This window comes from Amycolatopsis sp. NPDC051903 (assembly GCF_044452505.1).
Classification (GTDB): Bacteria; Actinomycetota; Actinomycetes; order Mycobacteriales; family Pseudonocardiaceae; genus Amycolatopsis.
The window spans coordinates 1-43267 of the sequence record NZ_JBITBT010000044.1; the positions used below are offsets into that span (position 1 = coordinate 1).

The following is a 43267-nucleotide window of genomic DNA, read 5'->3' on the forward strand; positions in this document are numbered from 1 at the left end:
CCGGCCCCCCCCCCCCCGGCGTCCTCCCGCGCCCGCGCCCCCCCGGCGCCAACCGCGGTGCGCGCCCGTTTGGGGGGGGGGGGGGGGGCCCCGGGGGGGGCCCCCCCCCCCCCCCCCCCACCCCGGTGATCTTCGCCATGGCGCCACTGGCGCCGTCACGAGCGGGAATCGTGGGTGGGTACCGTTGACGTGGTCAGGTGCCCTTACGCACGACAGGTGGTCCAGTGAGCGCTTTCCCCACGCCGGAGCCGGATCCGCGGCGGTGGCGGGCGTTGTGGGTCTGCCTGATCGCCGGGTTCATGACCCTGCTGGACGTCAGCATCGTCAACGTCGCGCTGCCCTCGATGGAGCGCGGGATCGGCGCCACGCCCGCCGACGTGTCGTGGGTGGTGTCGGGGTACGCGCTGACCTTCGGGCTCGCGCTCGTGCCGGCCGGGCGGCTCGGCGACGACTACGGGCGCCGGAAGATGTTCCTGCTGGGGCTGGCGCTGTTCGTGGTGACGAGCGCGCTGTGCGGGGCGGCGCCGAACGCGACGTGGCTCGTCGTCGCGCGGCTGGCGCAGGGCATCGCGGGCGGGCTGCTCAACCCGCAGGTCATCGGCATGATGCAGCAGCTGTTCTCGGGCCGCGAGCGCGGCAAGGCGTTCGGTGCGTTCGGCGCGGTGGTGGGCCTGTCGACGGCCATCGGGCCGGTGCTGGGCGGCCTGCTGATCCAGGGCTTCGGCGTCGACGAGGGCTGGCGCTACGTCTTCTACGTCAACCTGCCGATCGGCGTGCTCGCGATCCTGTTCGGCCTGCGGCTGCTGCCCAAGGACGTGCGGCTCGGCCCCAAACGCGCGCCGGACGTGCTGGGGACGATCCTGCTCGGCGTCGCGGTCGTGGCGGTGATGCTGCCGCTGGTCGAAGAGGAGGAGCAGACCGCACGGCCGCGGTGGTGGCTGATGGGGGTCGCGGCGGGGCTGCTCGTGCTGTTCGTGCTGTGGCAGCTCTGGCTGGGCCGGCGGGGCAAACACCCCCTCGTGAACCTGAAGCTGCTGAGCTTCCGCAGCTACACCATGGGTTCACTGCTCGGTTTGGTCTACTTTGCCGGATTCACCGGGATTTTCCTGGTTCTCACGCTGTTCTTCCAGCAAGGCGAGGGGTACTCGGCGCTCGAATCGGGCGCGTCGATGCTGGCCTTCGCCATCGGCTCGGCGATTTCGCCCGCGATCGGCGGGCGGCTCGTGCACCGGCTGGGCCGGCCCATGGTCGTGCTCGGCAACCTGCTCGCGGCGCTCGGTCTCGCCGGCACGGCGTGGATCGTGCGGGACTACCTCGGCGCGGGTACCGCACTCATGATCGCCGGGCCCCTGTTCGTCGCGGGGTTCGGCAGCGGTCTGGTCATCGCCCCGAACTCGACTCTCGCGCTGGAAGACGTCCCGCCCGCCGAAGGCGGCACCGCGGCCGGCGTCCTGCAGACGGCGCAGCGCATCGGCTCGGCGATCGGCACCGCGCTGGGCGGTTCGCTGTTCTTCGGTCAGCTGGGCCGCTCCCACGGCGACTACCGCGGCGCGGCGGCGTTCGGCCTGATCGGTTCGACGGCTCTGGTCACGCTCGCCCTGTTGGTCGGCCTGGCCGACGTCGTGTTGTCCCGCTCCCGCACGAAGCGCACCGCGCAGCCGGTGCGGGAGGCTGCGGTCGAGCCGCTGCGCGAGGCCGTCCCGGAGGAGCGTCGTCCCGCCGACACGGTGTCCGGCACCGTGCGGGGCCTCGCGCCGGGCGAAGCAGCCGCGGTGACGCTCACGTCGCTGGAAACCCACCAGGTCCGGCGCACCGGCACGGGCCCAGGCGGCACCTTCGCACTGACCGCACCCACCGGGACGTACCTGCTCCTCGTCACCGGCCCCGGCCACGCCCCGATCGCCCGGCACGTGACGGTCGGCTCCGACCCGGTGCACGAAAACGTCGTCCTGCCCCGCTCGGTCCGCCTGGTCGGCACGGTCCGCGCCGACCCGGGTCCGTTCAGCGGCGCCCAGGTCACCGTCCTGGACGCCGCCGGCGAAGTCCAGCGCGTCGTGGTCACCGACGACGCGGGTCACTACGCCGTCGACGGCCTGGCGCCGGGCCAGTACCGCGTCGTCGTGACGAGCTACGAACCGGCGGCGAGCCCGGTCGAACTCACCACCGACGGCCCGGCGGAGTTCGACCCGCGCCTGCGGCTCGCGTCCGCCGTGGACTGATACCGGTCGAATCGCTGACGACCGGCGTCCCGGAAAAGATCTTCACCAAATTCCGGGACGCGGTGTCGGATCGGGGCGGGGGCGTTCGTGGCAAGGGTGAAGCCGCCCGCGAGAGGCGGCGCCGAGCCAAGGAGCCGCGATCATGAAGCTGACGACCCTCACCCAGGTCACCCTCGACGGCGTGATGCAGGGCAACGGCCACGCCTCGGACGAGGACCGCCGGAACGGGTTCGAGCGCGGCGGATGGGCCCGGGGGAAGGGCGACGACGAAACCCGCGCGTTCATCAAGCGGACCTACCGGCGCGCCGACGCGTTCCTGCTCGGCCGGCGGACCTACGAGCTGTTCGCCGGCTCGTGGGGGACCTGGACGGAACAGGAGGTCCCTGGCTGGGAGCCCGTCAGGCGGGCGTTGAACACGCAGCCCAAGTACGTCGCGTCGACCACGCTCACCGATCCCGCCTGGCCGGGCACCATCGTCCTGTCCGGCGACCTCGCGACCGCCATCGCGGACCTGAAGGCCGAGCCGGGCGGTGAGCTGCAGGTCCACGGCAGTGGCGTGCTGACCCGGTGGCTGCTGCGGAACGGTCTGGTCGACGAGCTGACCCTGATCGTGGTCCCGGTGATCCTCGGCCAGGGCGCGCGGCTGTTCCCGGAGTCCGGCCCGGATCTCGCCCTCGACCTGATCGAGTCGCGAGTCGACTCGAAGGGCGTGACGATCCAGGTGTACCGGCCGGGCGGGCGCCCGCGGTACGCAGCGGCCTGAACCCCCATTGTCTTGACACCACAGGAGATGATCCTCGGATGCGATATCTGGTTTCCGTGATCGACGACAAGACCAATCCCGGCAGCACGGACAGGCAGCCTGCCATCAGCGAGTTCAACGAACGACTGATCGCCGAGGGTTACTGGGTTTTCGCGGGCGGACTCGCGGACACCGCCACGGCCACGGTGATCGACAACCGGGGCGAGCAGGTGGTGGTCAGCGACGGGCCGTTCGTGGAGTCGAAGGAATACCTCGCCGGCGTCTGGGTGTGGGAGGCCCCCGATCTGGATGTGGCGCTCAAGCTCGCCACCGAGGCTTCGAAGATCTGCGATCGGAAGATCGAGGTGCGGCCATTCCTGTGAACGACGTCGAGGAGGCGATCACCCGGGTCCACCACGAGGAGTGGGCCCGGGTCGTCGCCGCCCTCACCCGACGCTTCGGTGACCTCGACATCGCCGAGGAAGCGGCCGCCGAGGCGTTCGCGACCGCGGTCGAGCGGTGGCCGTCCGACGGCGTGCCGCCGAACCCCGGTGCCTGGCTGACGACCACCGCGAGCCGCAAGGCCATCGACCGGCTCCGGCGCGAGACCAAGCGCGACGACAAGCACAAGGAGGCTCAGCTGGTGTATGACGACGACCCGCCCGAGCCCCTCGGCGCCATCGACGACGACCGGCTCCGGCTGATCTTCACCTGCTGCCACCCGGCGCTGGGGATGGAAGCCCGCCTGGCGCTCACGCTGCGGATGGTCGGCGGTCTGACCGTGCCCGAGATCGCCCGCGCCTTCCTGCTGGCCGACAGTGCCGTGGGGCAGCGGATCACCCGTGCGAAGGCCAAGATCAAAGCGACCGGCATTCCCTACCGCGTGCCGTCCGCCGAGGACCTCCCGGCCCGCGTCTCCGGCGTGCTCACCGTGCTGTACCTCGTGTTCAACGAGGGTTACCTGGCGACCGGCCCCGACACCGATCCGATCCGTCAGGACCTGACCGCCGAGGCGATCCGGCTCACCCGCCTGATCCGCGCCCTCCTGCCGGACGACGGTGAGGTGGCCGGGCTGCTGGCGCTGATGCTCCTCACCGAGGCCCGCCGCACCGCCCGGGTCTCGGCCGGCGGCGAACTGGTTGCGCTCGACGAACAGGACCGCGGCGCCTGGGACGCGGCGCTGATCACCGAGGGCCACCGGCTGGTGCGCGAGCGCCTCGCCGCTGCCGCCGCCGGGGCGGCCCCGGGCCGCTACCAGATCCTCGCCGCGATCAACGCCGTGCACACCTCCGCCCGCGACCTGCGCGACACCGACTGGGCGCAGGTCCTCGCCCTCTACGACCAGCTCGTCCGCGTCGACCCCTCCCCGGTCGTCGCCCTCAACCGCGCCATCGCGGTCGCGGAACTCGACGGCCCGGAGGTGGCACTCGCCGCCGTCGACCGCCTCGAGCCCAGGCTGGCCGGCTACCACCCGTTCCACGCGACCCGCGCCGACCTGCTGCGCCGGCTGGGCCGCAGCCGGGAGTCGCGAGCGGCCTACGACAAAGCCATCGACCTGGCGGGCAACACCGCCGAGACCGCCTACCTGACCCGCCGCCGCGACCAACTGCGCTAGCGCGGGTCTGGCAATGCCTTGGTTCAGGTGGTCACGGCATGGAGGACGACCGCGCAGCGGTAGACGAGGGCGAATTCGCCGAACACCTCGGGCACGTCCCGCCAGGCGATCCCGCGCCGATACCGATAGATGATCCCCTCCACCATCGCGCGCATCCGAAAACGGCCGACCACGCTTTCCGGTCCGGACCGGCAACAGATCCTCGATCAACACCCACTGCTCATCTGACAGCAACTGAACCGCGACACGACGGGCAGCATCCCAGCCACCAACCACGGTGTTTGTCAGACACGCCCACGCCGCCCGACGAGCCGCTGCAGCGCGGGCGCCGGTGTGCTCAGCGGGGGCGGAGCCCGTCCACGATGACGGCGACGATCGTGGGCGCCCGGGTGTCCCAGGAGGACTCCGGGACGCGGGACAGCGCGCCCAGCAGGAGGAGCACGTCGGTGACGTCGACGCCGGCGCGGACTTGGCCGGCGGCTTTCCCTCGGTCGAGCAGGGTTCCGAGTGCGTCGTCGAGGCGGTGGTGCTGGTCGGCGTAGAGGTCGTGCCACGCGGAGGCCTCGATGGCCGCCATGACGCCGCGCTTGACTCGCGCGTAGGTGAGCAGGCGGTCCAGCCAGGACGTCAGCGCGTCGAGCGGCGAGTGCTGCGCCAGCAGGGGTGCGACGGCGTCGACGAGCTGGGTCAGCTCGTCGCGGTACACCTCGGCGAGCAGGTGCTCACGGGTCGGGAAGTGGCGGTACAGCGTGCCTTGCCCGACGCCGGCGGCCTTGGCGATCGCGTGCAGCTTCAGGTCGGCGACCGCGCCGTTGGACTTGCTCAGTTCGGCCCGGGCGACCTCGACGATGCGGCCACGGTTGGCGACGGCGTCGGATCTGAGTTCACGACTCGCCACGGTGCGGCCTGCCTTCCCGAAGTTAAGTGGACAACTGTCCGGTACAGTGGGAGCCGTAACCGGACAGTTGTCAGCTTAGGGCAGGAGGCGGCTCGATGAGCGCGCTGGACAAGGTTGTGGCCATCACCGGGGCGAGCAGCGGGATCGGCGCGGCGACCGCGCTGGAACTGGCGGGCCGCGGTGCGGCGGTGGCGCTGGGCGCCCGGCGCACCGACCGGCTCGGCTCGGTGGTGGCGCGGATCCGGGCCGAGGGCGGTCGCGCGGAGCTGCTCGAAGTCGACGTCACCCGGCGCGCCGACCTGGCGGAGCTGGTGGCCCTGGCGGTGGACCGGTTCGGGCGCCTCGACGTTCTGGTGAGCAACGCCGGGGTCGCCCGGATCGCCCCCGTGGCGAATCTCGACGTCGACGACTGGAACGCGATGATCGACGTGAACCTGCGCGGGGTGCTGCACGGCATCGCCGCCGCACTGCCGGTGTTCCGCCGCCAGGGCCGCGGGCACTTCGTCACCACGGTGTCGACCTCGGGCCTGAAGATCGTGCCGACCCAAGCCGTGTACGCGGGGACGAAGAACGCCGTGCGCACGCTGCTGGAAGCCCTGCGCCAGGAGTCCACCGACGGCGTCCTGCGCACGACCTCGATCTCGCCGGGGTTCGTCCGCACCGAACTCGTCGACCACGTCGACGATCCCGATCAGCGCGCCCAGGCGCAGCAAGCCATGGCGGCCCTCGGTATCAGCCCCGACGCCGTTGCGCGCGCCATCGCGTTCGCCATCGAGCAACCCGACGACGTCGAAATCGGCGACCTCACCATCCGGCCCGCCCGGCAAGGCTGAGCGCGGCTTCCCCGCGCGCGATCAGTCCGATTCGGACTCGAGCCGCGGCAGCTGGGCGCGGGTCGTGACGCCGAGTTTCGGGAACGCCTTGTACAGGTGGTAGCCGACGGTGCGCGGGCTCAGGAACAGCTGCGCGCCGATGTCCCGGTTGGACAGTCCCTGGGCGGCGAGGCGGACCACCCGGCGTTCCTGGGCGGTGAGCAGGGCCGCGCCGTCGGCGGGGACGTCGTGGGGCAGTTCCCCGGTGGCGCGGAGTTCGTCACGCGCGCGGTCGGCCCAGGGGGTGGCGGCGAGGTCGTCGAAGAGGTCGGCGGCGGTGCGCAGGTGGCTGCGCGCGGCGGCGCGCTGGTGGGCGCGGCGGAGCCATTCGCCGTGCAGGAGCGCGGTGCGGGCGCGTTCGAACGGCATGGCGCCGTCGGCCGCGTGGATGGTTTCGGCTTCGGCGAACGCGATGGCAGGGCCGGCGCCGGTGAGCGCGGCGCAGCGGCGGGCCACGGCGTGGGCCCACTGCTGCCCGACGGCATCGGCCCAGCGGGTGAAGCGTTCCGCGGCCGAGCGGGCCTCGTCGTGGCGGCCGCAGCGCGTGGCGGCTTCGACGAGGTCGGGCAGCCAGCGCGGGCCGTCGGGCAGGTCGCGTTCGGCGGTGAGCCCGGCGAGGCGGTCGGCTGCCGCGTCGAAGCGGCCGAGACCGAGGTCGAGCAGACCGCGGACGGCGGTGACCATCGGCGTGCGTTCGTGCAGTCCGGCCGGGATTTCCGCGACGGCGGCGGCCACGCCGGGTTCGTCGCCGCTGACGGCGGCGAGATAACCGCGGACGCCGGCGAGGTCACCGACGACCGAGTCGGGGCCCGTGTCGCGGGCCAGGCGCAGGCCTTCACCGGCCGCGGCTTCCGCGGCGGTCCGGTTTCCTTCGCGCCACCGCACGCGGGCGAGCACGCCGAGGGCGCCGGAGAGGGTGTCGAGCCGGCCGCTCGCGTGGGCTGAGCGTTCGGCCTCGACGGCCAGCACGTGCGCGAGCGGGGTGTCACTCAGCACGAGGTGCCAGCGCGCGATCATGGCCAGATCCCGGGGCGCCGCCGGTCCGCCGGCTCGCCGCAGCGCCTCGATGGCGGCCGGCGGGGCGACGTCGGCGCCGAAGTACCCGTGGACCAGGTGCGCGACGGCGGCGACGTGCGCGTTGTCCGGCAGGTGGCTCGCGACGCGTGCGGCCTGCTCGACAGTCCGCGGGTCGCGCGCTTCCCAGGCGGACCGCACGACGCTCAGCAGGAGCTCTCCGGCCAGCTGCGCGTCGGCGGGAGCGATGGACTCCGCGGTTTCGAGCAACGCCGCCGCGTCCTGCGCGCGGTCGCCTTCGGCGAGGGTGGCTTCGAGCAGCGTGAGCCGAGCCCGCGAGACCGGCTCCGTGACCAGGTCCGCGGCGCGGCGGGCCAGCCCGGCCGCGTGCTCGCGCCAGCCGGCACCGGCGGCGGCGGTCGCGGCCGCGACGAGGCGTTCACCCCGGGCGTCGCGGCCGCGGGTGAGTTGCGCGGCCCGTTCGAACGCCGTGGCCGCGTCCTCGGGCACGCCGCGGCGCAGCGCCCGCGTCCCGCTTTCGGCCAGCGCGCGGGCGACGTCGTCGTCGGGCCCGATGGCGACGGCCGCACGGTGCCCGGCGTGCCGGTCGGGTTCGGTGCCCGGGTCGAGCACGTCGGCGAGCGCCTGGTGCGCCGCGTGCTTGAGCGCCAGCGGTGCCGCTTCGTACGCCGCGGGCCGGATGAGGGGATGGGTGAACTCGAGCCGATCACCGGTGGCGCGCAGCAGATCCGCGCGTTCGGCGGTGGCGAGGTCGGTGACGCCGGCCCCGAGCCGGGCCGCCGCCGACAGGACCGCGCCCAGGTCGCCGGTGCCGTCCGCCGCGGCGAGCAGCACGACGGTCCGCGCGGGCTCCGGCAAGGCCGCGATCCGGCCGGCGAACTCCCGCTCGACGCAGCGCGCTGACCCGGCACCGGGATCGGCGAACGCGAGCAGGGCCAGCGGATTGCCCGCGGCCTCGCCGCGGATCCGGACCAGTTCGTGCGGCAGCAGCCGACGGGCGCGGGCCCGCAGCAGTTCGGTCGCTTCGGACGGGCCGAGCCGGCCCAGTGCCAGCTCGGGCAGGCCGGAACCGGCGCCGTCACGCGTGGCGAACAGCATCAGCAGGCTCTCGGTCGTGAGCCGCCGGGCCGCGAACAGCAGGGCGGCGGCCGACTCGCGATCGAACCACTGCAGGTTGTCGGCGACCAGCACGGCCGGGGCCAGCCGGCCGAGCAGCGTCAGCACGGCCAGCCCGACGTGGAGCCGATCGGGCGCCCCCTGCCCGCCGCGGCCCAGGGCGGTGCCCAAGGCCGCGGCCTGTGCCGGGGGCAGCCCGTCGGCGTCGTGCTCGCCCAGCAGGGCGTGCAACGCCGCGTGGGGGAGGTCCTGTTCGGCTTCGAGTCCCGAATGGACCGAGACCGGGACCTCGGCCGGCCGCAGGGCTTCGCCCAGCAGTGCGGTTTTCCCGATCCCCGCTTCCCCGCGGAGCACGAGAGCGCCGCCGGTTCCGGTGCGCACGCCGGCGACGAGCTGCGTCAGCGCGGCGAGTTCGGCGTCGCGTCCGAAGAGGATCACGCCACCGAGGTTAGGACCTCGACCGGGCTCGAGGTCAACGCCGGGCGGCGGCACGTCAGGACGCGACCGGCCGCGCCGCCCTCGCGTCGCGCAGCGCCCGGGCCCACCAGTCCAGCTCGTCGAGCAGGGTCTTCGCCGCGCCCGCCTTCGCCTCGGCGTCCAGGGGCCGGCCGTCGGCGCCGAACGACGCCGGGATGCCGTGGAAGCTCACGACGTCGCGCAACGTCGTCGCGTGGAGGCCGGCGAACACCAGCCGCAGCGCCTCGACCGCGCGCAGCCCGCCGCAGAACCCGCCGTAGGAGACGAACGCGACGGGCTTGCGCTGCCATTCGACGTGGTGCCAGTCGATGAGCGTCTTGAGCGAGGCCGGGTAGCTGTGGTTGTACTCGGGCGTGACCACCACGAAGGCGTCCGCCGCTTCGAGGCGCGGGGTGACGGCCGCCACTTCGGCGGGGATCGGCGAGGTGCCGAGCTGATCGGGGAGCCGCACCTCGGCGAGATCGAGCACGTCGAGGTCCAGGTCGGCTCTGGTCGCGGCCTCACCGAGGAACCAGTTCGCGGCCGTCGGGCCGAACCGGCCTTCCCGCACACTGCCGATCACGACCACCAGCCGCACAGGGCGCGCACCGTCCACAAGGGTCTCCTTCCACGAGCTTCGTCGCCTCCGACCGTAGAAAAGCCCGCGCGCCCGCGAATCAGTCGAATGACCGGTCGTGCCCGGAATTCGTTGACAGCCCGTCGCCGGCGCCCACAAGGTGGCCACGGCGAACCGGACGAGAGAGGACGCACGACCATGCGGATAGCGCGGTTCGAGGACGCAAGCGGAACCGGCGTCGGGGCGGTCACCGGCGAGGAGCTGCGCCGCCTGCCCTGGCGGCGCCTGGAGGACCTGTTCGCGGAACCCGACCCGGCGGCGGCAGTCCGCGCCGTCGACACCCGGCGGCTCGCGCCGGTGGGAGAACACCGGCTGCTGGCGCCCACGGTGGAGCGTTGCCAGCTCGTCGCGACCGGGGGCAACTACGACGACCACGTCGCCGAGGCCGGGCGCGCGCTGGCCGAACCGGTGTTCTTCTCGTCGCTGTGGACCTCGATCACCGGCCCGGGCAGCGCCATCGTCAAACCGTCGGCGGAAACGTTCCTCGACTACGAGGTGGAGTTCGCCGTCGTGATCGGGAAACGCGCCACAAAACTGACGCCCGAGACCGCGCTGGACGCGGTGTTCGGCTACACCGTCACCAACGACATCAGCGCGCGCGACGTGATGGCCGGCACCAAGCTGCAGATCGTGCTGAGCAAGTCGCTCGACACGTTCTGGCCGGTCGGGCCGCACCTCGTGACCGCCGACGAGGTGCCCGACCCCGGGCGGCTCGGGGTGACCTCGGCGCTCAACGGCGAGCCGCGCCAATCGGGGAACACGAGCCGGCTGATCTGGGACGTGCCCGCCCTGCTGAGCAAGCTCACCGCCTCGATCACGCTGCACCCCGGCGACATCGTCACCACCGGCACCCCAGGCGGGGTCGGGTACCACCGCACCCCGCCCGAGTCGATGAAACCCGGCGACGTGATCACCGCCGCGGTCGAAGGCGTCGGCGTGCTCAGCAACCACGTCATCGCGGGCTGGTAGCACGCAGGAAATCCGACACCTCGCCGCACGACGCGAGCCAGAGCCGGTCGTCGGCGCGCAGCTGGTCGACGAGCCGGGCCAGCGTGGCGAGCCGGTCGGGCGTGTCGAGCCACATCGGGTGGAAGATGAAACTCACGTAGCCGTGCGCGGCGACCGTTTCGTCCGCCACGGTGCGGTAAGCCGCGAGCATGTCGTCCGGTCCCAGCACCACTGTGGACGGTGGGCGCCGCAGGTGCGGGAAGTGGTAAGTGCCGTCGATGGTGTCCCAGCGGAAGGGCAGCAGCGCGACGCCGTCGGTGCGGCCCGCCGCGCCGCCGGCCGCGGACACGTATTCGATGCCCGCGGCGCGCAGGATCGGCAGCGAACCGCCGGTCAAGCCGCCACCGGGTGGCCGGAAGCCGCGGACGTCGACGTCGATCTCGCGGAACAAGTCCATCGACCGGCCGAGGATCGCCCGTTGCTCGTCCTCGGGGAGCGCGCCCCAGGCTTCGTGCTGGTAGGCGTGGCAGCCGAGGTCGTGGTCCTCCGCGATGCCGCGCAAGGCCTCCGGGTAGAGGGTCGCGTTGAACGACTCGACGAAGAAGGTCGCGCGCAGGTCCTTCCCGGCCAGGACGTCGAGCACCTTCGGCAGGTACTCGAGCACGGTGGGGTGCTCGCCGAGCGGCTCGCCCTCCGGCCACCGGCCGCGGCCGAGATCCGCGGCCTCGCCCAGGTTGTCGAACGTGATGCTCGCCGCCGCCGGCCTGGCGTCCGGTCCCCACGTGGTCACTGCCATGACGTTCCTCCCGCCGCGATGTCCGGTGAAGCCATGCTGTGGGCCGGCTCCCGGAGGTGTCAACGCGGTCCGGGGAAGACCGGTCGTTCGACTGATTCGGCGCACTCCGCCGGATTTCTACTGTCGGGGGAGGAAAACCGGACAAGGAGGTCCCGAGATGGGTTCCGCGATCGAGTACCAGGGCGTGAGCCACCTGGCCCTGGTGTGTGACGACATGGCCCGCACGGTCGAGTTCTACGAGACCGTGATGGACATGCCGCTGATCAAGTCGATGGACATGCCGCACGGCATGGGCCAGCACTTCTTCTTCGACATCGGCAACGGCGACGCGCTGGCGTTCTTCTGGTACAGCGACGAGCTGGTCCGCCCGGCCGCACCGGGCATCGCGGCTCCGGCGACGACGACGGACGTGTCGGCCAACGGTTCGATGCACCACATCGCGTTCCGCATCGCGCCGGAGCAGGTCGAGGCGTGCTGTGAACGGTTCGACAAGCTGGGCGTCGACTACCAGTTCAAGGCGCACAACAAGGGAACGGACGGCCCGGCGCTGTCCGATGTGGACGACGAAGACACGTTCTGCGCGTCCATCTACCTGTGGGACCCGGACGGCGTCCGGCTCGAGCTGTGCGCCTGGCTGCCCGCGTGGTCCGAGCTCGGCAACGACGTCGTGCCCGAGTCGCGCAAGGTGCCCGTGGCGCAGGGCTGAGGCGCGCCGGCACGGCCGCGAGCTCCGGGCGGGCTCGCGGCCGTGCCGCGTTCACTGGGGCCGGTCGACGCCGAAGACGTTCAGCTGCAGGGCGATGAGCCGGTAGTAACCCACCAAGGTGGACAGCTCGAACAGCAGGCTCGCCCCGAGGGCGCCGACGGCTTCGGCGTATTCCTCGTCGGTGAGCGTGGCGTGGTCGAGCAGCCGGCGCGTCGTCCGGACGACGGCGAACTCACGGGCGTCGGTGAGCTCGGGTTCGCGCTGGGCGCGCAGCGCGCTCACCTCGGCCTCGGTCACGCCCAGCTGGCGCCCGACGTGCTCGTGGGCGAACTGCTCGAATCCACTGTGGAGCGAAGCGGCGACCAGCAGGATCGCCATCTCCCGTTCCCGGTCGGACAGCGCGCCGGCGTGGCGGATGGCCGCGCCGAGGCGCTGCAGCGGATCGCCGAGCGGCGGGTGCAGCAGCATGGCGTTGAACGGCCCGGTGAGCGCTCCGTCGGCATCCGCGACGCCGAACGGGTTCTTCGCCCGCGGCCCGCGGGTGATGGCTTCGTAGAGGCGCCGCTGGTCGTCGTCCAGCTCGGCGGGCAAGTGACGGGGAATCCGGCTCATGCCGGGAAATGCTATCGGCACCCCACGAGTTTTCGTGCTGTGCGTGGAAGAAATCACGGCCGGTCCGCGTCACCTGGGACCCGGCGCTCATTCCGCGATCGCCACCGCTGCCGCGGGAACCCGCGTGGGCGCGGGAATCCCCACCTCGACGTGACGGCGGCTCGGCGCCCGGGTCAGCAAGCTGACGACCACGAGCACCACCGTGTTCACGAGCATCGCCACGAACCCCACCTCGATCGTCGAGATGTGTTTCCACCACGTCGAAACCTGCGGGATGCCGACGAGGAGCAGCCCGACGATCGAGCCGGCGCCGACGCCCCACGCCGTGGTGCGGCGCCAGGCCAGGGACGCGATGATGCCGGGGCCGATCTGGGCGATGCCGCTGTAGGCGGTGAGCAGGAGCGCGACGATCGTGTCGTTGTTGCCGAGACTGAGGAACGCCGCGGCGAGGACACCGAGGAGGGTGGCGAGCCGGGCGACGCGCAGGCGGTGCCGGTCGTCGAGGCGGGCGGCGGGCCGGTAGATGTTGCGGGCCACGCTGGTGCCGAGCGTCAGCAGCATGACCACCGACGGCACGAGCGCGACGAGCACGCCCGTCGCCGCGAGCAGGCCGACAAACCACTGCGGGTAGTACTTCGCGACCACCGAAACGAGGGCGTTGTTGGAGTTCGTGAGGCCGGGCAGGGCGAGCAGTGCGGCGAACCCGATGACGAAGATGAAGAAGTACGACAACGTGTACAGCGGCTGGAAAACCGCGTTGCGGCGCACGGTGTTGACGTCCTTCGCCGCCAGGTTGGCCTGGAAGCTGTGCGGCCACATCCAGTAGCCGATGTTGGTCATCAGCAGCGCCGACATGAACCAGATCGCGGTGTGGCTCGTGTCGGGCTGCATCCCGGGCAGGGTGGCGTAGGCGGGGTGCGCCTCGTTCATGCGGTGGAAGATCTCGCCGATGCCGCCGAGCTTCGTGGCCGCGCCGATGGTCACGAAGACCGCGATGACGGCGGCGAGCACGAGCACGTCCTTCACGATCGACGCGAGCGCCGAGGACCGCAGGCCGGCGGTGAAGGTGAAGACCACCAGCAGCGCCGCCCCGATCCAGATCGCCGCGGAGCTGCTCGCCTCGCCCTTGAACAGCACCTTGACGATGGTGGCGAGCCCGGTGAGCTGCACCTGCACGTACGGGATCAGCGCCAGCACGCCGATGACCGCGACGATCGTGGCGAGCCAGCGGCTGCCGAAGCGGGCCTGGAGGTAGTCGCCCTGCGACATCACGCCGTGGTCCTTGCCGACCCGCCAGATCTTGGGCAGCAGCCAGTAGCCGAGCACGTAACCCAGTGGCGCGTTGGCGATCACGTAGAACCCCGGGGCACCGTGCTGGTACGCCCAGCCGGCCGCGCCCAGGAACGCGAACGTCGTGTAGATCTCGCCGGCGGAGAGGAACCACAGCAGGAAACTGCCGAAGTTGCGCCCGCCGACCGCCCACTCGGTGAGGTCGAGCTTGCGGCGCCGCCGGGACAGGGCGGTGGTGGCGCCAGTCGTCGCGGCGACGACGAAGATCGCGATCGCGATGGCCGTGGTCACTGGCCCGCTCCTTCCACCGCGCGGTCGCGGGCGCTGTCGAGCCGCCAGACCACGGCGAGGCACACCGTGGTCACGAGCACCCCGGCCAGCGCCCACCACAGCAGCAGGGGCACGCCGAGCGGCGCGGCGTGCACGGTGTTGACCAGCGGGATGGCGCCGACGGACCAGAGGTAGGGCACGACGAGCAGCAACCGGTGCGGACGCCGGCGAGCCGGCGCGGGGTCGGGGACGATCATGCGGACCTCCGGGGATCAGTTCGTGGCGGTACCGGCGCGGAACACCCGCTCCAGCACGGCGACGGCGACCGGGAGCGCGGCCTCGTCGACGTCGAAGCGGGAAGCGTGGTGCGGGGCGGGGCTGTCGGCGCCGATGCCGAAGTAGCAGCCGGCACCGCCGTTTTCCTGGACGCGGCGCATGAAGGCGGTGGCGTCGTCGCTGCCGATCCCGGCACCGGGCCCGGTCACGGTCGCGCCGGCCGCCCGGGTCGCCCGTTCGACGACGTCCGCCAGCCGCGCGTCGTTGAGGGCGGTCGTGACGGCGCCGACGAGTTCCACGTCGAGTTCGAGGCCGTACATCCCCGCCGAGCCCGCGAGCACGTCGCGCACCCGGCGTTCCAGGTCCTCGTTCACGGCGCCGTCGTCCGCTCGCGTCTCCAGCAGCATCACCGCGGTGTCGGGCACGATGTTGCTGGACGTGCCCGAGTTCAGCAGACCGACGTTGACGCGGGTTTGGTGGCCGCTGAAGCTCGGCATGGTGTGCACGCCGAGCGTGGCGGCCGCCGCGCCGAGCAGCGCGTGGCGGCCCTGTTCCGGCGCCATCGACGCGTGCGCCGCGCGGCCGCGGAAGGTCGCGCGCAGCTTGGAGTTGGCCAGCAGGCCCGGGATCGCCGGGCAGACCGTTCCCGTGGGCAGGCCCATGCCGAGGTGCGCGGCGAAGAACACGTCGACGTCGTCGGCCACGCCGGCGGCGACCATCCCGCGCGCGCCGCGGCCGCCTTCCTCGGCGGGCTGCAGCACCAGGCGAACCGTGCCGGGAAAGTCCAGATCGGACAACCGGCGCGCGAGGTCCAGCGCGACCGCGACGTGACCGTCGTGCCCGCACGCGTGCATCGCCCCGGCCCAGCGGGAGCCGAACCCCTCGCGGGCGGGGACGTGGTCCGGGGCGTCGGATTCGGCCAGCGGCAGCGCGTCGAGATCGGCGCGCAGCGCGACCACGGGGCCGGGGTGATTGCCGCGCAAGGTGGCCACGACCCCGGTGAGGCCGCCGCGCATGGCCGGCAGGAACCGGTCGTCGGCGTCCGTCTCGGCCGCGCGGCGGTAAGCGGCTTCGAGCACATCAGGAGCGGGGACGCCCAGCCGCGCGCCGGGCGCGAGGACGTCGGAGCCGACGGCGACGTCCCAGCCCAGGTCGGCCAGCACCCCCGCCGCCCGGCTGGCCGTGCGGAATTCGCAGAACCCCACCTCGGGATGCCGGTGGAAGTCGCGGCGCAGCTCGGTCACGGTCGTCGACGGGGTCATCGATCCTCCAGGTAGTTCTGGGCGGCCGCATCGGTCGTGAAGTGTCGACGGTGCCCGAAACACCGGTCAATGATCAAGACGCCCGCATGCGTGACACGCATGACCCCCGCCGCGAATCGCATTGGACGCCGGCGGCGCGGGTCCGGTGAACTGGGGCGGAAGCTCAGTCGATCAGCGAGAGGCGGCACGATGGTTTCACTGGCCCGGTTCCCGCGGCACCCGCTGGGGCACTTCCCGACGCCCCTGGAACCGTTGACCCGGCTGACCGAACGGCTGCGTGAGACCCACCGCCACGTCCCCTCGCTGTGGATCAAACGCGACGACTGCACCGGGCTGGCCACCGGCGGCAACAAGACCCGCAAGCTGGAGTTCCTCGTCGGCGACGCGCTGCGCGAGGGCGCCGACACGCTGATCACGCAAGGCGCCACGCAGTCCAACCACGCGCGCCAGACCGCGGCCGCGGCCGCGCGGACCGGGCTGGACTGCCGGCTGCTGCTCGAGCGGCGCCAGGTTCGCGACGAGGAGTACGAACAGTCCGGAAACGTGCTGCTGGACGGAATCCTCGGCGCCGAGATCGCCGGCCGGCTGCCCGCGGGCACGGACATGCAGGCCGCGATGGAGGAGCTGGCCGAGCGGCTGCGCGGCGAGGGGCGGCGCCCGTACGTCATCCCGGGCGGCGGCTCGAACCCGATCGGCGCGCTCGGCTACGTGGCTTGCGCCGCCGAACTCGACACCGCGCCGGTCCCGATCGACTGGGTCGTGCACGCCACCGGCAGCACCGGCACCCAGGCCGGGCTGGTCGCCGGCCTGCGGCTGCTGAACAACGACGCCGCCGTGCTGGGGATCAGCGTGCGGCAGAAGGAAGACCCGCAGCGGGCGGCCGTGCACGGGCTCGCGCAGCGCACCGCCGAACTGTGCGCCGCCGACGCCCGCGTGCCCGAAACCGCCGTGCTCGTCGACGACCGGTGGGTCGGCGGCGGGTACGGCGTGCCGACCGACGCGATGGTCGACGCGATCCGGCTGCTGGCCACCACGGAGGGCATCCTGCTGGACCCGGTGTACTCCGGCAAGGGCTTCGCCGGGCTGCTGGGCAACATCGCGGACGGGCGCTTCACCGCGGAGGAGCACGTCGTGTTCGTGCACACCGGGGGCAGCGCCGGCCTGTTCGGGTACCGCAGCACGTTCTCGCCCTCGTGACGGGCCCGGACGGCCACCTGATCGGGATCCTCGGCGGCATGGGACCGGCGGCGACGGCCGACTTCTACGCCCGCTTGGTCCGGCACACCCCGGCGGCCCGGGACCAGGACCACCTGCGGGTGGTCATCTGGGCCGACCCGACGGTGCCGGACCGGGTGGCGGCGGTCGTGAACGGCACCTCGGAGCCCTATCCGGCGCTGCTGGCGGGCGCGCGCCGGCTGCGTGATCTCGGTGCCACGATCGGGGCCATGCCGTGCAACACGGCCCACGTCTTCCTGCCCCGGCTGATCGCCGACACCGGGCTGCCCTTCGTCGACATGATCGACGCGACGGTGCGGGCCCTGAGCGGCTCCGGCGCCGCGCCGCGGGCGGTGGGCCTGGTGGGCACCCGGGGTGTGGTGCACAGCCGGCTCTACCAGGACCGGCTGGCCGCGGCCGGCTTCCGCCCGGTCGAACCGGATCCGGTGGCGCAGCAGTGCGTCGACGAGGCGGTCCGCGAGGTGAAGCGCGGGGCGCTGGACGCGGCCCGCAAGCACGCGGAGGAGGCGGTGCGGCGAGTGGCGGACGCCGGCGCGGAAGCGGTCGTGCTGGCGTGCACCGAACTCCCGCTCGCCCTGCCGGCGGGCGAGCGGGACGGGCTGCCCCCGCTGGCCGACCCGGCCGACGCGCTGGCCGTGTCCGTGGTCAGCCGGTGCCGGTGACCGGTGTGCCGGCGGCTTCTCGCGCCAGGTCCCAGACCTCGGCCGCGGGTGGGTGCGGCCGGGCGCGTTTGTTGCGGTAGAGCCGGATCTCCAAATCCGCCGTCCACTGAGGACCGCCGAGCCGCGTGACCACGCCGTCGGACTCGTCGGCCGCCAGCACCCCGGGCAGCCAGCCGACGCCGAACCCGGTCCGGATGAGCCGCACGACCGCCGCGGCCAGATCGGTCTGCACCACCGGCCGCAGGTACGGCCGGCGCGCGGCGAGGATCCGATCGGTCACGCGCCCGAGGAACGCGCCCGCGCCGTAGCTGATGAACGGCACCGGGTCGTGCCGGCGCCCGGGCAGGCTGAACTCCGCCGCACCGTCGGCGGCCCGGCCGTACGGTGCGAGGCAATCCCGCGCCAGCACGAGGGATTCCACCTCGTTCTGGTCGAAGCTGTGCGGCAGCACGGGATCCACGTAGGCCAGCAGCAGGTCGCAGCCGCCGTACATCAGGGCGTCGTACGCGTCGAGGTTGTTGGACGGCAGCAGCAGGGAGGTCAGGCCCGGCGCGTGGGCGGTCAGCTTCGCCCACCACTCGGGGAAGAAGTGCCCGGCGAGCGTGTGGGTGAGGGCCGTGCGCACCGCCTCACGAGGCATGAGCTGGCGCCCGCGCACCTCATCGCGCACCGTGGCGAGGCTGGCGACCACCTCCTGGGCGTGCGCGCGCAGCTTCACCCCGGCCGGCGTGAGCGTGATCGGGAAGGTCGACCGGTCGACCAGCTCGGCGCCCGCCCAGTGCTCGAGGGAGCGGATGCGCCTGCTCAGCGCGGGCTGGCTGAGGTGCAGCGCCTCGGCCGCCCGCGTGAAACTGCCGTGTTCCAGCAGCGCCAGCAGGCTCTCCAGCCACGCGACATCCATCCGGGCAGCCTATTACGGGCGGGCCGGGCGGACTGGCTGAACGGCGCCGAGTCTACTGTGGACTTCGTCAGGGGTGGGCCAGCTCGCGCAGGGTGCGCGCGTCGATCCCGCAGCGCCGCGCGTCCGGGTCGATGGCGGCGGAGCTCGCCAGAGCGTCGAACAGGGCCGGGTTCCGAGCCAACTGCGTGCCGTAGCCGGCGACGACAGCCGGGCACGCGGGTGCCCCGCCGGGTTTCGCGTCGGGGCGGGTGGCCAGCCCGAACAGGCCGGTGATCACGGGGACCAGGATCGCCGCGACCGCGGCCAGGACGCCGGCGATCAGCGTCGCGCGGGCACCGAGGCGGACGGTCTGGTCCTTGCCGGCCTGGTTCGGCGGTGCCGGTGGTGGGGTCGGGGGAGGCGCGGCGGGCTGAGCCGCCTGGACGCCCGCCTTCTGCAAGCGGGCGCGGTGGGCCTGCAGCCGGCGGAGGGCCTGCTCGTGGCCGAGCGGCTGCCTAGGCGGGGGCATGGTGGCCGCCTTCGTCGCCCAGCCACGCGTAGTCCGCGCCGAACAACAGGCGGGCCAGGTGGGCCGTCCCGGTCTCGCCGGGGCGGCGATCCCGTCGCGCGTTGGAGGCGAGGACCACGAAGTCGGCGTGGCCGATGCCGAGCCGCCCGAGCGCGGTGTCCAGGCGGCGGACCGAATCGGTCCGGCCGCTCGCGGCGAGGTCTACCCGTGCGAACCAGAGGTCCTCGAGCTGACCGGCCACGTCGGCGACCAGGTCGCGCAGTTCTCCGGCCGCGGCGCCGGTGGGCTCGAGCGCGGCAGGACCCGGCTCCGATTCGAGCGGCCGGCGGAGGCGTTCGACCCGCCGCACCGTGATCTCCAAGTCCGACAGCACGAGCTCCGCTTCGGTCAGCGCCGCCCGCCGGCGCGAGGAGAGAAGCGCGGCCGCGCTCCCCGCCCCGGCGGCGAGCAGCACCGTGGCGGCGAGCTGGCTCACCCACAGCGCCGTCGACCAGCCGCCGGCCGCGCCGAGCACGGCGACGACCACGGCCAGCACGACGCCGCACCCGGCCGCGGAGGCGATCAGCGCGGTCGCGCGGGGACTCGTCATGGGTGCACCGCTCTCGGTCGGCTGTGTAGGGCGAGTCGTGGTGATCTCGGCTGTCGTTACGCCGTTTCATCCCGGATCGAGTAGTTCCGACCGGGGAAGTCCGGTCTGAAAATCGCGCCGTTGCGCGCCGCCGGGCGAGGGCTCAGTGTGCGTGGATGGTGATGCGGGAGCGGGCCGTGCCGACGGTGACGGCGACACGGGAGATGCACCGGTGGACGGTCGAAGTGACCGCGGACGAAGCCATTTTCGCCTGCCGCGCGTCGGCGGCGGACCGCGCTGCGGCGCGGACGCTTCCGCGGGCGTGGTCCGGGCGGGGGCTCGGGGTGTCGTCAGTGGACGTACCCGGGCTGGCGGCCGCGCTGGGCGAGGTGATGAAGACTCCGCTGTTCCACCACGCGCGCCAGGCCGCCCCGGACGTCCAGGCTTGGGCCGTCCCGCACGTCGACGAAGACGAGGACTTCACGTACGTGGCGGGCCCGTGCGGAGGTGCCGGCAACCCGGTCGGCTACCACCCGGTGCCCGACTTCGCCATCGCGCTGTCCGACGTGCGGGGATTGCGGATCCGCCTCGCCGCTCACCTGAACGCGTCGCCTCACGGCGATTTCCCCTGACGTGCGCGACGATCGTGACCGTGCACGACAGGCCCCCCGAACCCCGGGTGCCCCGTTCGATCGCCGACCTCGCGCGCGATCCGGCGTGGGAAGTCACCTGGAGTCCCACCACGCGTCGCTGGCTGACCGCCGAGACGTCCTGCACCGCCGGCGGCACCTTCACCCGCATCGGCCTGACGCCCGCGGGTGACCAGGTCGCCCTGATCGTGTGGGCCGGCGGCGCGGTCGTGCACCACGCGCGGGCCTCCGAACCGGAGAGCTGCGCCGCGGCCCACGCCTGGGCCCACCCCGCGCCGGCGACGGCGCGCTGACACCGAACCGCTGGTCGTCGACGTCGGATCGGCGCACGGGACCGGGTGCCCAGTAGCCTGAGGTGATGTCCGTCAAACCCGGTGTTCGCGACCGGTTGCAGCGGCTCGAAGCGTTGACCGACGCGACGCTCGGCCGGCTGGAGCCCGAACCGTTGCTGCACACGATGCTGGAGCGGGTCCGGGAGCTGTTCGGCGTCGACACCGCCACCGTGCTGCGGCACGACGCGGCGGCAGGCCAGCTGTCCGCGATCGCGTCCGCCGGTATCGAAGAAGAGGTCTTCCAGGGAGTGCGGGTGCCGGTCGGCGCGGGGTTCGCGGGCCGGGTGGCGGCGCAGCGGACGCCGGTGGTCATCGACCACGTGGACGAATCGACCGTGGTCAACGCGCTGCTGTGGGAACGCGGGCTCAAGGTGCTGCTGGGGGTGCCGATGCTCGCGCGCGACGAGCTCGTCGGCGTCCTGCACATCGGCTCCACCACCGTGCGCGCGTTCGACGAGGACGACGTCGAGCTGCTGCAGGTCGCGGCGTCTCAGCTGGCCCTGACCCTGCGGGCCGAGACGGCCAGCGAGGACCGCGCGGCGGCGACGGCGCTGCAGCGGAGCCTGCTGCCGGTGCGGATCCCGTCGGTGCCGGGGTTGGATTTCGCCGCCCGCTACGTGCCCGGCGCGGACACCGCGGTCGGCGGTGACTGGTACGACGTGTTCCCGCTGCCGGGCGACCGGCTGGGCATCGTGATGGGCGACGTCGCCGGCCACGGCCTCGGCGCCGCCGTCGTCATGGGGCGGTTGCGCAGCGCGCTGCGGGCGTACGCGCTCGACGCCACGAGCCCGGCGGAGGCGCTGGGCAAGCTGAGCCGCAAGATCAACCACTTCGAACAGGGCATCATGGCCACGGTCGCCTACGGGATCGTGCCGCCCAGTCGCGAAACCATCACCCTGTCGCTGGCCGGCCACCCGCCGCCCGTGCTCGCCGCACCCGGCGCCCCGGCCCGGCTGCTGGACGTCCGCCCGGACCTGCCGGTGGGCCTGGGCCTGCCGCCGTCGGCCCGGCACGACACCAAGGTGGCCCTCCCGCCGGGCTGCGCGCTCGCCCTCTACACCGACGGCCTCGTCGAACGCCGCGACGCCGACCTCGACGACCGCCTCCGCCACCTGAGCGCGGCCATGACCACCGGCCAGCCGGACGCGGTGTGCGCCCACGTCATGGCCGCGCTCGTCGGCACCACCCCCGCCCAGGACGACGTCGCCCTGCTGGTCGCCACGAGGCGCCCGGCGTAGCTCACCTGAAGGCCGGCGAGTGGCAGGTCGTACCGGTCAGTTTCGCCGTCCGGTCCACCGTTTTCCGCAGTTCCGCCGTTCGAAGGTGGACACCGGCCGCGGCTCGCCGTGGCGGTCGGGTGGGACGATCTCGACGACCTCGTCCACGGCCGGAAGGAGCCCCGGCCCGTCGAGTTCGCCGAGCGGAACGTCATCGTCCTCCCGGCGGTGAGCGAGGATGCCGCGCAGCAGGCAGTCGAGGAGCCCGCGCGTTCGAGTGGCTGCTCGGCTGACGCCGTGGCTCGGTGCGGAGCGGGTCAGCTCGCGTCCCAGCAGGCTTGGGCGTGGGTGACGAACTCGGCGCGGCCGCCGGCGACGAGGGCTTCGAGGCGGGTGCGGTAGCAGTCCAGCACGGCGTCGAAGCCGGCGGCGTGGAGGAAGTCGCGCACGACGGCGCGGGCGCCGGTGACCACGCGCAGGCGGGTGGCGCCGCCGCCGGCGTGCAGGCAGCGCACCGTGCGGGCACCGACGATGGAGAGGAACGACAGCGCGGACAGGTCCAGCACCACCACTTCGGGGTCGTCGGAGAGGATCGCGGTGGTGGCCTCGACGAGTTTCACCGTCGTGCCGGCGTCCAGTTCGCCGGAGAGGGCGAGCACGATGACGCCGTCGTCGAGGGAACGCAGGAGCTGGAGCCGGTCGGGCTGGAACGCGGTGCTCACGGCGAAACGCTCCCCGCGACGGCGGAGCAGCGGGAGTGGGCGCGCGAAGCGCGCGTGAGCGGACCGGTCATGGTGCGTGCACCGTCCTGGGGGTCGGGGGACTGCGTGGAACAGGGCTACCCCGAGGGGCGACGCGCAAACGGGTGGGCGCCTGCCAAAACCGTCATCGCTCGACGTGAACGAGCTCGGTGAGCCCGCTGACGGTGAGCACGGGCATGAGCAGGCGGTTGGCGAGCACCCGGCTGACGTCGTCGGCGTGGCTGAACAGCGCGTTGATGGCGGCGCTGTCGATGTAGGCCACGCCGCGCAGGTCGACGGTGATCGCGCCGCCGGCGGTGGCGTCGGCGAGGGCCCGGGTGAAGCCGGCGACGTTGCTCAGGTCGATTTCGCCGGTCGCGGTGACCAGCGGCGTCCCGTCCTGTTGCCAGGTGGTTTCAAGGGTGAGCGGGCTCGTCATGGGCGATCCTCGTTCGCAGGCGGACGGTGGTCCCGGCGGGACCGGGATCGACGCTGACTTCCTCCAGCAACGCTCTCATGAGGGCCAGGCCGCGCCCGCGCGGGGAACGGTTGGACGCCCGGGGCGGCTTCCACGTTCCGGTGTCGGTGACGATCACTTCGACGCGGTCGACCGTCGCGGTGGCCCGCAGGCGGACGAGGCCGTCCGGCGAGTCGCGGTGGCCGTGCTCGATCGCGTTGGCCAGCGCCTCGCCCGCGGCGACGAGGACGTCCTGGGCCTGCTCGGGATCGAGGCCGCACTGCTCCAGCCAACCGCGCAGGGCCCAGCGGGCCGGCGCGAGGTGCTCGACGTCGGCGCGGTACTCCAGCTCCAGCGGGCCCGGCCGGCGGTACAGCAGCAGCGCGACGTCGTCTTCGAACCCGGCCGCCGGGGCGAGTCCGGTCATGAGCCGGCCGGCCAGGTCCTCCAACGGCAGGTCGCGGCTTTCGCCGACGAGGCCCGCGGCCCGGCCGATGCCCTCGTCGAGGGGCAGGCGGCGGCGTTCGACGAGCCCGTCGGTGTAGAGCAGCAGGGTGGCGCGAGGGGGCAGCACCCCCCGGGCTTCGGAGCGGGTGTGGTCCGTGCGGATGCCCAGCGGGATGGCCCGCCCGCCCTCCAGGAGCTCGACGGTGTCGTCGGCGTGCACGAGGATCGGCGGCGGGTGGCCCGCGCTCGAATACACGAGTTCTCCCGCACCGGGGTCGAGCACCGCGCAGAACGCGGTGGTGCAGGCGGCGCCGGGCAGCCGGTCCGCGAACCGATCGAGGCCGGTCAACGCGGCCGCCGGGGACGGGTTTTCCAGCAGCAGGGCCCGGCACGCGCTGCGCAGCTGCCCCATGACCGTCGCGGCGGCCAGGCCGTGGCCGACGCAATCGCCGACGACCAGGGCGATGCGCCCGCCGTCGAGCTCGACGGCGTCGTACCAGTCACCGCCGACGTGCAGGGGCCGGGTCGCGGGCTGGTAGCGCACCGCGAACCCGCCGGGCAGCTGCGGCGGCCCGAGGATGGCCAGCTGCAGCGCCAGCGCCGTCTCCCGCTGCTGGCCCAGCTGGTGCACCCGGGCGAGGCCCTGGCCCAGCCGCCCGGCCAGGACGGCGAGCAGCGTCTGCTCCTCGGTGGTGAACAACCGCCGCTCGGCCAGCTCGACCCACACGACCAGCACGCCGTCCGGGTGCTGCAGCGACACGCCCGCCGACCCGGCCGGTCCGGCCAGGACCGTGAGCAGATCGCCGTCGCCCACCGCCGTGATCGCCCGCCGCACGAGTGGATCGAGGTCGCGCCACCGCGCGGGTACACCGGCGCAGACGACGGCCGGCTCCCCGTCCGTCGCGGGGTTGGTGACCGCCAGCACGCGGTGCGCGCGCCAGACCCGGCGCAGTTCCGCCACGGCCGCCGTCAGCGCCTCGGTCACGGTGTCGGCTTGGGCGAGTTGCTGGTTGAGCGCGGACAGCGCGGCTTGGCGCTGCACCGCGTAGTGCTCGGCGGTGGCGTCGCGGAAGGTGCCGACGGTGACCCGGCGGCCGGTGTCGGGATCGTGGACCTGGGTGAAGGTCGCCGTGACCCAGAGCCGGTGCCCGTCGCGGTGGGTGACGGGGATCTTGTGCGTGCCGCGCGGGCGTTCCAGCAGCGTGACCAGCGCGTCGGCGGCCTGCCGGTGGGCCTCGGCGTCGGTGGTCGCGTCCGGCCACCACGGGTGCACCGGCTCGTAGGGCAGGCCTTCCGGGCCGTAGCCGAGGACGTCGGTGAACGTGGAGTTGATCTCGATGACGGACCCGTGCTCGTCGCACACGAAGAAGGCTTCCTGCAGGGATTCGACGAGCGCGCTGCGCCACCGCGCGTGGTGGGTGCGCAGCCGGGCCATTTCGACGGTGGCGCCGGCTCGCGCCAGCAGTTCGGCCGCGGTGAACGGTTTCACGAGGTAGTCGTCGGCCCCGGCCCGCAGCCCTTCGACGGACGCCTCCTCGCCCGCGCGGGCCGACAGCAGCACGACCGGCACCGCCGCCGTGCGCGGGTCGTGCCGCAGCGCGGCCAGGAGGGCGAGGCCGTCGAGGCCGGGCATCATCACGTCGCTCACGAGCAGGTCCGGCGGATCGGCGCGCACTGCGTCGAGCGCCTCGAGGCCGTCGGTGGCCGTGCTCGTCCGGTACCCGGCACTCGTCAGCAGCCGGGCCAGGTACTCGCGCATGTCGGCGTTGTCGTCGGCGATCAGGACCCGGGCGGGGCCACTCGGCGCGGCCTGGTCCGCCCGTGTGAGGGGAGCGTCGCTGCCCGCGGTCTCGCCGGGCAGCCACCGCAGTGCTTCCTGCACGTACTGGTCCGCGCTCGGGGAGACGGCGACGCCGGTGCCCGCCTGCGCGAGGGCGTCGGCCGGCAGGTGGGCGGAGCCGAGCGGGAGGCGGATCGTGAACGTGGTCCCCGTGCCCTCGGCGCTCTCGGCGGTGACCGTTCCGCCGTGCAGTTCCACGAGTTCCCGCACCAGCGCCAGCCCGATCCCGCTGCCCTCGTCGGAGCGCGCCCTCGTGTTCGCGATGCGGTGGAACCGCTCGAACAGCCTTGGGATCTCCGCGGCGGGGACGCCGACACCGGTGTCGGCCAGGGTGACCACCGCGTGCGTGTCGTCCCGGCCGACCGTGAGGGTGATGGCGCCGTCGAACGTGAATTTCAGGGCGTTGCCGAGCAGGTTGAAGACGACCTTCTCCCACATGCCGTGGTCGAGGTACACCGCTTCGGCCTGCGCCGGGCAGTCCACCACGAACCGCAGTCCCGCCTTCTCGACGGCCGAACGGAACACGCTGGCCAGCTCCGCGGTGACCGCGGCGAGGTCCGTCGGTTCGAAGCGGGCCTGCATCCGGCCGGCCTCGATGCGGGAGAAGTCGAGCAGGGCGTTGACGAGCTTGTTCAGCCGCAGGCCGTTGCGGTGCACGACCGCCAGCTCTTCGCGGGCCCGTTCGTCCACTCCGGACTCCCAGGCCCGCAGGTCCTGCACGGGCCCCAGGATCAGCGTCAACGGGGTGCGGAACTCGTGGCTGATGTTCGAGAAGAACGCGGTCTTCGCCCGGTCCAGCTCGGCCAGCTCTTCGGCGCGGCGCTGCTGGTCCTGGTAGCTGCGGGCGCTCGCGATGCCGGCGGACAGGTGCCCGGCCACCAGTTCCAGGAACCCGCGGTAGCCCGCGTCGAGGTCGCGGTAGCGGTTCAGCGCCGCCACCAGGAATCCGTACGGCGTGCTGCCCAGCTGCCGCAACGGCACGACCAGCGCCCGGGCCGGCGGATCCGGCCACACCCCCGACGGAAGTCCGGCGAACCGGGTGCCTTGGAGCTCGACCAGCGCCGCCACGCCCTCGGCCGCCGCGCCCACCGGCCACACCGCCGTGGGATCGCCGATCAGGAGCACCGGCGGGCTCGCGGGCCCGCCGGGCGCGATGCCGGTCGAGGCCGCGAGCACGGCCCGGCCGCCGTCGAACAGGTAGGTCAGCGTGAAGGGCAGGTCGCGCAGATCGCGCCCCAGCTGCCGGCCGGCGAACGCCAGCACCTGCCGTTCGGTCTGGATCACGCTGGGATCGGATCCGAGGTCGCGCAGCACGGCCATGCGGCGCTCGCCGATCACGCGGCCGGTCTCCTCGGTGACCACGCACAGCATGCCCACGACGCGGCCGTCGTCGTCGCGCAGCGGGCTGTAGGAGAAGGTGTGGTAGGTCTCCTCCGGGTACCCGGACCGTTCGAGGATCAGCAGCAGGGCCTCGTCCCACGTCGCGGTGCCGGTGGCCAGCACCGTGTCGATCCGCGGGCCGATGTCGTCCCAGATCTCGGCCCACACCTCGCGGGCCGGACGGCCCAGCGCCCATGGGTACTTGCGGCCGAGGGTGTCGCGCCGGTAGGCGGCATTGCAGAAGAACGTGAGGTCCGGGCCCCACGCCAGCCACATCGAAAACCGTGACGAGAGCAGGATGCTCACCGCGGTCTGCAGGCTCTGCGACCAGCCGCTCGGCGGCCCGATCGGGGTCGCGCTCCAGTCCACCCGGGCCAGGTCCGGCCCGACCTCCTCGTCGGCAGCGAACACGCTGCCCCCGCCGGCCGGTGGACCGGCATCTTCGGAACGCACTCGATGCCCTCTCTTGGCCCGCGGGCTTCCAGCCTACGGCCGTGACGTGCTCATACCCGGTTCCGCCGCCGCTCACACGACGCGCGGCGATCTTCCCGCGCGTTGTGCGGGGTGGCCGCGAGTGCGGGAGGATCGGCCGATGCAGGCTTTCGATGCGGACCGGCAGCCGGCGTTCACGAGCGGGACGGAGAGCACGAGCGTCAGTCTGCGGCGCGAGGGTGCCGCGGCGGTGCTCACCGCGCGCGGAGAGTTCGACGCGGTCACCACACCCCGGTTGCAGGCGGCGATCCGTGAGGCGCTCGAGGGCGGGCCCGGCGTGCTCGTGCTCGATCTGACCGGGGTGGAGTTCTTCGCCTCGTCCGCGCCGGCGGCACTGGTCGAGGCGCAGCGCGTCGCGGGCGACCGGACCGAGGTCCGGCTGGCGGTGGAGCACCGGATCGCGCGGACGCTGACGCTGCTCGGCCTCGACGGGCTGTTCGCGCAGTACCCCTCGGCGGCCGAGGCCGTCGCGGGCAAGTGACCGAACGCGGCGGAACCGAAGACCGCACGACAAGGTGGTGAGCATGGCCCGGAGCGGGGACCTCGACGGGGCCGCCGAGCCCGAACTCCGGGTGTGCCGGCCCGCCCGCACGGACGACATCACCGGGCTCCGCCACGACCTGGCCGGCTGGCTGCGCGCCCTCGACGTGCCCGGCGACCTCGCCGGCGACGTCGAACTGGCCGCGTACGAGGCGATGATCAACACCGCGGACCACGCCTACCCGAAGACCCCCGGCGACGTCGAGCTCACCGCCCACCACGAGGCGGGCCTGATCCGCGTCACCGTCACCGACCACGGCCGCTGGCTGCCGCCGACCGCGAACCCGGGCCCGTTGCACGGGCGCGGGCTTCCGCTCATCCGGGCGCTGCCGGACGACGCCACCGTCGACCCGACCGAGCGCGGCACCACCGTGACCATGACCTGGTACCCGAAGGGGCCCGGTTCGACCTGAAAGCCACCCCGCCGAGGTCCACAGTGGACAGGCGCCGTCAGCCGGGCGGTGGCGGGTGCTCGGCGAGCCACGTCGCGCCCCGGCGAGCCGACGCGCGCGACAGCCACGCCTCCTGGACGACCTCCGCGAGCTCGCCGCGGCTGATCTCGCCGAGGCGGCACGCGCGGACCAGCACCGAGAGGTGGCCGCGGAAGTGCGGCGTGGTGAAGAACGGTGAGGTTTCGTCCTGCACCAACGCTTCCTTGTCGGCTTCGGACGGGACCCAGAAGACGATCACGTCGGCGTAGCGTTCGCCGGTGTCGGGGTCGAACGCGTCCGGGCGCGGGTTGCGGAAGAAGATGAACGACTTGCCCCCGACCTGGTACACGGGTTTGCGCTCGGACCCCGGCCAGAGGGTGACGTGCGGCATCGCGAGCGCCAGTTCGTGCACGTCCTCCACGGACGCGGGGCGGTCGTCGTCCGGCATGCGCCCAGTTTAGGAGCGGAGGCGCCGGCGCGGCGGTGCCTCCGCCGAGGGATCAGGCGCCCGCGTGCTGAGCATGGCACCGGCACGAACGGCGACGCGGTGTGCTGCGGCGGTGTCATGGCGTGCTCCGGAGCGACCGGACGCCTCCCGGCGGTCGTCGCGGGTGGGCGGCAGCAGGAAGCCGAGTGTTGGGTCGCCGTCGGGCCGGATCTGCCCGAGGAACCGGCCCGGCGGGTCGACCCGGAACGCGCGGGCCGCCTCGAAGCCGGCGCACCGGATCGCGACGTGGTGCGGGTGGCGTTGTGCTCCGCAGCCACGCCGGACCCGCAGCGCCACCCAGACCTCGCGCCGCCTCCGTCCGCCGGGCCTGCGGGCGGCGGGGACAGGCTGGCGCGTCGGCCCAGCCACACCGCCACGACGCCGTGGCCGCGCGCGATTACGGTGACCGGGACGAAACCGCCGGACCGCCGAGGAACCAGCCATGCCGAGATTGCGCGCGTTGCCGGCGGCGTTCGTGGCGCGGTGGCCGCTGGGGGTGCGCGGGGCGGCGAGCGTCGGTGTGCCGTTGCTCGCCGGGGTGCTGGCCGGGCGGGCGGATCTCGGCGCGATCGCGTCGCTCGGCGGGATGGCGGGGGTGTACGCGGGGAACGCGCCGCGGCGGCACCGGCTGCGCGTGGTCGCCGCGGTGGGGCTCGCGTTGACGGTGCTCGTGCCGCTCAGCGGGCTGGCGGCCGCGGTGCCGTGGGTGTCGATCGCGTTCGCCGGCCTGGCCGCGGCGGGCGCGAGCTTCGTGTGCCTGGCGCTGCGGGTGCCGCCGCCGCGGGAGTACCTGATCGTGCTGGCCGTGCTGGTCGCGTCCGGCGAACCCGTGGGGTCAGGGGAGGCGCTGGTGCACGGCGCGTTCGTCGCCGCCGGCGCGCTGATCGGGTTCGCCGTGTCCGCCGTGGTCGGGCCCGGCGACGGCCTCGGGCACGTCGTGGAGGAGGCGTGGGACGCGGTCGCCGACGTCCTCCGGACGGCCGGCACCCCCGCGGCCGCCGACACCCGCCGGCGCGCCGTCGGCGTGCTCAGCCGCGGGCTCGAAACGTCCCGGCAGGCACGGCCCGGCTCCGCCGCCACGGTGCGGCCGCTGGCCGCGGCGGACCTCGTGCTCGCCTCCGCGCTGTCGGTCTCGTTCGACGCCACCGAGCCGCTCGCCGCGCACACGTGGCGGCCGGAGCTCGAGGACCTCCGCCGGGGACGCCCGGCCTCCCCGTCCGGCCACGCCGCTCTCGAGCGGGCGTTCGACGACGCGAACCTCGTGCTCGCCGGCCACGGCGTCGGCGACGCGGACGTGGTCGAACCCGGCGCCGGCGCGAAACTGCGGCAAGCCCTGACCCCGCGCGCGGTCGCGCTGCCCGCCGCGGCGCGCATCGGCGTCGCGGTCGCTGCCGGGGTGCTGGCCGGCCGACTGCTGGGCCTCGCGCACGCGTACTGGGTGGGGCTGACCGTGGCCGCGGTGCTGCAGGCGTCCAACGTGACGCTGCTGCTGCGCCGTTCCCTGCACCGGACCGTGGGCACGGCCGGCGGCGTCGCCCTGGCGGCCGCGGTGTTCGCGGGCGCACCGTCGCCGCTGGTGATCGCGCTGGTCGCGATCGGCGCCCAGTTCGTCGCCGAGGTGTTCCTGCCGGTGGTCTACGGCGTCGGCGTGGCCTTCGTGACGCTGGTGCCGCTGTTCCAGTACGAGCTCGCGGTGCCGGGAGCGGAGTTCGGCAGCGCGCTCGGCGCGCGGCTGCTGGACACCGCGATCGGCGCGGTCCTCGCCGTCGTGCTGCGCGTGGTGCTGTGGCCGCGCGCCACCGCCGCCCGGCTGCCCCAGGTGCAGGCCCGGACCCTCCGCGTGACCGCCCAGGTGTTCCGCCGCCGCTGGCTCGACGCCGGCGACGCCGAAGAACCCCGGGGCCGGTTGCGGGAAACCGTGCTGGACCTGCGCAGCGTCGCCGAAGACGCGCGGGCCGATCGGCTGCCGGACCGGCGGGCCGAACGCGCGGACCGGGTCACCTACGCCGCCGGCGAGCTCGCGCTGCTGGCGCTCGCCATCCCGTACGACCGGCCCGCGCCGCCCCGCGAGCGCGCGCAGGCGTTCCTGTGCGGGCTCGACCGCTTCGCCGAGGCACTCGAACAGGGTGTCCCGGCGTCCGTCACCGACCACGGCCCGATCCCGGGCTATCCGCGGCTCAGCGCGGCGAACCACCTCCTGGTCACCGCACTCGGCGCGCCCCCCGGGAACCCGGGCCCCGGGTGATCCCCGGGGGCCGGATCGGATTTTCGGCGCAATACTGGAGCGCATGGCGACCGACCCCGACACCGGCACGGCGACGGCTCCGAGGCCCGCTCCCGAAGGCCCGGAGCTGCACTTCGACCAGCGCACGGAGCTCGGGGAGTTCCTGCGCAGCCGGCGCGCCCGGCTGAAGCCGGCGGACGTCGGGCTGCCCGACTACGGCCGGCGCCGCCGCGTGCCCGGCCTGCGGCGCGAGGAGCTGGCCCAGGTCGCGGGCGTGTCGGCCGCGTACTACACGCGCCTGGAGCAGGGCAACGGCCAGAACGTGTCCGCCGAGGTCCTCGACGCGATCTCCTCGGCGCTCGCGCTGTCCGAAGCCGAGCACGCGCACCTGGTGCACCTGGTCAAACCGCTCCAGCGCCAGCGGCCGGTCGAGCCGCAGCGCCAGCGGGTGCGGCCCGAGCTGCTGGCGACACTGTCCGCATTGGACAGTGTGCCCGCGTACGTCTGGGGCCGCCGCAGCGACGTGCTCGCGTGGAACCGCCTGGCGTGCGTGCTGTTCGGCGACTGGAGCGCGCGCGCCCCGCGCGATCGCAACTGGGGCCGCGTCACGTTCCTCGAGCCCGCAGCGCGGCAGCGCTTCGCCGACTGGGAGACCAAGGCGGCCGACGTGGTCGGTCACCTGCGCTGGTACGCCGGCCGCTACCCGAACGACCCGCAGCTGGCGGAGCTGCTCGCGGACCTGTCGGTCAGCGCGGACTTCCGGCGGCTGTGGGACGCCCACCAGGTCAAGCGCAAGACCCACGGTCACATGCTGCTCAACCACCCGGACGTCGGCGAGCTGACGGTCCGCTACGAAACGTTCACCCTCCCCGGCGACGAGGACCAGTCGCTGGCGATCTACCACGCGGAGCCCGGTACGGCGTCGGCCGCGGCGCTGCGCTCGCTCACCCTGGCGCGGGAACTCACGGCGGGCGCGCGGGACTGAGCCCGGATCGGGCCGTCCGGCGCGGTCCTCGCCGAGGGAACTTGCCGCGGAGAATTCCGCCGGAGCGGCGGAACCTGACCCGCTGAACTCTCGCCGGTGGCCGTCGGCGCTGCGGATATGGCACGATTTGCCCACTTGGGTTCCGCGGCACTCGACGAGCTCCGCGGCGAGAGCGGTGGGTGCGGTGATGACGATGCCGCGGGTGGTGGTTGCCGAGGACGACGTGCTGTTGCGCGAAGGCCTGGCGAGTCTGCTCGAGCGGTCCGGGTTCACAGTCGTCGGGCAGGCCGGTGACGCGGCCGGTCTGCTGAAGCTGACGCGTGAGCACGAACCCGACCTGGTGCTGGTGGACGTGCGCATGCCGCCGACGCACACCGCCGAGGGGCTGGAAGCCGCGCGGATCATCCGGCAGGAACTGCCCGACATCGGGATCCTCGTGCTGTCCGCCCACGCCGACGTCGACCACGCGATGGAGCTGCTCGTCAGCGGCCGCAGCATCGGGTACCTGCTCAAGAGCCGCGTCGCGGACGTGGGGGAGTTCCTCGACGCACTGCGGCGAATCGCGAGGGGCGGGTCGGTGGTGGAGCCGGCGATCGTGCAGGAGCTGGTGGAGGCCCGCCACCGCAACGATCCGCTGGCCGCGCTGAGCGCCCGGGAACGTGAAGTCCTGTCGCTGATGGCCGAAGGCCGGTCCAATTCCGGCATCGCGCGGCGGCTGTGGGTCACCGAGGGCACCGTGGAGAAGCACGTGCGCAGCGTCCTGGCGAAACTCGACCTGCCGGAGACCACGGACGACCACCGGCGCGTCCTCGCCGTGATCACCTACCTCGACAACCGCTAGCGCTCCAGCAACTGGTGGATCGCCCGCGCCGAGAGTGAAGACTTCGACAGGAAACCCGCGGCCGGCCCGGCCTCGATCACGTCGTGGTAGTCCTCTTCGGCGTGGGTCGAGATCACGATGATCCGCGATTCGCCGCCCGCCGGGGTGCGGTCGAGCTTGCTCACCAGCTCCAGACCGCTCTCACCACCGAGGTCGATGTCGACCAGCACGACTTCGGGCCGCAGGTCCTCGACGGACCGCAGCGCCCCCGCACTGTCGCTTGCGACCCCGGCGACCGTCACGCCCTCCCGCTCCAAGAGCCGGCGGGCGGCGGCCAGAAAGTCCGGACTGTCGTCGACGATCAGACACCGCACGTACTCACCGTCCCAGAAGTAACCCCTTGTGCGCATCCCGGCTAGCCGGTACGCCGCGGCCCGGCAACCGCTTCCGCATACACCCGGTCGAGCTGGTGCAGCCGGATGTGCCGGAGGGCTTCGCTGAACGTGCACGCGCCGTACCAGATCCAGCCGCACCCGTCGCAGTGGCAGTGCCAGCGGTCGCAGTGGGCGCAGTACTTGTTGCTGGCGTGGTGGTGGTTGGTCATGACGTCGCTTCTTCCGGACTGAACGGGACTCGCTCAGTGTGGCGGGCGCACGGTGTCCGCGTCGTCACCGCGAGCGGGCATTTCCCGGGCCCGGCTGCCGGGAACGGGCTCTACCGGCTGCCCGGTATCAGCCCGCGGCGCCGGCGGTCTGCTCCGCGAACGGGAGGTCCGCTTCGAGCCGGGTGCCCTCCGCGGGCGGGCTGTGCAGCGCGACCCGTCCGCCCAGCGCTTCGACGCGGTCCCTGATCCCGGTCAGCCCCGTTCCGGTGGTGAAGTCGGCACCTCCGTCGCCGTTGTCCTCCACCGCCACGTGCAACACCCCGTCACGCGCCTCGACGACGACGGTGACGGCACTCGCGCGGGCGTGCTTGGCGGCGTTCGTCAGCGCTTCGGCGACGACGTAGTACGCGCCGATCTCGATCGGTTCGGGCAGGCGCCCGTTGGCGCGGACGATGAGCTCGACCGGGTACGGCGAGCGCCGGGCGAGTGCTTTCAGCGCCGGCAGCAGCCCGCCTTCGGCGAGGATCGCCGGGTGGATGCCGCGCGCCGTCTCGCGCAACTCGTCCAGTGCTTCCGACAGCCCGGTCGCGATGTTGTCCAGCTCCTGGCCGGCTTCGCCGAGCTCGCGCGGGACCAGTGCCTGCACGGCGCGCACCTGCAGCGCCAGCGACACGAGCCGCTGCTGGGCGCCGTCGTGCAGGTCGCGTTCGATGCGCCGGCGGGTGCGGTCGGCGGTGGCGACGATGCGGGCCCGGGACGCCCGGAGCTCGGCCCGGGATTCGGCGTTCCCGATGGCGGTCGCGACGAGTTCGGTGAAGCTCGCGATCTGCGCCTCGGTGTTGGGCGGGAACGGTGCGTCGCTCTTCGTCGACGCGGCGATCACACCCCAGATCCGGCCGGCGACGACGATGGGGCAGCCGATCGACGAGCGGATGCCGAGCCCGCGCGCCTCCCGGGCGATCGTGCCCTCGGCGCCGCGGAAGGTCGCGAGCCGGACCGGCCGGCCCGTCTCGCGCACTTCGCGGGCGACGCTGAGCCCATCGAGGTTGAACCGCTGCCCGACGGCCAGGTGCACGGGCACCCGGCTGAACGCGGCCACGCCGGTCACGGTGCCGTCCGTCTCGTAGCGCTCCATCCGGGCCAGGTCCGCGTCGTACAGCTGGCCGACTTCGCGGGTCACCGCCTGGAAGACCGCCGACGGCGGACCTGCTTTGGCCACGAGTGTCGCAACGCGACGCAACGCCGACTGCTCTTCGTTCAGGCGCTCCGCGGTTTGCGCCGCCCGTTGCAGGCGCGAGGCGAGCGTCCCGACCACGACCGCGGTGATGAGGAAAACCCCCAGGGCGACGGCGGTCTGCGTGTCGGCGACCAGCAGGGGATAAGCGGGGTCGACGAACAGTGCCACGTACACGGCGACGCTCAGCACCGAAGTGGCCACGGCGAGCACGGTTCCCCACACCACCGCGATCGGCAGGACCACGAGCAAGTACAGCGTCAGCAGGGAAACCGGCGGCACGTGCGGCTCGAGCAGCTTCGCGACACCCGTCACGGCGGCGACAGCGATCACGCCGGCCAGGACGCCACCCGGCCAGCGTCGCACCCATCCGCCGCTGAGGCGGCCTGGCATCAACGTTTCTCCGGCCACGTGCAACACCCAACGAGAGGGTATGTCGTGGCCAGCCGGACATCCAGCCCCGCGGCCGCTCCCGCTAGCGGGGGGTGCGAACTCCAGGTGGCAGGAATGCGTGGTGACGCCCGCCACGCGATGCTGAACGGGCCCCCGCCACCCGCGGACACCCGGTTCCCGGCCACTTCGCCGGGTGTCCGCCCCTCCAACCAGCTCCGGACCGGAAGGTGGAGTCTGATGCGGATCTTCGGCCTGCCCCGTGCCGGACGCCCGGCGCCCGTCGTTCCCCCGCTGCGCGACCGCGAAGCCGCCCTCCGCCCGGCAACCCCCGCGCTCCCGCCGGTCGCAGTGTTCCCGCGCCGGATCCGCGCCGACCGCAGGTGGACTCCGTGAACTTCGAACAGACCCCCTTCGCCCGCTGGCGCCTGCCCCTGCTGGGCTCGGCGTGCTCCGTGTGCGGCCGTCCGGCCGAAACGCTCTGGGTCCTCACGAACGATCGCATCGTTTCCCACCGCGGCGGCGCTTCCCCGTGCCGGCTGCCGAATCCCCGCCCCGACGTGGACCTCGCCACGGCGGCCGCCCCGCGGGAGACGAGCGCCGCCTGACGCCGTCCACAGTGGATCACCGGCGGCGGGGCGGGTCCGCGGTTCCGGAATGGACAGTCCGTGCCGAGCCGAGGCCGTGCCCGCCGGGAATTCCCGGCTGACTCGCCTCGCACCACGCGAGGAACTGGCGCGGACCCCGGTCATCCCGTCGGCGCGTACCGCAGCGTTCCCGCGACGTCGCCCCCGCCGGGGACGTCCTCGTGGCGGACGGCGAGCAGGCGCGCACCGGAGAGCCACGCGCGGCGGGCGATCTCGTCGACGAGCCCGAGGGCCGCCGAACCCCCGAAGGTCACTTCACCGAGGTCGTCGACCTCACCGGGGATGTTCGCGTCGATGTCCACGAAGAGCGTGTCGACGGCGCCGTTCGTGGCGAAGCGCGCGAGGTCGGCGACGTCGGTGGAGGTGCGGCCGTGTTCGAAGCGTTCGGCGAAGGTGCGCTTCTCCTCGTCGAGCCGGTCGCCGTACCACCCGTCGAGGATCGCGCGGGCTTCGGTGACCAATTCGCCGTCGCCGCGGCCCTCCGGGTTGCCGGGCACGCTGTGCGGCACCAGGTCCGGGTACCGGCAGTGCGCGCGGAAGATGCTGTCGAGCGGCTCGGTGGCGGCCAGCACCAGCGGCACACCGTGGCCGGGCAGGACTTCGCGCAGCGCGCTGTCGACCAGCCGGGAGAACTGCGCCATCCGCAGCTTCTGCCCTTCCGCGCCCTGCACCCGGCGGATCGGCGCGCGGTCCTTGATGGACGACTTGCCCACGGCCGAGGCCACGTCGGCCGGCATGTCCGGCACGCGCACCTCGCGGGGAGGCGCGTCGGGCACGGTTTCCAGCAGCCGCACCGAACGCTGGGCGAGCGCCAGGACGAACGCGGTCTGCGGGAACGTCACCGCTCGCATCAGCGGCTTGACGAAGAACCGCGTCCCGCCGACGGCGGCCGGGGTGAGCCGGTTCGGCAGCCGGAAGCTGCGCAGCGACGCGGGTGTCGCGAACACCGCGAGGCTGCGGGCCTGGTGGCGCCAGAAGTCCCCGGAGTTCTCGTCCTCCAGCACGGCGAGCTGTTCCGCCAGGGCCGCGAACGCCTCCTTGTCCGCGTCGCCAAGCTGCGCCAGCGCGTCCCGGACCCCGTTCTTGTACGCGATCCGCTCGGCCTCGCCCGGCGACGTGGGCGAGGTCTCGAGGTAGATCGACACGGCGGCGGGAGCTTCGGCCTGCCACAACGCGTCGATCTCGGAGCGGGTCGGGATGTCGGTGTACAGCGTCATGCGGTCCCTCCTCGTCGAGGTGTCCGTCGGCCCGGTCCCGCCTGCGGCAGGGCGGGGAACTCCGTTCCCGACAGTAGGTCCGAGCCCGGCCCGAAACCACGGAGTTCCGCTGCGCTGAGTTCAGCGTAACGCGCAGTAGTCCTGAAATAAAGGACTTGATTTCTAATAATCAGGAACATACCGTCGTCGGGGTGAGAACAGACGTAGTGCGAGCGCACCGGGCCCTGGCCGCGGCCGGGCAGGCCGACCTGGTCTGGGGGCACGTGAGCGTGCGGGACCCGGACGGGCGCGGCGCGTGGATGAAGGCCGCCGGCTGGGGTTTCGAGGAGGTGGACGACGAGCGGGTCGTGCTCGTCGCCGCCGACGGCGAGGTCGTCCAGGGCGCCGGGCCGCGGCACCTCGAGTTCCCGATCCACACCGAGGTCCTGCGGGCGCGGCCCGACGTGCAGTGCGTGGTGCACACGCACTCGGCCGCGGCCACGGCGTTCGCGTCGCTCGGTGTGCCGGTGCGCGCGATCGACCACGACGGCGTGCTGTTCGCCGAACCCGACGTCCCGCGGTTCACCCGCACCGGCGCGCTCATCTCGACGCCGGAGCTGGGTGCCGAGCTCGCCGGCGTGCTGGGCGGCGCCCGGGCGTGCCTGCTCGCGCGGCACGGCCTGGTCACCGCCGGACCCGACGTCGCGCACGCCGTGATGTACGCGGTCCTGCTCGACCGCGCCTGCCGCAAGCAGCTCGACGCGATGGCCGCCGGCGGCCCCGCGTCCTGGTCGTCTCCCGCCGAGGCCGAGGCCAAACGCGCGGAGTGCTGGCCACCCAGCCAGATCGAAGCCGGCTGGCGCTACCTCAACCGGCTCGCCGAGAAGGGAAACCGATGAACACACAGCGCAAGACCGTCCTGGTGACCGGGTCGGGCCAGGGCATCGGGCGCGGCGTCGCGCTCGGCCTCGCCGAGCGTGGCTGGCACGTGCTGGTCGCCGACATCGACGAGCAGCGCGCGAAGACCGTCGCCGCGGAGGCCGGCGGCGAAGCGGTGGTCGTCGACATCGCGTCCGCGCAGTCCTGCCGGGAAGCCGCGGAACAGCTGCAGCGCCAGGGCGTGGTCCTCGACGGGCTCGTGAACAACGCGGCCCTGTTCTCGACCCTGACGATGAAACCCTTCTGGGAGATCGACGAGCAGGAGTGGAACCGCGTGCTCGGCGTGAACCTCACGGGCACGTGGCAGCTGACCAAAGCCCTGCTGCCGGCACTGCGCGGCGCGGAATCGGCGTCGATCGTGAACGTCGCCGCGAGCGCCGTGTGGATCGGGCGCCCGCACTACGCGCACTACGTCGCCTCGAAGGCCGGCCTGATCGGCCTGACCTACGTGATGTCGCGCGAGCTCGCCGGCTCGGGGATCCGCGCCAACGCCGTGACGCCGGGCTCGGTGCAGACCGAGATCCCGCGCACCACCATCACCGCCGACCAGGTGCGCAAGCAGGTCGAAGCGCAGAACGTGCAACGCCCCGCGACCCCGGACGACCTGGTGGGCGCGATCGCGTTCCTGCTCGGGCCCGACAGCGGGTTCGTGTCGGGGCAGACCGTCAACGTCGACGGCGGCCTGACGGTCCGCTGAGAGCAGGAGGAGAGAACCGATGGGCCAGCCGAACTTCGCCGACGCCGCGCAGCTGTCCGCCTACACGCGGGAGCGGCAGTGGTCGCTGCTGCTCGGGGGCGAGCTCAAACCCGCGGCGACCGGGCGCCGCTTCGACGACGTCTCGCCGGTGACCGGTGAGGTCATCGCCGAGGTCCCCGACGCCGACGCGTCCGATGTGGACGCCGCGGTCAGTGCCGGGCTCCAGGCCTTTCCCGCGTGGTCGGCGACCAGCGTGCAGGAGCGCGTGGCGATCGTGCGGGCGATCGCGCAGCGGCTGCGCGACAACGCCGCTGAACTCGGCGCACTCGACACCCTCGACGGCGGCAACATCATCCGTCTGTCCACTTCGGATGTCCGGGCCGGCGCGGCGATGCTCGACTACTTCGCCGACCTCGGCCAGGCGCTGAAGGGGGAGACCAGCCCGCTGTCGGCCGGCGCGCTGCACTACACGAGCCCGCGCCCGATCGGCGTCGTCGCCCGGATCATCCCCTACAACCACCCGATCATGTTCGCCGCCGGGAAGATCGCCGCCCCGCTGATCGCCGGCAACTGCGTGCTGCTGAAGCCGCCGCACCAGGCGCCGCTCTCGGCCCTGCGGTTCGGCGAGCTGATCGCCGACCTGCTGCCGCCGGGTGTCCTGTCGATCCTCCCGGGCGCCGGACCGGCGACGGGCGAGGCGATCGTGCGCCACCCGCGGATCCGGCGGATCGCGTTCATCGGCAGCGCGGCCACCGGCCTGGCGATCCAGCGGGCCGCGGCCGAAACCGCGGTGAAGCACGTGAGCCTGGAGCTGGGCGGCAAGAACGCGCTCGTCGCGTTCCCCGACGCCGACCCGGCCCAGGTGGCGGCCGCGGCGGTGCGCGGCATGAACTTCTCGTGGTCGGGCCAGTCGTGCGGCTCCACCAGCCGGCTGGTCGTGCACGAGGACATCCGCGAGCAGACCGTCGCCGAGATCCGCCGGATCATCGGCGAACTGCGCCTCGGCGACCCGTTCGACGAGAACACCGACGTCGGAGCCCTGGTGTCGCAGCAGCAGTACACCAAGGTCCTGTCCTACCTGGACCTCGCCCGCGGCGAAGGCGCGCAGCTAGTGACCGGCGGCGAACCGTTCCGCCCGGACGGCCGCGACGGCGCGCTCATCGTCCGCCCGACGGTGTTCACCGGCGTCGAGGCCGGGATGCGCATCGCCCAGGAGGAGGTGTTCGGGCCGGTGCTGTCGGTGCTGTCGTTTCGCGACGAAGCCGAGGCCGTCGAGATCGCGAACGCCACCGAATACGGCCTCACCGGCTCCGTGTTCACCGACGACCTGCGGCGGGCGCACCGCGTGGCCGCCGCCCTCGAAGCGGGCTACGTGTGGATCAACGACTCGTCCCGCCACTTCGTCGGCGCCCCGTTCGGCGGGGTGAAGTCCTCCGGCCTCGGCCGGGAGGAATGCCTGGAAGAACTGCTCAGCTTCACCGAGACCCAGGCCGTGCACGTGTCCTATCAGGACTGAAAACGCGAAGGGGGGACCTCGCACTCAAAGGAGAGAAGCCGTGGTGACATCCGCAAACACCTCGTCGGTTACCCACGCCCCAGCCAGATCCGCCTGGCGCCCGCAGCTCGCGGGCGCGGCGGCGATCACCGTCTGCACGATCGTCACGATCATGGAGGGCTACAGCCTCATCGTCTTCGGGTCGGTCATCCCGACCCTGCTGCACGACACCGCGCTCGCGCTCACACCGAGCATGGCCGGCGTGCTCGGCAGTCTCATCTACGCGGGCATGCTCGTCGGCGCGTTCTCCGCCGGGGTCGTCAGCGACCGCGTCGGGCGCCACCCGACCCTGATCGTCGCGATCACCCTGTTCGGGCTCGGTTTCCTCCTCACGGGCCTGGCGGGCTCGGCGCTGGTGCTGGGCCTGGCCCGGGTCGTGTCCGGACTCGGGGTCGGCGCGGCGGTGACCTCCGCGCTCGCACTGGCCCGCACCCACGCCCGGCCCGGGCGTGCCAGCCTCGTCGTCAACATCACGATGGCCGGCATCCCGGTCGGCGGGGCGATCGCTTCGCTGATCGGCATCGGCGTCCTGCCCGCGTTCGGCTGGCGCCCGATGTTCCTGATCGGTGCCGCGCTGACGCTGCTCATCCTGATCGTGGTGGCCGCCGTCCGCTTCCACGACGTGCAGGAGGCCGCGCCGGACGTGGCCGCGGCCCCGCGGCGCTCGCCGGTGCGGGAGCTGTTCACCGGCCGCGGCATCCTGCTCGCCGGGCTGCTGGCCGCCGTGGCGATCCCGAACATGTTCACCTGGTTCGGGCTCAACGTGTGGCTCACCGCCGCGATGACCTCGCTGAACTACCCGCTGACCTCCGCGCTGCTGTTCGGGTTCACCCTCACCGCGGGCGCCGTCGTCGGGTCGCTGATCGTGTCGCCGCTGGCCGACCGGCGCACCCCGGTGATCGCCGCCGTCGTGACCGCGTCCTGCACCGTCGTGGGCCTCGCCGGGATCGTCGCGGGCATCCGGTTCATGCCGCTCCTCCTGCTGTGCGTCGCACTGCTCGGCGTCGGCGGGCACACGACGATGAACCTGCTCAACGCCGCCGCGAGCAACCTGTTCCCGCCGGAGATCCGCGGCACCGCGATGGGCTGGACGAACAGCACGTCCTACCTCGGCGCCGTCGGCCCGCTCCTCGGCGGCGTCATCATCTCCTCCAGCCTCGGTGCCCAGGGGGTGTTCCTGGTGTTCGGGTGCTCCGCCGTCCTCGCCGTGCTCGTCCTGGTGGTGTTCACCGCCGTCACCCGCCGGCCGTCCCCTTCGGAGGTTTCGCATGCCTGACAACCCCGGCCTGTGGTGCCAGGAAGGCTGGACCCGCTTCCGGCACGGCGACTTCGCGTGCACCGTCGTCAGCGACGGTCTGCTGGAGATGGGCCCGGCTCGCGACAACTTCCCCAACGCCGAGCCGGCCGACGTCGACGCCCTGCTGACCGGCCACCACCTCGAGCCGGAACGGGTGCGCCTCGACCAGAACCTGCTCGTCGTCGACACCCCGGACGGGCGAGTGCTGTTCGACACCGGCGTCGGCACCGTGCCCGAACTCGGCGTGGCCACGTTCGGCGCCCAGACGGGCAAGGCGGTGGCGAACCTCGAGGCGGCCGGGATCGACCCCGCGTCGATCGACGTCGTCGCGATCACCCACGCGCACCCGGACCACTGCTGGGGTCTCGTGGACGCCGACGGGAAACCGCTGTACCCCAACGCGCGGATCATCGTCAGCGAAGTCGAGTACCGGCACTGGACGGATCTGTCGAAAGTGGACAGCGCACCGAACCAGCACCTGCGCGACCACTACACCGGCGCGGACCTCAACCTCAACGCCTACGCCGGCCGGCTGACGCTGATCGGCGACGGCGACGAGGTCGTGCCGGGCATCACCGCGATCGCGACGCCCGGGCACAGCCCCGGCCACGTCGTCTACCGCATCACCAGCGGCGGCCGCACGATGATCTGCTGGGGCGACTTGTGCCACCACTACGTGCTGCTGCTGCGCCGTCCGGACTGGGGTTTCCGGTTCGACTACGACAAGGCGGCGGCCACCGCGCAACGGCGGCGGATCTACGACCTCGTCGAGGCCGAGCGGCACGCGGTGTTCGCCTACCACTTCCCGTTCCCGGGGCTCGGGCACCTGCGCCGCGACGGTGAGGGGTACGCCTGGCTGCCGGCTCAGCCCGAGCCGGAGTAACCGCTGCGGCGGCGCGCACGGCGGGTTCCCGCCCGCTGTGCGCGCCGTGCGGGTCAGGACAGCAGCGGCAGCTTCTTCACGAGCTTGTCGACGCGGTTGCGCGGTCCGACGAGGCCGAGGGCGTAGTAGCGCACCTCTTCGGGCGGCAGGGCTTCGAGGCCGCGCACGTACTCGTCGTAGACGCGGGTCTGCTGGCCGAGGCCCGGCATGTCGGCGACGTACACGCCGAGGCTCTCAGCCGCCTTGGCCCGCAGGGCGGTCAGGGTTTCGCCCGGCGCGGCGAGGATCGTGCTGCCGATCCAGGGGAGTCCCGGGTGGACGGTGCCGCCGGCGTCTTTCGCGTCCGGGCCGAGCAAGCCGGCCACGGCCCGGCCCGTCGCGGCGGCGACGCACACGGCGGCGTTCACCGCCAGACCCGGCGGGAGCGCGTCGTCGACGACCACGACCCACTTCAGGCGGGCGGCTCGCGTCGGCGCGCCGGTGTCGATCTCTTCGGGGGAGAACCCCACGTCGGTGAGCACAGGTGATACCTCACGAAGTACGGCTGTTTGCGACCACGCTAATCTGAGCGTCGGCGCTTGCCCAAGCGATCCGTACATAATCCGGCGGAGGGCTCACCATGGCGGATCTCGACGAACTTGATACGGCGATCCTGCGGGAACTGCAGGCCAACGCACGGCGCACCAACCGCGACGTCGCCTCGGCCGTCGGTGTTTCACCGACCACGGCGCTCGACCGCACCCGCGCGCTCCACGAGCGGGGCGTGATCCGCGGCGCCACCCTCGACGTCGACCTCGCCGCGATCGGCCGCCCGGTGCAGGCCCTCATCGCGGTCCGCGTCCGCCCGCCGTCACGCCGGGTCATCGAAGCGTTCCGCGGCTGGGTGTCCGGTCTGCCCGAAACGCTCGCCGTCTTCGTCACCTCCGGCACCGAGGACTTCCTCGTCCACGTCGCCGTGCCGGACAACGAAAGCCTCTACGCGTTCGTGATCGACCGGCTGACCGAACGGCCGGAGGTCGCCGACGTCCGCACGTCGGTGATCTACGAGCACCTGCGCACGCGGGTCGTCGACCCGGCTTCGCGGCGGCGCGGAGCTCAGCGCCGCCCGGCAGCCCGGGGGCGGGGGGCGCGGAGCAAAACCCCCGCTCAGGCCCCCGC

44 protein-coding genes and 1 pseudogene are annotated in these 43267 nt (G+C 73.1%); 24 read left to right on the forward strand and 21 right to left on the reverse strand.

Features of this window, described 5'->3' with window-relative positions:
* Positions 1 to 224: 224 nt before the first annotated feature.
* The 4 genes from ACIA77_RS44880 to ACIA77_RS44895 all read left to right on the forward strand — a co-directional run bounded on the left by ACIA77_RS44880 (position 225) and on the right by ACIA77_RS44895 (position 4576).
* Positions 225 to 2219 carry a DHA2 family efflux MFS transporter permease subunit gene (locus ACIA77_RS44880; RefSeq protein ID WP_395892292.1) on the forward strand — a complete coding sequence of 665 codons (1995 nt, stop codon included), beginning with the start codon at positions 225 to 227 and terminating at the stop codon, positions 2217 to 2219.
* Positions 2220 to 2361: 142 nt separating this feature from the next.
* Positions 2362 to 2982, forward strand: coding sequence for a dihydrofolate reductase family protein (locus ACIA77_RS44885; RefSeq protein WP_395892293.1), 621 nt, complete (start codon positions 2362 to 2364; stop codon positions 2980 to 2982).
* A 38-nt stretch (positions 2983 to 3020) separates the two neighbouring features.
* On the forward strand, positions 3021 to 3344 hold the full coding sequence (locus ACIA77_RS44890) for a YciI family protein (protein WP_395892294.1): 324 nt from the start codon (positions 3021 to 3023) through the stop codon (positions 3342 to 3344).
* Positions 3341 to 4576 (forward strand): RNA polymerase sigma factor, encoded by a 1236-nt coding sequence (locus tag ACIA77_RS44895; RefSeq protein ID WP_395892295.1) that lies wholly within the window; start codon positions 3341 to 3343, stop codon positions 4574 to 4576. Before ACIA77_RS44890 ends, ACIA77_RS44895 begins: the two co-directional genes overlap by 4 nt.
* A 23-nt stretch (positions 4577 to 4599) precedes the next feature.
* Here the strand turns inward: ACIA77_RS44895 and ACIA77_RS44900 are convergent, their stop codons facing one another.
* Entirely contained in the window at positions 4600 to 4731 is a 132-nt protein-coding gene (locus ACIA77_RS44900) for a transposase (protein WP_395892296.1), read from the reverse strand.
* 182 nt (positions 4732 to 4913) lie between these two features.
* Positions 4914 to 5474, reverse strand: a complete 561-nt coding sequence (locus ACIA77_RS44905) for a TetR/AcrR family transcriptional regulator (RefSeq protein ID WP_395892297.1) — start codon at positions 5472 to 5474, stop codon at positions 4914 to 4916.
* 95 nt (positions 5475 to 5569) lie between these two features.
* Between ACIA77_RS44905 and ACIA77_RS44910 the strand changes: the two genes are divergently transcribed.
* Positions 5570 to 6307: an SDR family oxidoreductase gene (locus ACIA77_RS44910; protein ID WP_395892298.1), complete on the forward strand. Its 738-nt coding sequence runs from the start codon at positions 5570 to 5572 to the stop codon at positions 6305 to 6307.
* Positions 6308 to 6328: 21 nt separating this feature from the next.
* Here the strand turns inward: ACIA77_RS44910 and ACIA77_RS44915 are convergent, their stop codons facing one another.
* Positions 6329 to 8935, reverse strand: coding sequence for an AAA family ATPase (locus tag ACIA77_RS44915; protein ID WP_395892299.1), 2607 nt, complete (start codon positions 8933 to 8935; stop codon positions 6329 to 6331).
* A 55-nt stretch (positions 8936 to 8990) separates the two neighbouring features.
* Entirely contained in the window at positions 8991 to 9569 is a 579-nt protein-coding gene (locus ACIA77_RS44920; protein WP_395892300.1) for an NADPH-dependent FMN reductase, read from the reverse strand.
* A 159-nt stretch (positions 9570 to 9728) separates the two neighbouring features.
* Between ACIA77_RS44920 and ACIA77_RS44925 the strand changes: the two genes are divergently transcribed.
* Entirely contained in the window at positions 9729 to 10559 is an 831-nt protein-coding gene (locus tag ACIA77_RS44925; RefSeq protein ID WP_395892301.1) for a fumarylacetoacetate hydrolase family protein, read from the forward strand.
* On the opposite strand, the gene ACIA77_RS44930 is transcribed toward ACIA77_RS44925, so the two are convergent.
* Positions 10543 to 11334, reverse strand: a complete 792-nt coding sequence (locus ACIA77_RS44930; protein WP_395892302.1) for a polysaccharide deacetylase family protein — start codon at positions 11332 to 11334, stop codon at positions 10543 to 10545. The two genes, ACIA77_RS44925 and ACIA77_RS44930, sit on opposite strands and share 17 nt — an antisense overlap.
* Before the next feature lie 157 nt (positions 11335 to 11491).
* Here ACIA77_RS44930 and ACIA77_RS44935 point away from each other — a divergent pair, with 157 nt between their 5' ends.
* Positions 11492 to 12040 (forward strand): VOC family protein, encoded by a 549-nt coding sequence (locus tag ACIA77_RS44935; protein ID WP_395892303.1) that lies wholly within the window; start codon positions 11492 to 11494, stop codon positions 12038 to 12040.
* 51 nt (positions 12041 to 12091) lie between these two features.
* Here the strand turns inward: ACIA77_RS44935 and ACIA77_RS44940 are convergent, their stop codons facing one another.
* The 4 genes from ACIA77_RS44940 to ACIA77_RS44955 form a co-directional block, all read right to left on the reverse strand.
* The gene (locus ACIA77_RS44940; RefSeq protein WP_395892304.1) at positions 12092 to 12652 is read right to left on the reverse strand and encodes a carboxymuconolactone decarboxylase family protein; all 561 of its coding nucleotides are present in this window, start codon (positions 12650 to 12652) and stop codon (positions 12092 to 12094) included.
* Positions 12653 to 12739: 87 nt separating this feature from the next.
* Positions 12740 to 14233, reverse strand: a complete 1494-nt coding sequence (locus tag ACIA77_RS44945) for a sodium:solute symporter (RefSeq protein WP_395892305.1) — start codon at positions 14231 to 14233, stop codon at positions 12740 to 12742.
* Positions 14230 to 14469: a DUF3311 domain-containing protein gene (locus tag ACIA77_RS44950; RefSeq protein WP_395892306.1), complete on the reverse strand. Its 240-nt coding sequence runs from the start codon at positions 14467 to 14469 to the stop codon at positions 14230 to 14232. The genes ACIA77_RS44945 and ACIA77_RS44950 overlap by 4 nt, the downstream gene beginning before the upstream one ends.
* 15 nt (positions 14470 to 14484) lie before the next feature.
* A complete protein-coding gene (locus ACIA77_RS44955; RefSeq protein ID WP_395892307.1) occupies positions 14485 to 15750 on the reverse strand; it encodes an amidohydrolase in 1266 nt (421 codons plus the stop codon).
* A gap of 189 nt (positions 15751 to 15939) precedes the next feature.
* Between ACIA77_RS44955 and ACIA77_RS44960 the strand changes: the two genes are divergently transcribed.
* Positions 15940 to 16947 (forward strand): D-cysteine desulfhydrase, encoded by a 1008-nt coding sequence (locus ACIA77_RS44960; protein ID WP_395892308.1) that lies wholly within the window; start codon positions 15940 to 15942, stop codon positions 16945 to 16947.
* The gene (locus ACIA77_RS44965) at positions 16944 to 17648 is read left to right on the forward strand and encodes an aspartate/glutamate racemase family protein (RefSeq protein ID WP_395892309.1); all 705 of its coding nucleotides are present in this window, start codon (positions 16944 to 16946) and stop codon (positions 17646 to 17648) included. Before ACIA77_RS44960 ends, ACIA77_RS44965 begins: the two co-directional genes overlap by 4 nt.
* On the opposite strand, the gene ACIA77_RS44970 is transcribed toward ACIA77_RS44965, so the two are convergent.
* From ACIA77_RS44970 to ACIA77_RS44980, 3 genes are all read right to left on the reverse strand, one after another.
* The gene (locus tag ACIA77_RS44970; RefSeq protein WP_395892310.1) at positions 17632 to 18549 is read right to left on the reverse strand and encodes a LysR family transcriptional regulator; all 918 of its coding nucleotides are present in this window, start codon (positions 18547 to 18549) and stop codon (positions 17632 to 17634) included. The two genes, ACIA77_RS44965 and ACIA77_RS44970, sit on opposite strands and share 17 nt — an antisense overlap.
* 67 nt (positions 18550 to 18616) lie before the next feature.
* Positions 18617 to 19057, reverse strand: coding sequence for a hypothetical protein (locus tag ACIA77_RS44975; RefSeq protein WP_395892311.1), 441 nt, complete (start codon positions 19055 to 19057; stop codon positions 18617 to 18619).
* Positions 19044 to 19646 carry a hypothetical protein gene (locus ACIA77_RS44980; protein WP_395892312.1) on the reverse strand — a complete coding sequence of 201 codons (603 nt, stop codon included), beginning with the start codon at positions 19644 to 19646 and terminating at the stop codon, positions 19044 to 19046. The genes ACIA77_RS44975 and ACIA77_RS44980 overlap by 14 nt, the downstream gene beginning before the upstream one ends.
* 155 nt (positions 19647 to 19801) lie before the next feature.
* Between ACIA77_RS44980 and ACIA77_RS44985 the strand changes: the two genes are divergently transcribed.
* The 3 genes from ACIA77_RS44985 (at position 19802) to ACIA77_RS44995 (ending at position 21845) form a co-directional block, all read left to right on the forward strand.
* Positions 19802 to 20257: a hypothetical protein gene (locus ACIA77_RS44985; protein ID WP_395892313.1), complete on the forward strand. Its 456-nt coding sequence runs from the start codon at positions 19802 to 19804 to the stop codon at positions 20255 to 20257.
* Between the two features lie 20 nt (positions 20258 to 20277).
* On the forward strand, positions 20278 to 20568 hold the full coding sequence (locus tag ACIA77_RS44990; protein WP_395892314.1) for a hypothetical protein: 291 nt from the start codon (positions 20278 to 20280) through the stop codon (positions 20566 to 20568).
* Between the two features lie 65 nt (positions 20569 to 20633).
* On the forward strand, positions 20634 to 21845 hold the full coding sequence (locus ACIA77_RS44995; protein WP_395892315.1) for a PP2C family protein-serine/threonine phosphatase: 1212 nt from the start codon (positions 20634 to 20636) through the stop codon (positions 21843 to 21845).
* A gap of 296 nt (positions 21846 to 22141) precedes the next feature.
* Here the strand turns inward: ACIA77_RS44995 and ACIA77_RS45000 are convergent, their stop codons facing one another.
* The 3 genes from ACIA77_RS45000 to ACIA77_RS45010 form a co-directional block, all read right to left on the reverse strand.
* The gene (locus tag ACIA77_RS45000) at positions 22142 to 22546 is read right to left on the reverse strand and encodes an STAS domain-containing protein (RefSeq protein ID WP_395892316.1); all 405 of its coding nucleotides are present in this window, start codon (positions 22544 to 22546) and stop codon (positions 22142 to 22144) included.
* 163 nt (positions 22547 to 22709) lie between these two features.
* Positions 22710 to 23003 (reverse strand): STAS domain-containing protein, encoded by a 294-nt coding sequence (locus tag ACIA77_RS45005; protein ID WP_395892317.1) that lies wholly within the window; start codon positions 23001 to 23003, stop codon positions 22710 to 22712.
* Positions 22981 to 27141 carry a SpoIIE family protein phosphatase gene (locus tag ACIA77_RS45010; protein ID WP_395892318.1) on the reverse strand — a complete coding sequence of 1387 codons (4161 nt, stop codon included), beginning with the start codon at positions 27139 to 27141 and terminating at the stop codon, positions 22981 to 22983. Before ACIA77_RS45010 ends, ACIA77_RS45005 begins: the two co-directional genes overlap by 23 nt.
* A gap of 139 nt (positions 27142 to 27280) precedes the next feature.
* On the opposite strand from ACIA77_RS45010, the gene ACIA77_RS45015 reads away from it, so the two are divergent.
* On the forward strand, positions 27281 to 27661 hold the full coding sequence (locus ACIA77_RS45015) for an STAS domain-containing protein (RefSeq protein ID WP_395892319.1): 381 nt from the start codon (positions 27281 to 27283) through the stop codon (positions 27659 to 27661).
* A 43-nt stretch (positions 27662 to 27704) separates the two neighbouring features.
* Complete coding sequence (locus ACIA77_RS45020; protein ID WP_395892320.1) at positions 27705 to 28133, forward strand: ATP-binding protein; 429 nt, start codon at positions 27705 to 27707, stop codon at positions 28131 to 28133.
* A 37-nt stretch (positions 28134 to 28170) separates the two neighbouring features.
* Here the strand turns inward: ACIA77_RS45020 and ACIA77_RS45025 are convergent, their stop codons facing one another.
* A complete protein-coding gene (locus ACIA77_RS45025; protein WP_395892321.1) occupies positions 28171 to 28599 on the reverse strand; it encodes an MmcQ/YjbR family DNA-binding protein in 429 nt (142 codons plus the stop codon).
* A gap of 481 nt (positions 28600 to 29080) precedes the next feature.
* Here ACIA77_RS45025 and ACIA77_RS45030 point away from each other — a divergent pair, with 481 nt between their 5' ends.
* The 3 genes from ACIA77_RS45030 to ACIA77_RS45040 all read left to right on the forward strand — a co-directional run bounded on the left by ACIA77_RS45030 (position 29081) and on the right by ACIA77_RS45040 (position 32688).
* Positions 29081 to 30883 (forward strand): FUSC family protein, encoded by a 1803-nt coding sequence (locus tag ACIA77_RS45030; RefSeq protein WP_395892322.1) that lies wholly within the window; start codon positions 29081 to 29083, stop codon positions 30881 to 30883.
* Between the two features lie 43 nt (positions 30884 to 30926).
* Positions 30927 to 31847, forward strand: coding sequence for a helix-turn-helix transcriptional regulator (locus tag ACIA77_RS45035; protein ID WP_395892323.1), 921 nt, complete (start codon positions 30927 to 30929; stop codon positions 31845 to 31847).
* Positions 31848 to 32034: 187 nt separating this feature from the next.
* Complete coding sequence (locus tag ACIA77_RS45040; protein ID WP_395892324.1) at positions 32035 to 32688, forward strand: response regulator; 654 nt, start codon at positions 32035 to 32037, stop codon at positions 32686 to 32688.
* Here the strand turns inward: ACIA77_RS45040 and ACIA77_RS45045 are convergent.
* The 3 genes from ACIA77_RS45045 to ACIA77_RS45055 all read right to left on the reverse strand — a co-directional run bounded on the left by ACIA77_RS45045 (position 32685) and on the right by ACIA77_RS45055 (position 34898).
* Positions 32685 to 33077: a response regulator transcription factor gene (locus ACIA77_RS45045; protein ID WP_395892325.1), complete on the reverse strand. Its 393-nt coding sequence runs from the start codon at positions 33075 to 33077 to the stop codon at positions 32685 to 32687. The two genes, ACIA77_RS45040 and ACIA77_RS45045, sit on opposite strands and share 4 nt — an antisense overlap.
* A gap of 5 nt (positions 33078 to 33082) precedes the next feature.
* Positions 33083 to 33271, reverse strand: a complete 189-nt coding sequence (locus ACIA77_RS45050; protein WP_395892326.1) for a hypothetical protein — start codon at positions 33269 to 33271, stop codon at positions 33083 to 33085.
* Positions 33272 to 33398: 127 nt separating this feature from the next.
* A complete protein-coding gene (locus ACIA77_RS45055) occupies positions 33399 to 34898 on the reverse strand; it encodes a DUF4118 domain-containing protein (RefSeq protein ID WP_395892327.1) in 1500 nt (499 codons plus the stop codon).
* A 389-nt stretch (positions 34899 to 35287) separates the two neighbouring features.
* On the opposite strand from ACIA77_RS45055, the gene ACIA77_RS45060 reads away from it, so the two are divergent.
* Positions 35288 to 35503, forward strand: coding sequence for a hypothetical protein (locus tag ACIA77_RS45060; protein WP_395892328.1), 216 nt, complete (start codon positions 35288 to 35290; stop codon positions 35501 to 35503).
* 140 nt (positions 35504 to 35643) lie between these two features.
* Here ACIA77_RS45060 and ACIA77_RS45065 read toward each other — a convergent pair whose 3' ends face one another.
* Entirely contained in the window at positions 35644 to 36759 is a 1116-nt protein-coding gene (locus ACIA77_RS45065; protein WP_395892329.1) for a hypothetical protein, read from the reverse strand.
* Positions 36760 to 36950: 191 nt separating this feature from the next.
* Here ACIA77_RS45065 and ACIA77_RS45070 point away from each other — a divergent pair, with 191 nt between their 5' ends.
* The 5 genes from ACIA77_RS45070 to ACIA77_RS45090 are packed head-to-tail and all read left to right on the forward strand — an operon-like array spanning position 36951 to position 42109.
* On the forward strand, positions 36951 to 37637 hold the full coding sequence (locus tag ACIA77_RS45070; protein WP_395892330.1) for a class II aldolase/adducin family protein: 687 nt from the start codon (positions 36951 to 36953) through the stop codon (positions 37635 to 37637).
* Positions 37634 to 38374, forward strand: coding sequence for an SDR family NAD(P)-dependent oxidoreductase (locus tag ACIA77_RS45075; protein ID WP_395892331.1), 741 nt, complete (start codon positions 37634 to 37636; stop codon positions 38372 to 38374). Before ACIA77_RS45070 ends, ACIA77_RS45075 begins: the two co-directional genes overlap by 4 nt.
* A 19-nt stretch (positions 38375 to 38393) precedes the next feature.
* Positions 38394 to 39890, forward strand: coding sequence for an aldehyde dehydrogenase family protein (locus tag ACIA77_RS45080; RefSeq protein WP_395892332.1), 1497 nt, complete (start codon positions 38394 to 38396; stop codon positions 39888 to 39890).
* A gap of 40 nt (positions 39891 to 39930) precedes the next feature.
* Positions 39931 to 41205 carry an MFS transporter gene (locus ACIA77_RS45085; protein ID WP_395892333.1) on the forward strand — a complete coding sequence of 425 codons (1275 nt, stop codon included), beginning with the start codon at positions 39931 to 39933 and terminating at the stop codon, positions 41203 to 41205.
* The gene (locus tag ACIA77_RS45090) at positions 41198 to 42109 is read left to right on the forward strand and encodes an MBL fold metallo-hydrolase (RefSeq protein ID WP_395892334.1); all 912 of its coding nucleotides are present in this window, start codon (positions 41198 to 41200) and stop codon (positions 42107 to 42109) included. Before ACIA77_RS45085 ends, ACIA77_RS45090 begins: the two co-directional genes overlap by 8 nt.
* Positions 42110 to 42162: 53 nt before the next feature.
* Here ACIA77_RS45090 and ACIA77_RS45095 read toward each other — a convergent pair whose 3' ends face one another.
* Positions 42163 to 42630: a DUF2000 domain-containing protein gene (locus ACIA77_RS45095; protein WP_395892335.1), complete on the reverse strand. Its 468-nt coding sequence runs from the start codon at positions 42628 to 42630 to the stop codon at positions 42163 to 42165.
* A 98-nt stretch (positions 42631 to 42728) separates the two neighbouring features.
* Here ACIA77_RS45095 and ACIA77_RS45100 point away from each other — a divergent pair.
* Positions 42729 to 43193 (forward strand): annotated as a pseudogene (locus ACIA77_RS45100) (Lrp/AsnC family transcriptional regulator); the annotation flags it as partial.
* Between the last annotated feature and the right edge of the window lie 74 nt (positions 43194 to 43267).

What these genes read in the sequence shown, in the direction of transcription:
- ACIA77_RS44995 (WP_395892315.1), top strand. Translation starts at nt 20,634, where the DNA reads ATGTCCGTCAAACCCGGTGTTCGCGACCGGTTGCAGCGGCTCGAAGCG.
- ACIA77_RS44885 (WP_395892293.1), top strand. Translation starts at nt 2,362, where the DNA reads ATGAAGCTGACGACCCTCACCCAGGTCACCCTCGACGGCGTGATGCAG.
- ACIA77_RS45065 (WP_395892329.1), bottom strand. Translation starts at nt 36,759, where the DNA reads ATGACGCTGTACACCGACATCCCGACCCGCTCCGAGATCGACGCGTTG.
- ACIA77_RS44960 (WP_395892308.1), top strand. Translation starts at nt 15,940, where the DNA reads ATGGTTTCACTGGCCCGGTTCCCGCGGCACCCGCTGGGGCACTTCCCG.
- ACIA77_RS44930 (WP_395892302.1), bottom strand. Translation starts at nt 11,334, where the DNA reads ATGGCAGTGACCACGTGGGGACCGGACGCCAGGCCGGCGGCGGCGAGC.
- ACIA77_RS44910 (WP_395892298.1), top strand. Translation starts at nt 5,570, where the DNA reads ATGAGCGCGCTGGACAAGGTTGTGGCCATCACCGGGGCGAGCAGCGGG.
- ACIA77_RS44890 (WP_395892294.1), top strand. Translation starts at nt 3,021, where the DNA reads ATGCGATATCTGGTTTCCGTGATCGACGACAAGACCAATCCCGGCAGC.
- ACIA77_RS44970 (WP_395892310.1), bottom strand. Translation starts at nt 18,549, where the DNA reads ATGGATGTCGCGTGGCTGGAGAGCCTGCTGGCGCTGCTGGAACACGGC.
- ACIA77_RS45050 (WP_395892326.1), bottom strand. Translation starts at nt 33,271, where the DNA reads ATGACCAACCACCACCACGCCAGCAACAAGTACTGCGCCCACTGCGAC.
- ACIA77_RS45080 (WP_395892332.1), top strand. Translation starts at nt 38,394, where the DNA reads ATGGGCCAGCCGAACTTCGCCGACGCCGCGCAGCTGTCCGCCTACACG.
- ACIA77_RS44955 (WP_395892307.1), bottom strand. Translation starts at nt 15,750, where the DNA reads ATGACCCCGTCGACGACCGTGACCGAGCTGCGCCGCGACTTCCACCGG.
- ACIA77_RS45090 (WP_395892334.1), top strand. Translation starts at nt 41,198, where the DNA reads ATGCCTGACAACCCCGGCCTGTGGTGCCAGGAAGGCTGGACCCGCTTC.
- ACIA77_RS44935 (WP_395892303.1), top strand. Translation starts at nt 11,492, where the DNA reads ATGGGTTCCGCGATCGAGTACCAGGGCGTGAGCCACCTGGCCCTGGTG.
- ACIA77_RS45020 (WP_395892320.1), top strand. Translation starts at nt 27,705, where the DNA reads ATGGCCCGGAGCGGGGACCTCGACGGGGCCGCCGAGCCCGAACTCCGG.
- ACIA77_RS44980 (WP_395892312.1), bottom strand. Translation starts at nt 19,646, where the DNA reads ATGACGAGTCCCCGCGCGACCGCGCTGATCGCCTCCGCGGCCGGGTGC.
- ACIA77_RS45030 (WP_395892322.1), top strand. Translation starts at nt 29,081, where the DNA reads ATGCCGAGATTGCGCGCGTTGCCGGCGGCGTTCGTGGCGCGGTGGCCG.
- ACIA77_RS44975 (WP_395892311.1), bottom strand. Translation starts at nt 19,057, where the DNA reads ATGCCCCCGCCTAGGCAGCCGCTCGGCCACGAGCAGGCCCTCCGCCGG.
- ACIA77_RS45015 (WP_395892319.1), top strand. Translation starts at nt 27,281, where the DNA reads ATGCAGGCTTTCGATGCGGACCGGCAGCCGGCGTTCACGAGCGGGACG.
- ACIA77_RS45040 (WP_395892324.1), top strand. Translation starts at nt 32,035, where the DNA reads ATGACGATGCCGCGGGTGGTGGTTGCCGAGGACGACGTGCTGTTGCGC.
- ACIA77_RS45035 (WP_395892323.1), top strand. Translation starts at nt 30,927, where the DNA reads ATGGCGACCGACCCCGACACCGGCACGGCGACGGCTCCGAGGCCCGCT.
- ACIA77_RS45075 (WP_395892331.1), top strand. Translation starts at nt 37,634, where the DNA reads ATGAACACACAGCGCAAGACCGTCCTGGTGACCGGGTCGGGCCAGGGC.
- ACIA77_RS44940 (WP_395892304.1), bottom strand. Translation starts at nt 12,652, where the DNA reads ATGAGCCGGATTCCCCGTCACTTGCCCGCCGAGCTGGACGACGACCAG.
- ACIA77_RS45055 (WP_395892327.1), bottom strand. Translation starts at nt 34,898, where the DNA reads ATGCCAGGCCGCCTCAGCGGCGGATGGGTGCGACGCTGGCCGGGTGGC.
- ACIA77_RS45045 (WP_395892325.1), bottom strand. Translation starts at nt 33,077, where the DNA reads ATGCGCACAAGGGGTTACTTCTGGGACGGTGAGTACGTGCGGTGTCTG.
- ACIA77_RS44950 (WP_395892306.1), bottom strand. Translation starts at nt 14,469, where the DNA reads ATGATCGTCCCCGACCCCGCGCCGGCTCGCCGGCGTCCGCACCGGTTG.
- ACIA77_RS45025 (WP_395892321.1), bottom strand. Translation starts at nt 28,599, where the DNA reads ATGCCGGACGACGACCGCCCCGCGTCCGTGGAGGACGTGCACGAACTG.
- ACIA77_RS44900 (WP_395892296.1), bottom strand. Translation starts at nt 4,731, where the DNA reads ATGCGCGCGATGGTGGAGGGGATCATCTATCGGTATCGGCGCGGGATC.
- ACIA77_RS44985 (WP_395892313.1), top strand. Translation starts at nt 19,802, where the DNA reads ATGGTGATGCGGGAGCGGGCCGTGCCGACGGTGACGGCGACACGGGAG.
- ACIA77_RS44925 (WP_395892301.1), top strand. Translation starts at nt 9,729, where the DNA reads ATGCGGATAGCGCGGTTCGAGGACGCAAGCGGAACCGGCGTCGGGGCG.
- ACIA77_RS45005 (WP_395892317.1), bottom strand. Translation starts at nt 23,003, where the DNA reads ATGACGAGCCCGCTCACCCTTGAAACCACCTGGCAACAGGACGGGACG.